Here is a 53,945-nt window from a genome sequence, read left to right as displayed (position 1 = left end):
CCCCCCTACGGCAACGACCACTGCCCTACCCCCCCACCAAGTCCCCCCCCCGCCCCGCCCCCCCGGCCCCCCCGCCCCCCCCCCCCCCCCCCCCCCCCCCCCCCCCCCCCCCCCCCCCCCCCCCCCCCCCCCCCCCCCCCCCCCCCCCCACGCCCGGATGACCGGGCAGCAGAAGCTGGTGCTGACCCTGCTGCTCGGCGCCCAGTTCATGATCGCGGTGGACTTCTCGATCCTGAACGTCGCGCTGCCGGTGGTCGGCGAGGGCCTGGGCTTCTCGCTGAACAACCTCCAGTGGGTGGCCACCGCGTTCGCGCTGACCGCCGCAGGATTCACCCTGCTGTTCGGTCGGGTGGCCGACCTGTTCGGCCGCAAGCGCCTGTTCCTGGGCGGCATGGCCCTGCTCGGCGCCTCCTCCGCCCTGGGTGGCTTCGCCACGTCCCCCGAGATGTTGCTGATCGCCCGGGTGCTCCAGGGGCTGGCCACCGCGGCGGTGACCCCCGCGGGTCTGTCGCTGCTGACCACTGCGTTCAAGGAGGGGCCACAGCGGGATCGGGCGCTGGGGCTCAACGGTGCGCTGATGTCGGCCGGCTTCACCGCCGGCGCGGTGCTCGGCGGGCTGCTCACCGATCTGCTGTCCTGGCGCTGGGCCTTCTTCGTCAACGTGCCCGTCGCCGCGCTGGTGCTGATCCTCGCGCCGTCCGCGATCACCGACTCGCGGCCGAGCGGGCGGCCCCGGCTCGACGTGCCCGGCGCGATCGCGGTCACCGGCGGTCTGCTGGCCCTGGTGTTCGGCCTCACCCAGGCGGGCGCCGAGGGCTGGGGGGAGCCCACCACGCTCGGCGCGCTGGTTTCCGGCGCGGTGCTCCTGGTCGCGTTCTGGTTCATCGAGCAGCGCTCCGCCTCGCCGCTGGTCCCGGTCGGCATCATGAAGCGCCGCACCGTGCTGTGGGGGAACATCACCGGCCTGATCGCCTTCGTCACCGAGACCTCGCTGGTCTTCCTGCTCACGCTCTACCTGCAGGAGGTCCTGGGCTACTCGCCGCTGGCCACCGGGCTCGCCTTCGGCGTCCTGGGCATCGGCACCGTGCTCGGCGGCACTCTCGGCGGCCGGGTGGTGGGCCGCTTCGGCACCCGCACCACGATCGTCGCGGGCGGCGTGGTCCAGGCCCTGGCCACCCTGTCGCTGGTCGCGCTCGGCAGCTCCGGCGGCTGGATCCGGCTGCTGCTCGCGGCCACCTTCGTCGGCGGGGTGGGCAACATGCTGATGATCGTCGGCTTCATGATCACCGCGACCTCCGGCCTGCCGAACGCCGAACAGGGCCTGGCCACCGGCCTGGCCACGATGACCCAGCAGGTCGGCATCACGATGGGCATCCCGATCATGAGCGCGATCGCCACCGCCCGGATGAGCTCGCTCGGCGACACCGGGCCCGACGCGGTGTTGTCCGGGGTCGCCGTGGCGATCCTGGTCGACGCGGCCCTGGTCCTGATCGGCGCCCTGCTCGCGGCGGTGTTCCTGGCGCCGCGCCGGGACCGCGACCGGGTCTGAGGGTGGGGGCGGACCGAGGTGGGGGCCGGGATCGGCCCTCACCTCGATTTCGCATGTGATGTGCAGCTACTTGTAGGATGACTGGGCAATCCCACGAATCCAGGAGGGTCCATGTCGCTCCAGGCCGCCGGCAGACGTTCGCTCGTCGACGACGCGATCGACCAGCTCCGCGCCCAACTCACCGCCGGAACCTGGCCGGTCGGGTCGCGCATCCCCAGCGAGAGCGTGATCGCCGAGCGGCTCCGGGTCGGCCGGAACACGGTGCGCGAGGCGATCCGGGTGTTGGTGCACGCGGGGATGCTGGAGTCCCGCCAGGGCGACGGGACCTATGTCCGCTCCCTCACCGACCCGGGCGACCTGGTGCGCCGGATCGAACACGCGGACCTGCGGGACATCTTCGAGATGCGCCGGGCACTGGACGTGGAGGCCGCCCGGCTCGCCGCCCAGCGGCGCGACCTCGCCGACCTGGAACGCATTCGCCGCGCCCTGGTCAGGCGCGGCGCGGCCGACGGCAGCGCGGACACCCCGGAGCCGCACGACTTCGACCGCGGCGACGTCGCCGAGGGCGAGTTGGACGACCTGGTCGAGCAGGACGTGGCCTTCCACACCGCGATCGCGCTCGCGTCGCACAACTCGGCGATGGTGGCCACGTACCGCTGGTTCAGCGACTCGTTGTGGCGTGCCATCCGCACAGTGGTCGGCGACGGCACCCTGCCGGACGCGTCGCACGCGCTGCACGTGGCCCTGGTCGACGCGATCGAGGCGGGCGATCCGGACGCGGCCGAGCGGGCGGTACGGGACATCCTCGAGCCCGCCGTGGTGGCCCTGGACACCCTGCTGCACGACCGTGCCCCGCACGACCACCCGACCGAGCACCATCCGATGGAGCACGACGCATGAGCACGACCGACCTGCGGATGTCCCCGAACACCAAGACCACCGCGAAGGCCGGCGGCGGCGCGCTGTTGCTCGCGGGCATCGTGTTGATCGCGCTGAACATGCGGGCCGGACTGTCCAGTGTGTCGCCGCTGGTGGGCGAACTGCGCGACGTGTTCCACCTGTCCGCGACCACGGGCAGCCTGATCACCGCGATACCCGTGCTGTTCCTGGGCCTGATCTCGCCGCTCGCGCCGGTCGCGGCGCGGCGGTTCGGCACCGAACTCGTGCTGCTCGGCGCGCTCGTCGTGGTGGGCGCCGGGATCCTGCTGCGGATGGTGCCCGCGTTGGGCGCGCTGTTCGCGGGCGGCGCGCTCGTGGGCGGTGGGATCGCGGTGCTGAACGTGCTGATGCCGGGCGTGGTCAAGCGCGAGTTCCCGGACCGGGCGGCGGTGATGATCGGGGTCTACAGCGCGGCCATGGTGCTCGGCGCGGCGGTCTCGGCGGGGGCGACGGTGCCGCTGGAGAACGCGATCGGACACGGCTGGCAGCCGGCCATGGGCTGCTGGGCGCTGCTCGCCGTCGCGGCGGTGGCGGTCTGGCTGCCGCACGTGCGGCGCCGGCGCGGGGCCGCGGCGGTCGCGATGCCGCGTGTGGCGGGGTTGTGGAAGTCGCCGCTGGCCTGGCTGGTGACGGGCTTCATGGGTCTGCAGTCGTTGCTGTTCTACGTGTTGCTGGCCTGGATGCCGACGATCCTCACCGACCACGGCATGAGCAAGGGCACCGCGGCGGCGATCTTCGCGTTCAACACCTTCGTGCAGATCCCGTCCTCGCTCGCGGGGTCGATCATCGCCGGTCGTATGCGCAACCAGAGCGCGCTGGTGGTCGGCTCGGTCGGTCTGGTCGCGGCCGGGTACGTGGGGCTGATGCTCGCGCCCACGGGCGGGGCGTGGCTTTGGGCGGTGTTGTTGGGGCTGGGCCAGGGGGGTGCGGTGTCGCTGGCGCTGACCCTGATCGTGTTGCGGTCGCCCGATCCGCATACGGCGGCGCAGCTGTCCGGGATGGCGCAGGCGGTCGGCTACGTGGTGGCCGCGTTCGGGCCGTTGGCGGCCGGGGCGCTGCGGCAGGTCACCGGGGGGTGGACGGTGCCGATCGTGGTGATGCTGGTGCTGTGTGCTTGCGCGGTGGGGTGTGGGGTGGGGGCTTCGCGGCCCGGGCATGTGCGGGTGGGGTGAGGGGTTTTGGTGCCCACCCGCCCGGCCCGTTGCGTCAGCCGGGAAGGCTGCGGGATTCGGGCATCGGGGACGCCCACAGGGGCCTCGCGGCCGGATGAGGCGCCTCGGGCCTCCGGCGTGCGCTCGGGCTCCGGGGCCTGGGCTCGGACGTTGGGCTCCGGGCTTGGGCTGTAGCACTCGGGGGCCGGGCTCGGGCGTTGGGCTCCGGCTCGGGCCCAGGTGTCGGGCTCGGGTGCAGGCTGCGGGCCGTGGCGGTGGGGTTTGGGGCTTGGGCTTCGGGTCAGGCGGTGGGGAACAGGCGTTCCAGGACTACCGCTACGCCGTCTTCCATGTTGGACAGGGTTACCTCGTCCGCGACGGCCAGTAGTTCGGCGTGGGCGTTGGCCATGGCCACCCCGTGGGCCGCCCAGCGGAACATGGTGACGTCGTTGGGCATGTCGCCGAACGCGATGGTGTCCGCGGCCTTGGCCCCCAGCCGGCGTGCCGCCAGGGACAGGCCGACCGCCTTGCTCAGGCCCACCGGCAACGCCTCGACGATGCCGGTGCCGGCGTGCGTGACGTCGACCAGGCCGGCGCAGATCTTCCGGGCGCACGCGGTCAACCGGTCGTCGTCGTAGTCCGGGTGGTACAGGTAGAGCTTGAGGATCGGCTCGGACCACAACTCCTCCCGGTTCGCCACGGTGTACACCGGCAGCAGGGATTCGTAGCGGTAGCCGTCCTCGATCACCACCCGACCGGCAAGACCGTCGCGGCTGACCGCGAACCGTACCTCGCCCAGTTCGGCGGTGAGTCGTTCCACGGCCAGCCGGGCCAGTTGCCGGTCCAGGGTGACCGAGGTCAGCAGCCGGTCCTCGCCCGCGTGATAGACCTGCGCGCCCTGCCCGCAGACGGCGAGCCCCCGGTAGCCGAGCGCGTCGAACACCGGACGGGTCCACCCCACCGAGCGGCCCGTCACTATCACGTGCCGCGCACCGGCCTCGGCGACCCGGACGAGCGCCGCGCGATTGCGCGCGGAGACCGTGTGGTCCTCGCGCAGGAGCGTGCCGTCCAGGTCGGTCGCGATCAGGGTGAAGGTCACGCCTGCACCGGTTCGAGGACCTCACGACCGCCGAGGAAGGGCCGCAGCGCCTCGGGGACGACCACCGAGCCGTCCTCGCGCTGGTGGTTCTCCAGGATCGCCACGATGGTGCGGGGCACCGCGCACAGCGTGCCGTTGAGCGTGGCGAGCGGGCGGGTGCCCTGCTCGTCGCGCATCCGCACCTGGAGCCGACGGGCCTGGAACTCGGTGCAGTTCGAGGTGGACGTGACCTCGCGGTACTTGCCCTGGGTCGGGATCCACGCCTCGATGTCGAACTTGCGCGCGGCGGAGGCGCCGAGGTCGCCCGACGCGACGTCGATCACTCGGTAGGGAAGTTCGAGGCGGTTCAGGAACTCCTTCTCCCACGCGAGCAGGCGGCGGTGCTCCGCCTCGGCCTCCTCCGGCGCGACGAAGGAGAACATCTCCACCTTGTCGAACTGGTGCACCCGGATGATGCCGCGCGTGTCCTTGCCGTACGTCCCGGCCTCGCGACGGAAGCACGGCGAGAAACCGGCGTAGCGCAACGGCAGTTCGGCGGCCGGGATGATCTCGTCCATGTGGTACGCCGCGAGCGGTACCTCGGCGGTGCCCACGAGGTAGTAGTCGTCGGCCTCCAGGTGGAACACGTTCTCCGCGGCCTGGCCGAGGAACCCGGTGCCCTCCATCGCCGCCGGACGCACCAGCGCGGGTGTCAGCATCGGCGTGAAACCGGCCTCGGTCGCCTGCGCGACGGCCATGTTGACCAGCGCCAGTTCGAGCAGCGCGCCGATGCCGGTGAGGTAGTAGAAGCGCGAGCCGGACACCTTCGCGGCCCGCTCGACGTCGATCGCCTTGAGCATGCGCCCGAGTTCGACGTGGTCACGCGGCTCGAAGCCCTCGACCGCGAAGTCGCGCCGGGCGCCGATCTCCTCGATCGTGACGAAGTCCTCCTCGCCGCCGACCGGTGCGTCGGGGTCGATGAGGTTGGCCAGCGACTTGAGCAGCCGGTCGGTCTCCGCCTTGGCCTCGGCCTGCTCGGCGTCGGCCGCCTTGACCTCCGCGGCCAGTGTCTGGGCCCGGGTCAGCAGCTCCTGCCGCTCGTCGCCCTTGGCCTTGGAGACCTGCTTGCCCATCGACTTCTGCTCGTTGCGCAGCGCGTCGAACCGGGAGCCGGACGAGCGGCGGAGCTCGTCCGCGGCGAGCAGCGCGTCGACGATGGTCTCGTCCTCGCCGCGGGCACGCTGCGAAGCGCGGACACGGTCGGGATCCTCACGGAGCAGTCGCAGGTCGATCACGGGCAAAGCCTACCGGGGCCCCGCCAACGGATTTCGCGACCGCGGGGTCCCCGGACGATTCCGGGCGTCCCGTGTGCGACTTCTGCCGAGGAAGTGAACGTGCGGGACCGGATTCGGGTTATGAATGAACAATGACCTCCTCCCCAGGCTGGGTCGGCAGGCGCCTCGACCCCGACCGGCGTTTCGGACTCAGGATGACCCTGGCCGCGCTCGCCCTGCTCGTCGGCGCGTTGCCGTTCGGGGTGCTCGCGGCCCTGGTGGAGACCAAGTGGTCGCCGCTGCTCGACCTCGACCGGGACGTCGCGACCGACCTCAACGACTGGGTCCGCGCACACCCCGCCTGGCAGCACACGCTGCTGTTCCTGACCGACTGGGTCTGGGATCCCAACGTGTACCGGGTGCTGGTCGCGATCATGTGCGGGTGGTTGTGGTGGCGCGGCGCGCGGCGGCTCGTGGTGTGGGCCGCGACGAGCATGCTCGTCGCGGGGCTGCTCGGCGCGCTGCTCAAGTTCGTCTTCACCCGGGCCCGGCCGGACCTGCCACATCCGGTGCACCACTCCGACGGCTGGTCCTTCCCGTCCGGGCACGCACTGACCGGTGTGGTCGGCCCCGGCGTGCTGCTGTTGGCGCTGCTGCCGCTGATCCCACGGGTGTGCCGGCCGTTCGCGTGGGTGCTCGCGATCGGCTCGGCGGTGGGTGTCGCGTTCACCCGGGTCGCGCTCGGCGTGCACTACGTGACGGACGTGGTGGGCGGCGCGGTGCTCGGCCTGATCGTGCTCGCGGTGACCTCCGCGGTGTTCGAGTGGTGGCGTCGCGACGCCGGACTGCGCCCGGTGGACGCCACCGACGAGGGCTTGGAGCCGGAGCTCGACGGCGACGATCCGGATCCGGAGATTGCGCACATTCGCCCCGGAACCGACCGTGACTCCCCGCACGGGCGGAACTGAACGATCCGTCGCCGGGTAAGAATGTCGGTCATGCTGACCGAAGCAGGACGGTTCCTGCGCCGTATCGTCCTGCCCCTCGCCATACTGACGTTCGTCATGGTGGGTCTCGGTCTGCTCGTCACCAGGACGCTCGACGGCGTGTGGCCGTTCACCGCCGAGGACGACCTGGAGCGCACCCTCGCCGAGCACCGCTCGGGGACCTGGAACGACGTCACCCACGCGTTCTCCACGCTGGCCGACACCGGTGTGATCATCGCCACCACGCTGGTCGCGATGGTGCTGATCCGGATCGTCGGCCGCTCCTGGCGCGGCCCGCTTTTCCTGGCCGGGGCGGTGGCCGGGCAGGCGCTGGTGTTCTGGCTCGTACAACTCTTCGTCTCGCGCGATCGCCCGGGCGTCCCGCGCCTGGAGCACGCCGCCGCGACGTCGAGCTTCCCGTCCGGGCACACCGGCGCCGCGTTCGCGCTCTACGGCGGGCTGGCCGTGCTGCTGGCGAGCCGGCTGCGCCCGCGCGCGGCGGTGGTGTCGGTCTGGGTGCTGCTCGGCGCGATTCCGCTGGCGGTGGCCGGGAGCCGGATGTACCGGGGCATGCACCACCCGAGCGACGTGCTGAGCTCGCTGCTCTACGCGGGCGTCGTGCTGGTCGTGATGAACCGCGCGCTGCTGTCGCCGAAGTCGATCTGGGGGTATCGGGGACGACGCGCTCGGCGCGAGGCGCCGACGGGGGCCGACGGCGGGCGGCCGCGGGCGGCCGTGGTGGTCAATCCGATCAAGCTGGACGTCGCCGAATCACGCACTCGGATCGACCGGATCATGCACGACACGGGCTGGGCCGAGCCGCTGTGGCTGGAGACCACGGTGCTCGATCCGGGGGCAGGGGTGACCGCGAAGGCGCTGGCCGAGGGCGTGGATCTGGTGATCGCGGCCGGCGGCGACGGCACCATCCGCGAGTGCGCGGGCGCACTGGCCGGTACCGACACCCCGCTCGCGGTGATCCCGGCCGGCACCGGGAACCTGCTCGCCCGCAACCTCGGCCTGCCGATCGACATCGCCGACGCGTTGCACGTGGCCATGCACGGGCGCGATCGGCGGATCGACCTGGGCATGGTGGAGGCGAACGCGAACGCGGACGGGGCCGCGGACGCCGGAGCGGGCGAGGCCGAATCCCGCTGCTTCACCGCGATGGCCGGCATCGGCCTGGACGCGGCGATGGTGGCGGACGCGCCGGACGCGCTCAAGAAGAAGGTCGGCTGGCCCGCCTACGTGGTCTCCGGTGCCCGGCACCTGCGCGACCGGCGGATGCGGGTGACGCTGACCGTGGACGACGGCGAGCCGATCCGCCGGCGGGCCCGGATGGTGCTGGTGGGCAACGTCGGCGCGCTCCAGGCCGGCATGCAACTGCTGCCCGGGGCCGCGCCGGACGACGGGCTGCTCGACGTCGTGGTGTTCGCGCCGTACGGGATGACCGGCTGGGCGCACGCCACGGTCCGGGTGATAGGCCGGCGGCGCGACCAGGAACCGGCCGTGGTGCCGGCCAAGCAGCAACGGCTGCGCCCGATCGAGCACTTCACCGGTCGTACGGTGCTGATCGAGACCGATCGCCCCGAGCCGCGCGAGGTGGACGGCGACCCGATCGGGCCCGGCACCCGACTGGCGGTCCGGGTCCGGCCCGGGGCGCTGACGGTGCGCGTCCCCTGAGCCGGCCCCGGTGGGTGGTCGGGTCAGATCTCGCCGCCGCCGCGAGCGCGTGCGAGCCATTCGGCGGCGTTCGCGAACTCGGCGTCGGAGGTGCCGCGGCGCAGTTGCGGACGGACCCGGTCGGCGCGCGGGTAGGAGCCGAGGAAGCGCACGGCCGCGCACACCCGGCGCAGCCCCATCAGGGCCTCGCCCACCCGGGCGTCGGCGACGTGGCCCTCGGCGTCCATCGAGAAGAAGTAGTGGCCGAGGCCGTCCCCGGTGGGGCGCGACTCGATCCGGGTCAGGTTGACGCCGCGGACCGCGAACTCCTGGAGGATCTCCAGGAGCGCGCCGGGGTGGTCGTCGACGATGTAGGCGACCACCGTGGTGCGGTCCGCGCCGGTGGGCACGGTGGGCCGGTCCGGGCGCTCGACCAGGACGAACCGGGTGACCGCGCCCTCGACGTCGTGGATGTCGGTGACCAGCGGCACCAGACCGTACGGGCCGGCCGCGAACTCGCCGGCCAGGGCCGCGTCGTAGCGGCCGTCCTGGACCAGGCGCGCGGCGTCGGCGTTGGACGCGGACGAGAACCAGTGCGCGTCGGGCAGGTTGGCCGCGAGCCAGTTGCGCACCTGCGGCTGGGCGTGCGAGTGACTGGAGATGGTCTTGATGTCGTCCAGGGCCGTGCCGGGACGGACCAGCAGCGCGAAGGCGATCGGCAGCAGGATCTCGGCGGTGATCACCAGCGGCACGCCGGTGGCCAACTCGTCCAGCGTGATGGACACCGCGCCCTCGACCGAGTTCTCCAGCGCGACCACGGCGCCGTCGGCGTCGCCCCTGCGGACCGCGTCCAGGGCGACCGGCACCGACTCCATCGGCGTGGCCTCGGCGTGCTCCGCACCGGGCAGCATGCGCAGGGCGGCCTCGGTAAAGGTGCCCGAGGGGCCGAGGTAGGTCCAGCGGGGCGCGGCTGCGGGGGTGGGGGCGTCGGACATGTCGTCACTGTACTGAGCCGGCCGGTGTGCTCGTCGTGCGTTCCGTGGTGTGGACGCGGGGACGCGATGGGGTCGCTCGCACTGCGCGGTACCGCCGAGGGGGTGAGGCTGGGCCTGTGGAAAACGCCTCGACGTTGTTGCCGGTGACACCGGCCCTGGGGGTCGTCGCCGTGGTGCTTCTGACCGCCGCGACGGCGGTGGCCGCACTGGCGCGGCTCGGCCACGGGCGGGCGGTGGTGCTGTCCGGGGTGCGGGCGACGGCGCAGTTGCTGGCGGTGTCGTTCGTCATCACACACGTGGTGGACCGGCTCGGGTTCGCGGCGCTGTTCGTGGTGATGATGTACACCGTCGCGGCGCTGACCGCGGCCGGGCGGGTGAGCGCGACGCGCCGGTTGTTCTGGCCGGCGGTGCCGATCGTGGCGGCGACGGGGCCGACCCTGGTGCTGCTGTGGGCGAGCGGACTGGTGCCGGCGAAGGGCATCGTGCTGATCCCGATCGCGGGGATCCTGATCGGCGGCGCGATGACCGCGACGGTGCTGGCGGGGCGCCGTGCGCTGGAGGAGTTGACACAGCGTCATGGCGAGGTGGAAGCCGCTCTGACCTTGGGTTTCACCGATCGGGACGCGGCGATGGAGATCTGTCGGCCGGCCGCTTCGGGGGCGCTGATCCCGGCCCTGGACCAGACCAGGACGGTGGGGTTGGTGACCCTGCCGGGGGCCTTCGTGGGGATGTTGCTCGGGGGTGCGACGCCGTTGCAGGCGGGGGCGGTGCAGCTGTTCGTGTTGGTCGCGCTGCTTCAGGTCCAGGCGGTCGCGGTGGCCGTGACGATCGAGTTGGCGGCGCGGGGGCGGCTGGTGCGGGCGGCCTCGGGTCAGGGGGACGGGGGCGGCTCGGGCACGTAGCGGTAGGTCTGCCCGCGCACCGCCGAGCGCATGGTCGAGTCGCTCACGCCGTACTCGCGGGCGAGCCGATAGACCGACACACCGTCCCGGGCCCGACGCCGGCAGGCGGCCACGGCATCCGGGGTGAGGCGACGTCGATCGCCGGGTGTGGGGAAATCCACGGGCCTGTGGATAACCCTGTGGATATCGCTGTGGAGAACCTGGGGATCGCTGTGGGTTTCCGAGGTGGGAGGGGTCGTGTCACGAGTGTCTGTGGACAACGGGGCGCACGACTCGAAGCCGGCGGTGAGGCGGGCCACGGCCATGGTGTTGATCTCGACGGCCTTGGTGAGGTCTCCGGTGCGCTCGGCGAGATCGGCGATCGAGCCGATGGCGCGGGAGAGGAGGGCGTCCATGTTTTCGCTGGTGGCGGGCGTGTAGCGGCCGGTGCGGCGGATGGTGGGGAGGACGTCGTGGGTGACCCGGCGGCGGAAGGGCTTGGCCTCGGGCTTGTTGCTGCGCAGGATCAGCGTGTAGAGACCGGACTCGCTGACGAAGGTCATGTTCGGATTGCCCCGATTAATTCCGTAAGGATTTCTTACGCTATTCCCCTGACCTGCGGTTTTGCTGACGGTTACCGTGGTCTTCTCGTCCGGGTCGAGTGCGCCGACCGCTCGGCGAGAGTTGGACTGGAATGCCGGCACCGTGCAGACGTCGGCCGCGCAGAACCAGGGATCGCCGTCGATCATCGTGACGCGCACTTGGTCCCTCCCGTCAAATGTGAAGATCTCGATGGTGTTGCCGTGGCTCATGTCAGCTCCTCTGCACAAGTTCCGCCGTGCATTTTGTCCATATTAATTCCGTACGGATTTGACACGGTATTCGTCTGACCTGCGGCTTCGGCGGCTTTTATGTGTCCGCCGCGATGTGCTCGCAACGGCCGGCGTCGTCCTCGTCCGTGGATCCACCCGTGTCCCTCGAACGGCTCATTGCGTTCGCCCATACGTATGAACGAGCGGGCGACGACCCGGTTACGCGTTGGTTGGCTGGTTTGTTCGCTCTCCGGGGATTCACGAGGTTGGGTGGCCGACGATGGTTATCGTTGATCCCGGTGTGTGACCAGACGACCACGGGGAGGGGTCTTGGCTGGTGGCGGCGGTGGTTCGGGGCGGATTCGGGTGGAGGCCGGGGCGTTGCGGCAGGGGGCGGGGGTGGCCCGTGACGTTGCGGAGGGGTTGCGGCGGGCGGCCGGTGGGCCTGATGGGGTGGTCGCAGGGTGTCCGGGGTTGGCGATCGTGGCGGCGGTCGAGGCGGTGACGGCCGCGTGGGTGGCGCATGTGCGGGCGCTTGCCGACGGCTATGCCGGGATGGGCGACCTTCTCGTGGCCAACGCCGACGCGCATGATCGGGCCGATCGGGCGGTGGCCCGTGTGTTCGCCGAGGGTGGGCGCCGATGGTGACGGTTTCCGGCCTGCGGGACGCGGCCCTGGGCGGGCTGGATCGGGTGGTGGCCGAGTGGGCCGAACTGGCCGCCGCGTTGGACGCGTTGGCCGGGCGGGCGACGACCGGTGTGGCCGGCCCGTTGCGCGCCTCGCACTGGACGGGCGCGGATGCCGACGCGGCGGCGCGGGCGGTGGCCGTGCGGGGCGAGCAGGTCGCGGTGGCGGCGCAGGAGGCCCGGTGTGTGCTGACCGTCCTGGACACGGCCGCCGAGCAGCTGCGGGCCGCCCAGCGTGAGGTGCGGGTCGGCTCGGCGGAGGCGGCGAGCGCCGGGTTCACCGTGTCCGAGGACGGGCGGGTCCTGTCGGCCGACCCGGGCCGGGGAGCCGAGGGGGCGACGGTCGAGCGGCGCCTGGCCGAGCCGGTTCGGCGGGCGGCCGAGATCGACGACCGTTGTGCGCGGGCGCTGGCCCGGTTGTATCCGACCCCGGCGGCCGACTGGGCGGACTCCGCCGCCGACCGGGTGGCCGTGACGGCGTTGGCGGGGTTGCGTCCCGGTGCGATCCCGAAGGGCGATCCGGCAGCGGCGGCCCGCTGGTGGGCGGGGCTGAGCGCGACGGACCGGGCGCGGTACCAGGCGGCGTACCCGGCGCTGCTCGGTGCGACGGACGGGCTGCCGACGGAGGTGCGGGACCGGGCCAACCGGGTCGCGCTGGCCGAGGCGAAGGCCGCCGTGACCGCCGAACTCGCCACGGCCCGGGCCGAGCGGGACGCGGCGGGCCGGGTCGACGACGCCCGGCGGCGATTTCGGGTCACCGAACTCAAGGGCCGGCTGGCCGCGATCGGGTCTCTGGAGGCCGTCCTCGGCTCCGCCGCCGACCTGTTCCTGATGGGCTTCGACGCCCGGGGCGACGGCCGGGCGATCGTGGCCATCGGCAACCCCGACCGGGCCGCGCACACCGCCGTGTACGTCCCCGGTACCGGCGCGCGCCTGGCGCACATCGGTTCGGACGTCGCCCGGATGCGCAGCCTGTGGCAGGCGGCCGGTCGGCTGACCGACCCCGGCGAGGTCTCGGCGATCACGTGGGTCGGCTACGACGCGCCGGACACCCTGGTCCACGCGACGACCACGTCGTACGCGGACACCGCCGCGCCGGCCCTCGCGAGGTTCCTGCGCGGCGTCGGGGTGGCCCAGGGGATCGAGACGAACCGGCATCTGACGGTGATCGGCCACAGCTACGGCTCGGTCGTGCTCGGGCAGGCCGCACGGCGTGACGAAGGGCTGTTCGCCAAGGACGTGATCGTCGTCGGCAGTCCCGGGATGCACGCGACCCGTGCCGCGGATCTCGACCTCGATCCGCGGCACGTCTGGGTGGGCGCCGCGCACGACGACATGGTCGTCGCCCTCGGCTTCGGAGCGCACGCCCCCACCGTGGACGGCAGCCCCCGGGGGGTCACCCCGGACGACGCGGGGTTCGGCGCCAACCGCTTCACGACCGACGGCGCCGAGGGGCACAGCGAATACTGGTCCACCCGCCGGCCGACCGCCCTGGACAACCAGGCCGCGATCGTCGTCGGGAACTACGCGGCCGTCCGACTCCTGTGGGGAGTGCGTCCGTGACGCGTCAGGGCGTCACCGGCGGCCGGGCCGGCCGAAGGCGGAAGGTCGCCCAGAAGAGCACGGACAGCACGGCCGCCCCGGCGAAGAGGTACATCGAGCGCAGCCACATGGTCCGGGTGGTCCCGCCCGCGACGCCCGTGGGGTCGAGCAGGGTCAGCGTGAACAGGAACAGGGCCGCCACGTAGATCGCCGCCCAGGCCCAGCGGTTCCACCGCCACAGCGCGTGGCCGTCCATGAAGCGCATCGGGAGCAGGCCGAAGACCAGGCCGACCACGGAGGCCACGAAGCACTGGGTGAGCAGGTCCTCCGCGAGGACCCACCCGAAGGGTGCGCCGTCGGAGTCGTTCAGGACGTGGGTGACCGGGATGCGCCACACCCACGAGACCACCGCGAGCCCGGCCAGCGACCACGAGCCGAGGGCGATCGCGCGGCCCTCGTCGGCCGGCGACAGTCGGCGCAGTCCCGCCGAGGTGAAGGCCAGGAACAGGCCGTACACATAGCCCGGGGCCAGGCCGAGCAGTCGCGACGCCGCCGCGAGGAGCACGGCGACGACCAGCGCCCCCGGCACCAGATGCGGCAGGGCCCGGATGCGCGAGACCCGGCGCCGATACGCCTCGGCCGGGCCCTCGTACACCAGCACCCCGAGCGGCACCGCCGCCACCAGCGCCAGGGCCAGCGCACCGGTCCCGGCGTTCCAGCCCGTGCCGGGTTCCACCGCCACGCACGTGGCCGCCGAGAGCACGACGAAGGCCAGCACCTGCAACTCGGGCACCCGGGGCTGCGATCGTGGTCGGGCCGCGCCCGGCCGCAGTCGGCGCCGGATCCGCAGCCGGTTCTCCGCCCACGTGCGGTTGAACAACTCCGCCGAGAAGCCCAGCACCGGCAGTGCCGCCAGCGCGGTCGCGCCCGCCACGAGCACCGGCCGGGGCTCGTCGAACAGATCGGCCGGACTCGGCAGGTTCACCGCCGCCTCCGAACGATCCCCGACCGGCTCCGCGTCCTTCGTCGCGGCCACCACCGCGAGCTGCACCGACACGTCGCCGTCGTACCCGGCCCCACCCACACAGGCGACCGTCAACGCGCCCTCGCCGTCCGCCAGTCCGCTCGGCACGGTGACCTCGCCCGAGAACCGCCCGTCGGCCGTCACCGGCACCCGCCCGAACTCGTTCGGGCCGTGCCGTACGGTCAGCGCCCCGGCCCCGCCGTCGACCGGCCGGGCACACCCGACGAACCCGCTGCCCTCGACCCGCAGCGGCCGACCTGCCGTCGCCTGCGTGGGCGTCACGGTCAACTTCGGTTCGGGAACCTGGAATTCGGTCCGCAGCGTGACCCCGTTGTCCGGCATCCCGGCGCCCTGGGCGAAGCAGCTCACGGTGATCGGCCGCGGTCCGCGCGTCGGACCCTCGGGCACGATGAAGCGATACGAGGTGCCGGCGGGGTCGAAGATGCTGAGCTTGGCGAGGAAGTGCCCGTCCCACGTCACCTCGGCGTCGTCGTCCGCGTTCGCCTGTCCACAGCGCAGGTTGGTCCACAGCGTGACCTCGGTGCCCGGCAGCCCCGTGGCGGGCTCCACGAGGATGCGCCGGGTGCGCAGATCGGCCGGCGGGCTCGCGGTCTCCTCCTTGCGGAACGCGTTGATCTCGATCGGGGTCTGCGCGAGGTTGTCTTCCCGGCCCGGGCAGCGCACCACGATCCGGTTCACCGCCGGGACGTTTTGCCCCGTCGCTCCGTTCGAGCTGTAGGTCGGGGCGGGTACGGCGTGCCGGAAGGCGATCGAGTGCCCGTGCGCCGCATCCACCGGCAGTCCCGCGGCGAGCAGGTCGTCGTACTCGCCGGAACTGCCGCCGTTCACCGACGCGAGGTACACATCCACCGTGTTCGTGGGGCAGCCGCTCAGCCCCGAACCCCGGATCGTCACCGTGTCCCCCGGCCGCACCTCCCCGGTCGGCCCGCTCACCGAGGGCCCGTCGGCCGCCGACGCCGCCGATCCGCCCACCCCGATCGGCGCGAGCGTCAGCGCGATCGCCCCGATTCCGCACCCGACCGCCACTCGGAGCGCGGTCCGCCGCCGCGCCGGTGTCTCGTCCATGATCCCCGCCGTCCCCGACCCCCGTGGCCGAGCACCGATGATGACGCCGGCGGGCCCGGCCCACAACCGTTCCCGGCCATGGCCACCCTCCCGGGTCAGGTCCGGCGCTCGACGAACGCCTCCAGGCCGTCCAGAAGCAGGCGCAGGCCGAACTCGAACTCCCCCTCGCCGTCCGCGAGGAAGCTGTCCTGGGACAGCGCGGCCAACTCCGGGTAGTTCCCGCTCGTCATGGCCGCGTTCAGGATCGGGGCCTGGGCCGCCCAGAACTGTTCGTCGCTCACCCCGGTGCGCTGCGCCGCGTGTTTGGCGTTGAAGTGGGTGCGGGCCATGCCGCTGACGTAGCCGCCGTCGATGATCGTCAGGACGGTCATCTTCTCCCGGTCGCTCAGCGCCGCGTCGCCGATCGCGGCGAGGGTGAGCTCCAGGGCCCGGAGCGAGTTGGGGCCGAGCACCGGCCGCGCCTGGTCGACGTTGAGCAGCCACGGATGCCGGTTGTACATCTGCCAGATCCCGCGCGCGACCTGCTCCAGCGCGCCGCGCCAGCCGAGTCCGGGCGGGAACTCGGTTTCGCCGGGGCTGTTGACCTTGTCGACCATCAGATCGAGCAGTTCGGCCTTGCCGGGCACGTAGCGGTAGAGCGACATCGTGCCCGCCCCGACCTCGGCGGCCACCCGCCGCATGGACAGCGCGTCCAGCCCCTCGGCGTCGGCGACGGCGATGCCCGCCGCGACGATCCGGTCCAGGGTCAGCGCCGGCTTGGGGCCTCGGGTCGGCTTCCGGTCCAGGCCCCACATCAGTTCGAGACTGCGGGCCAGGTCGCCGCTGCCGGTGTGGTCGGTGCTCGTCATGGTGCCTCCCATCGTAGGAGTCCCGCCCGCACCGGCCCGGATCGGCGTGCGGGCTCGCGTGACATCGGCCGATTTAAAACTGGGTACTGCGTACGCGAGTCGGGTACGGTGTACTCGGTTGAAGGAGGCTGATGGAAACGACGAGTCACGCGGTCCTCGCCGAGGGCCTGACGAAGCGGTACGGCGCCAAGAGCGCCCTCGACGATTTCGATCTCACCGTGGCCCCGGGCACGGTCCAGGGGCTGCTCGGCCCCAACGGCGCCGGCAAGACCACGGCGGTCCGGATCCTGTCCACCCTGCTGCGCCCGGACGGCGGTCGCGCGCTGGTCGCCGGGCACGACGTGACCACGGACCCCAGGCGGGTGCGCCGGCACATCGGCCTGGTCGGGCAGAACGCGGCGTTGGACGAGGCGGTGACCGGGCGGCGCAACCTGATCCTGTTCGGCCGCCTGTTCCACCTGGACAAGCGCCACGCCGCCCGCCGCGCGGAGGAACTGCTCGAACGGTTCGACCTGGTCGAGGCCGCCGATCGGGGCGTCAAGCAGTACAGCGGCGGCATGCGCCGACGGCTCGACCTGGCCGCGAGCATGATCCTCGCGCCGACCGTGCTCTTCCTCGACGAACCGACCACCGGCCTTGACCCGCGCGCCCGCAACGAGGTCTGGGAGGCGGTGCGTTCGCTGCTCGCGGGCGGTACCGCCGTGCTGCTGACCACGCAGTACCTGGACGAGGCGGACAAACTCGCGGACCGCATCGCGGTGTTGGACCGCGGACGCAAGATCGCCGACGACACCCCGGAGCGGCTCAAGCGCGAACTGGGCGGCGACCGGATCGAGATCGTGGTCCGCGAGGCCGCGCACCTGCAGCCCGCGCTGCGGGTGCTGGCCCTGGTCACCGAGGCCGGCGGCGAGCCGCTGGTCGACGCCGAGGAGCGGCGGGTGACCGCTCCGGTGGGGGACCGGGTCGCGGCGCTGACGCATGTCGCGCGGGCATGTCAGGAGGAGGGCATCACGATCGAGGACATCGGCGTCCGCCGCCCCACCCTGGACGAGGTCTTCCTGCGCCTGACCGGGCATCGGGCACACGAGGACGACCCGGATCCGACCACGCCCGCGCGGCCCGATCCCTCGGGTCCGGGTGATCCAAGCGACCCACCCGACCCATCCGACCCATCCGATCCGTCCGCGCCGTCCGGAAAGGAGGTGGCGCGCCGGTGAGCGCCGCGACCGTACCCGCCGAGGCCCCCGAGCGTCGGCTCTACTGGGCGATCGCGGACTGCCTGACCGTGGTCCGCAACGAACTCGTCCACATCGCCCGCCAACCGAGCATGCTCGCCTGGCAGTTGGGCTTTCCGATCGTGTCCGTGCTGCTGTTCGTGTACGTCTTCGGCAGCGCCATGAACGTGGGCGGGAGCGTCGACTACAAGGACTACGCGCTGCCGGGGATGTTCGCGATGACCATGGCGCAGGGGTTCATGAACACCGCGACGATCGTCGCCTTCACCCGGCAGCTCGGGGTGATGGACCGCTATCGCTCGATGCCGATGGCCCCCTCGGCGGTGGTCAGCGGGCGCGGGGTGGCCGACGTGCTTGGGGCGAGTCTCGACCTCGCGGTCCTGGCGTCGATCGCGCTCGTGGTCGGGTGGCGACCGCATGGTGGGGTGCCGCAGATCCTGGCCGCGTTCGCGCTGCTCCTGCTCCTGCGCTTCGCGCTGACCTGGGTCGGGGTGTACCTGGGACTGCTGGTGCCGAACGCGGAGGCGGCGGGCAACCTGTTCGCGATCGCCCTGCCGTTCGGCATCGTCTCCAGCGTCTTCACCCCGCCGTCGATGATGCCGCAGTGGCTGGGCACGGTGGCGATGTGGAATCCGGTCTCGTCCACGGCGAACGCGATCCGGGACCTGTTCGGCGATCCGGCCCCGCACGGCGGCGGTTGGATCGAGACGCACGCGCTGCCGATGGCGATGGTCTGGCCGCTGGTGATCACCGCGATCTTCCTCCCCCTCGCGGTGCGGCGGTTCCAGGCGCTGGGACGCTGACGAGAGATCTATTACGAAACAATCTGTCGGCATACCTATCTTGTTACGCTGATCGCATGACCACCGAGCCCCTTGCCCCCACCGTCCTGGATGTGACCGGCATGGTCGTACACGCCGGGCACGTGCTGAACACCCGGCTGGCGGCGGCCCTCGCGGCCATCGACGTCTCGCCGCGCAACTACTGCGTGCTCGTCCACGCGGTCGATCGCGACCTGACCCAGGCGCAGGTGGCCGAGCTGTCCGACCTGGACAAGACCACGATGGTGGTCACGATGGACGAATTGGAGCGGACCGGGCTCGCCGAGCGACGGCCCGCGCCGAGCGACCGCCGGGCGCGGATCATCGTGGTGACCGACGCAGGCCGCGACCTGATCCGGGCCGGGCGCGGGATCGTCGACGGCGTGCACGACGAGGTGCTGGGCACGCTGCCCGAGGACGAACGCGCGATGTTCCTGTCCGCGCTGTCGCGCCTGGTCGGCGGTGTGCTTGCGAAGCCGGTCGAGTCCGAGGTGAACGTACGTCGGGCCCGGACGCCCAAGCGCTAGCCCGACCGGCCGCGAGCCGGGGACCCCCGCCGTCGGTCGCGGCGGGGGTCCTCGGCGTATGTCGGTTCAGAGCGCCTCGACCCGGTGTGCCTCCGCCTCCGCGTAGGCCAGCTTCGCCGCCGCGATCTCGTCGATGTGGCTCTCGGACCAGTTGCGGATCTCCGCCATCAGGCCGCTCACACTGGTCCCGAGTTCGGTGAGCGAGTATTCGACCTGCGGCGGCACCGTGGCGTAGACCGTGCGGCGGACCAGGCCGTGCCGTTCCAGGTCCCGCAGGGTCTGGGTGAGCATCTTCTTGGTGATCCCGCCGAGCCGCCGGCGCAGCTCCGCGTAGCGCAGGGTCTGCGGGTGGAGGGCTCCGACCACCAGTGCGACCCACTTGTTCGCGATCAGGTCGAGTACGGCGCGGGAGGCGCAGTCGCTGAGGTAGACGTCGGCGCCACCGAAGGGGCGCAGGTCGGGAGGGGTATGCATGAGGTACCCAGGTACCAGGAAGGTGCCTTCTTCACAATGGTGACCGCCACGTCGATGCTTGCCGCATGACGACGAACACGATCGACACGACGGCGAAGATGCGCAAGGCACACCAGGACACACTCGGCGGGCCCGAGGTCCTGCGCGTGATCGAGACCGCGATACCCACGCCCGGACCCGGCGAGGTACTGGTCGAAGTGCGCGCCGCGGGGGTCAACCCCATCGATACCAAGATCCGGGCCGGCGGAATGTGGCTGGTGCCGCCGTTCACGCTCGGCTGGGACGTATCGGGCGTGGTCGCCGCGGTCGGTGCGGATGTCTCGCGCCTCGCGGTCGGCGACGAGGTGTACGGCATCCCCGACTTCCCGCATCTCGCCGGTGGCTACGCGGAGTTCGTGGTGGCCTCGGAGCGCTCGTTCGCGCGGAAGCCGAGCACCCTCGACCACGAGCACGCCGCGGCTCTGCCGCTGTCCGGCTCGATCGCCTGGCAGGCCTTGGTCGAGGTTGCGCAGGTGGGTCCCGGTCAGCGGGTGCTGATCCACGCGGCGGCGGGCGGCGTCGGGCACCTGGCGGTACAGATCGCCAAGTCGCGCGGCGCGTACGTGATCGGCACCGCGAGCGCGGCCAAGCACGCCCTGCTGCGCGAGCTGGGCGCGGACGAGGTCGTGGACTACACCACCGTCGATTTCGGCACCGCGGTGCGCGACGTCGACGTGGTTCTGGACCTGATCGGCGGCGAGTACGAGGACCGCTCGCTGGCCACGCTGCGGCCCGGCGGCATCCTGCTCAACATCACCAACCCACCCGCGGCCGACGCCACCGCGGCCAAGGCCGAGGCGGCCAGCGTCCGGGGCATCACGGTCGACCTGGACCCGAACCCCACCCGGCTGGCCCTGTTGGCGGAGCTCGCGGAGGCGGGCGAACTGCGCACGATCGTCGCCGAGACCTTCCCGCTGGACGAGGTGGTCAAGGCGCACGAGACGGCCGAGGCGGGCCGCACCACCGGCAAGATCGTGCTGATCCCCTGAGGTCGACCCGCGCCCGCGCGGCGCTGCGGTCGGACCACCCGGCCGCGGCGCCGCGAAACGGCCCATCCGTGGGCGCGATGCGGCTACTCGGTGATCTCGATCGTGCCCGCCATGCCGCTGCCCACGTGATACATGCAGTTGAAGGTGTACGAACCCGCCTTGCCGAAGCTCAGCTTGAAGTCCTGCGACGTGCCGCCCTCCGACGGCGCGACCGGCGCACCGCCGGGCAGGATCATCTGATGCGGGGTGATCCCGGTGTCCGCGAGGGTGATCACCAGCGGCCCGGTCCGGGCCCGGATCACCGACGGCGAGAAGCGCAGCTTGTCGTCCACCCGCAAGACGATTCGCTGCACACCGTCGGCGCCCAGCGCCGCGACACCCTCGGACGCGGCGGCGGTCGCCTCGGCCTCGCTCATGTAGGAGCCCGGCCCGCCCTCCGCGCCCCAACTCCCGCAGCCGGCGAGCAGGAACGGCAGGGCGATTGCCCCGACCCACCGGCGACGCCGCCTCGGCATCGGCTCCGCACGCCTCGGCATCAGCCCTCCAACAGGGATTGACCGACGTATCCGCCCGGGGCGCACCCCGGCGGGACGACGAAGATCGCACTCGCCTCGTGCCGCAGGAACGGGGACAGCGCGTCGCCCCGGGCCAGTTTGCGCTGGATCGGTACGAAGCCGTCGTCCGGGTCGTGCTGCCACGCGACGAACAGCAGCCCCGCGTCCGGCGCGCCGTCGGTGCCGAAGCCGTCGTGGTAGGAGTAGCCGCGGCGGAGCATCGTCGCGCCCCGGTTGAACTCCGGCGCCGCCACGCGCATGTGGGCGTTGGCGGTGATCACCAACTCGCCGTCGGGACCACGCTTGCCGAAGTCCGCCGCGCTGTGCTCGCCGCCGCCGGTCAGCGGCGCGCCGGTGTCCTTGCTCCGACCGATCACCCGCTCCTGATGGGCCTTGTCGATGCCGTCCCAGGCGTCCAGCAACATCCGGATCCGGCGGAAGACCACGTAGGAGCCGCCGACCAGCCAGCTCTGCTCGGTCCCGGCCGCACCGACGAAGACCTTCTCGTCGAACTTCGGGTCGGACTGCTTGGGGTTGTTGCTGCCGTCGATCTGCCCCATCAGGTTCCGGTGCGTCATCGGCTTGGCCGTGGCGCCGGGCGAGCGGGCGAAGCCGTTCATCTGCCAGCGGATCCGGGCCACACCCTTGGCCGCCTTCTGCAACGCGCGGACCGCGCCGAAGCCGACCAGGCCGTCGTCCGCGCACACCTGGACGAACAGGTCGCCGTCGCTGCGGGCCGGATCCAACGCGTCGTCGGGGAACGGCGGCAGCGGCTTGAGCGCCGCGGGTCGTCGGGCGGCGAGGCCCAGCTTGTCGAACAGGCCCGCGCCGAATCCGAAGGTGACGGTCAACGAGCAGGCCCCGGCGTCCGCCGCGACCTGGTCGTCGTCCGGCGCCGACTGCCCGGCGGTGACCCGCGCGGCGGTGTCCGACCAGCGCCGCATCAGCGCGGCGACCGCGGCCCGGTCCGCACCCGGCTCCAGGTCCCAGGCCAAGAAGACCGCCTTGGCCTGGGCCGGGGTGGTGATGCCGGCCTGATGTTTCCCGTGAAACGGCACCACGGTGGCACCGAGCCGGGTCATCGCCGGGCCGCCGTCGTCGCCGGACTCGCCCGCGAACGCCACCGCGCCGCCGGTCGCGCCGACCACCAGGCCGCCGGCGCCGGCCGCGCTCGCGACACCGACGAAACGACGCCGCGAGACGTGCGCGCCGGTGCTCGCTCGCTCGGCGGACGGGTCCGCTCCGTCGGGCGACCCGCTCGCTCGATCGGAGGAATCGTTCGTTCGATTTCGGGGGCTGCTCATCACGTCGTCCCTCACAGGTTCCACCACGTCTTCCACCGCGCCGCGCGCGCCGACCGGCGCATCGGACACGTTCGTCGTCGGCCCGGCCGATTCGGCCGACTCGACGGAGTCGACCGGCGCTCCCGCGCCCGCCGGCACCGCCCGGTGCGATCCGCGCCGTACCACCACGACCAGGGCCAGCGCCGTGCCGAGCCCGGCGCCCAGGACCAGCACGGTCAGCGTGCGATCGAGCCCGATGCCGCCCACGAACGGCGACGACGAACGCCACAACACCGGCAGGTCGTACCCGGCCACCCGCAACGCCAGTACGCCGAGCGCCGGCGCGGCCAACCACGCCCCGCCCATCCGGCGCCGCACCAGCAGCACCGCGCCCGCGAACGCCACCGCGCTCGACAACAGTTGCAGCAGGTTGCCGTCGAGGAAGGCGGTCGCCCATGCCCCCGCCCCGCCCGCCCGAACGCCCGCGACCAGGGCCAGGTGCAGCACGCTCGCCGCCGCCGCCACCCCCGCGAGCAGGCCGTAGCCGAGCAGGGCCCGGCGCCGGACCGGCGGCAGCCACGCCGCCGCGAACACCAGCGCCGCGAGCCCGATCGAGCCGACGATGCCCGGCCACGGACTCGGCCCCGGCACCCAGCGCAACTCGCCGGTCGCGGCCACCTCGCGGTCGCCGATCCGCATCGGCACGGTCCAGGACTGGACCTTCTGCGCCCGGTCCGGATCGGCCATCACCCGCGGTGGCAACCGCTGTTGCACGATCCAGTGCACCCGCTGGTCGTACCAGCGCGCGACCGGCTCGGCGGAGATCCGGTGCCACTGCGGCGCCCCGGTCGGTTGCAGGTTCGACTTCTCGTCGACCGAGCCCCACCGCTCGCTGCTGAGCGGCACGGCCGGGGACTGGCGGTTCTCGAACACCCCGTCGGGGCCGATTCGCAGGAACGGCTCGCTCATGTAGCCGAGCACGATCACGTCCTGCGGACCGGTGTTGCGCACCTGCATGCGCGCGCCGTTCTCGATCACCCGCACCGTCAGGCCCGGCGCGAGATCGCCCGGCGAGGTCATCACGGTGTGGAAGTTGCTCGGCCCCTGGCCGGACAACTCCTGCGCCACCGCGCTGCCGGCCGGCGCCAGGCAGAGCAACACCCCGACGCACAGCAGCAGGATCCGGCGTACGTGCCTCACCTGACCTCCACGGGCACCGTCACGGTGATCCGGTCGACATCGGAGGTACGGATCGCGAACGACAACTCCCAGCGACCGGCCATCGGCATGGACAGATCGCCCAGCCAGTGCCCGGGACCGCCCCGACGCACCTGGACGTCGGCGCCGTCGATGCCCTTGCCCGGCAGTGCCATCGACACGGTCAACTCCTCGACCTCGCGGATCTGTCCGATCGGGTCGGCGAAGTAGATGTGCAACTCGTTGGGACCGACCCGGGCCGGGTCGACGGTGATGTCGAGCCTGCCCTTGCCCGCCGCGCCGCCGGCGTCGAACGGGACACTGCGGCTGACCGGCCCCGCCGCCTCCACCTGCTTGCGCTCGTGCGCGGTGCGGCCCGGTTCGGTGTCCGTGAGCACCGTGGTGACCCCGAGCACGGCGATGGCCAGCGCGGCCTCGATCACCACCGCCTTGCGCAACACCGCCCACTTCGGGCCGCCCGCCGCGCCCTTGCCGATCGGGGATCGGCCGGCCGTCGCCTCGATGTGCCGCATCAGCCAGCGCCGGGAGACCCAGGCACCGGCCAGCATCAGCAGCACCAGGTCGACCTTGAACACCAGGAGCAGGCCGAACGTGGTGTCGAACAGCGCGGCGAACGAACCCACCTGCCGCCAGGCCGCGTACAACCCGGTGGCCACGAGCACGCACACCGATACGAACGCGGTCCGGGAGAAGACCCGTACCGAGGGCACGTCGAGCCCGGTGCCCGGCGCCGGATCGCCCGGTCGCACCACCAGCGTGACCACCATCGCCAACCCGCCCAGCCAGGTGGACATCGCCAGCAGGTGCACGACGGCCGCGGCCATCGCCGGCTCCACCTGACGGCCCACCGACGCGTGGTCGGCGATCGGCCAGGTGATCGCGATCGCGGTGCACAACACCGCCCAGCCGCCGACGACGATCCGCCGGGTGCGCACGGAGGCGTCCGCGAGCGAGGCGATCAACCAGCCGAGCAGCGCGCCGGCGGCGCCCAGGAGCAACACCCGCGCCGCGATCGCCTTGCCCAGCTTGGTGTCCAGCGTGGCGCGCAACACGTCCGCGTCGAACGCCGACGACAGACCGAGCCCGGACGCGTTCGGGCCGTGCAGCATCAGCACCGCGAGCGAGGACAGCAACAGCCCGCCCCACGCGCCGGACACGAGCAGCCAGACCCGGAACCGACCCATCGCGGCGGGCCGGGCGATCAGCAGGAACAACACCGCGCCGCCGAGCACCGCGAAGGACAGATACGCGACCCCGGTCGCGGCCCGCTCCAGTACGTCGGTCGCGGTGGAGCCGTCGTCGGTCAGATCGCCGACGTTCACCCCGCCCGAGGCCTGGCCGATGTTGAACGTGAACGCGCCGGAGATCGGGTGCGAGTCGGCCGAGACCGCGCGCCAGGCGACGGTGAAGGTGCCGGTCGGCAGGCCGCCCCGGAGCGGGGCGACCACGGTGGTGTCGCCGTCGGGGCCGTGCTTGGTCTGGTTGTTGTCCACCCGGGTGCCGCTGGGGTCGAACACCTTGACCCCGCCGAGCCCGATCTCCACGCCCTCGCTGAACCTCAGCGTGACGGAAGCCGGCGCGGCGGTCAGGGTCGACCCGGACGCCGGGTTGGACGACTCCAGGACGGCGTGCGCCGACGCGGCCCCGGCGCCGCCGAGCACGAGCGCGGCGAGCAGCACGGGCAGCGCGAGCACCCATGCGAGCACCCGCCGGCCGCCCCCGCCACGCATCGGGGCCGGGGTCGACGCCGGGACCGGTCGCCCGGCCGGGTCAGTGGCCCGCATGACCCGTGTGGTCTTCCGCGGGCGTGCCCGTCGCCGGAGCGGGCGGCGCGGCGGGCGGGCCGGCCTCCGATGCGCCCGGCGCGGACGCACCCGGGGCCGGCGCGTCGCCGGGCCGTTCGGTCACCCCGAGCACCGGCACCTGCACGGTGACCGGCCCGGTGTGTTGGAACGTGAGCGTGAGCGGCACGGTGTCGCCCTTCTTCACGGACTTGTTCGGATTCATGAACATGATGTGGTTGCCGCCGCGGGCCAGGACACCCCTGCCGTGCGCGGGCACGTCCAGGCCCGGCACGTGCTGCATCGAGTTCCCGCTGGTCTGGTGCAGCATCACCTCGCCGGAGAGCGGGCTGGCCACCGACAGCAGGCGGTCGGCCGTGTCGCCGTCGTTCTGCACGATCAGGTAGCCCGCCGCGACGTCCGCCGAGGAGGGTTGCGGGATGTACGGGTCGACGATGCGCAGCCGGGGCGCGCCCTGGGCGGCGCCCGCGGCGGTCTTGCGGTCGTCCGTCTTGGTCGACGAGGAGGAGCCGGAGTCGGCGCAGGCCACCAGCACACCGCCGATCCCGAGCGCCAGCACACCGCCGACTGCGAGCGGGACGGCCTTGCGGGGGAGGGGGAAGAGCTTCACTTCTTGGTGTCCTCGGGGTGGATCAGCAGGGGCAGGTCGTGCGCGAAGTCGTCGGACGAGTTGCCGTTCGGCGTGCCGTCCGGGGTCAGCCCGCTGCTCGCGCTGTACATGACCGGGCCCTGGTTGTCCGGGCCGAACGCGATCACCTGGGTGCCGTGGGTGCTGACGACCTTGCCGTCGGGGCCGGTGGTCGCCGGTTCGATGGAGACCCCGACCTGGCGGGCCGCGGCCTGGATCCTGTCGAACGGGCCGGTCAGCCCGACGAACGACTTGTCCAGCGAGTCGAGCCATTCGCGCAGGGCCGCCTGGGTGTCCCGCTCCGGGTCGGTGGTCACGAACACCACGTCGACCGTGGCCCGGTCCTGCGGGGGCAACTTGCCGAGCGCGCGCACGATGTCGCCCATCACGGTGGGGCACGCGTCCGGGCAGTGCGTGTAGCCGAAGTAGAGCAGGGTGGTGCGCCCGGCCGTCTTGGCCCGGAAGTCGTACGGCTGTCCCGAGGTGTCGGTCAGCGTGAGTTCGGGCTTGGTCCACGGCGGGTCGACCGCGATGCCCTTGTACTTGGACTTGCTCTCGCGCACCTTCACCGGGGCGCCGCTGTCGCTCTTGCCGGAATCGTTGCAGCCCGTGGCGAGCAGCAGCCCGGCCGCGGCCAGGGCGGCGAGGCGAAGACCGGTGCGGCGGCCCCGGCCGAGGGACTTGCTTGCGTTGCTCATCGTTCTCCAGGTCGTTGCTGCCGGGGGCTCGTGCCCGACGCGTCCGGCGTCGGCGCGGGCCCGGTGGCCCGGGTCGCGGGCACGGAGCACATCCGTGCGGGGCGACCCGGGCCGGGACTTCTCCGCCGCGGACCGCGGTGGCGACCGCGGTCCGCGGCGGGACCGCGAGGATCAGGCCGAGCCGGGGCGCCGCGACGCGCGCAGGACGGCGAACACACCGGCGCCCAGGCCGAGCACGCCGACCACGATGCCGACCACGCCCAGGGTGCGCGCGGTGGAGTCGTCACTGTTGTCCTCGGCGACCGCGGCGACGCTCGCCTTGCCGTCGGCGGGCTTGGTCGCCTGGGCGGTGGCGGGTGCCGCGGCGGGTGCCGTGGCACCGGTCTTGGCGGCGAGCTTGAGCACCGGCGCGGGGTACTGCGGCTCCTTGCCGTCGGCGCCCGCCAGGTCGATCCAGCGCACCACCTCGCCGCTGTCGTAGGTCTGCACCGCCTTGAACACCAGCTTGTCGGTGTCGGTGGGCAGCTTGCCCATGGACACCTCGAAGTCCTCGAACGTGCCCGGGTTGACCCGGGTGCCGGCGTCCGCGGTCCAGGTGATCTTGGAGACCACCTCGGTGAGCGGCTTGCCGTGGTTGTCGATCGGGGTGGTCAGCTTGGTCTTCTCGACCTCGGCCTTCCAGCCGGGCATCGCCCTGGTCTGCACCGAGGTGAGCGGCTTGTCGGCGGGCAGGGTGACCTCGAGCTTGGTGGTCCCCGCGTCGTCGCGCTCGTTGGGGACCCGGAAGGCGACCTTGGCGTACGAGCCCTGGTCGGCGGTGCCCGGCTGCACGCTCACGTGCGCGGCGGCGGAGCCGGCGAACAGCAGCACACCGGCGCCGGCCGAGGCCGCGATCACGGACAGGCGGCGACGCGTGATGGACATGGTCATGGGATGTCTGCTCCATGGATGATCCGGCCGCGGGCGCACGAGGGCACCCCGCGGTACGGGTGGGGACGACAGGAAGGCGGACGCGCGCCACCGCCGATCCGGCACCCGGTGGGCGGGATCAGCAGGCGAGCGCGTACTCCACCGGCGGCCCGCGCCGGGTCACCGCGTGCCGGAGCAGAATCTGATCCGTGGCCGGGTCCGCCGCCGCACCGGTGCGCCGGGCCGGGCCCGGGGTCGCGGCGACCGGGACGACCGGGCCGAACAGCACCGCGAGCACCACCCGCAGCGGCGCCGACGCCAGCGTGATCAGGGCGAACAGCGCCGCCTCGCCGCGCCGCAACCACCAGCCCGTGAGCAGCGCCGCGACCAGGTGCGCGCACAACATGCCGGTGCCACCATCGAGCAACATCGGCCCGGAGCCGGACATGTGGTGGTGTCCGCCGGCCGGTTCGCTCGCGAGCAGCGTCGGATCCACCCGGGTGCTGCGCACGATCGCCTCGGGCGTCCAGCCGGCCGGCAGCAGGACGTGCCCGGCCGAGTCCCGGGGCCCGCACAGGAGCCGGTCGAGCAGACCGCTCGACGTCGAGCCGCCCGCGCCGACCGTCCCGGCGGCCCGGGCGGCGGCCGCATAGGTGAAGAGGGTGTGCAGCGCGAGTTGGCCGACCGCGAGCAGCGCGGTGATCGAGCCGAACGAGCGTTGTCGGCCCGCGCCGGCGAAGGCCGACACGAACACCACGCCGAAGCCGGCGACCGGCGCCCACAGCGGCAGCGGCGCGGTCGACATCCACGCGTGACCGCATGCCGCGAGCGCGGCGCAGACCGCCGAGAACACGGCGGCGCGCACGGCGCGGAAAGGTACGGACACGGCCTGCATGACGCCCCATCGTCTCATCGCGCGACGCGCCTTCGACCCCGGGGCCGAAAACTTTCCGTCCGCCCCGACGGGCGGCCGAGCCCGGCCCCGACGGCCCGCGAGGTCCGCGCGATGCGGCCGAACGAATCGTCTTTACAGCGTATTGACGACCGATCGCGTGAGGTGCGCATACCGGGACCGACCGGCGGCAATAAAACCAGGTGTGCCTGCCCGTCGATGCGGTGGGCCGGATTCGGCCGCAGTTCCGGAGATGTCGAAAGGCCGCTCATGGACATGAGGTGGACTGTCCACCTGCCACGGGATACGGCGAGCGTGCCGATGGCGCGCAGACTTCTTGTCGGCGCGATGGAGACGGCGGGGGTGGATCGCGAGATCGCGATGGAGATCGGCCTCGCCCTGTCCGAGGCCTGCGCGAATGTCGTGGAGCACGCCCGGGGCGGACCGTATTCGGAATACCAGATCCGGGCCGGTATCACCGGTGACTGCTGTCGGGTCGAGATCATCGACGGCGGCCCGGGGTTCTCCGTGGAGCGCCTGCGCGGCCTGCCGGCGATGGCCGGTCCGGGCGCGGAGAACGGTCGTGGCCTGATGCTGATCCGGGCGATGACCGATCACGTGCAACTGAGCAACCATCCCCGGCGCGGTGCGGTGTTGCGCTTCGAGAAGACGCTGCGTTGGCGCAAGGACGCGCTGGTCCCGGTCTCCTGACCGGCCGCCGGCGCGGCTGCAACGGGTGGGCGTGGCAAGGCTGTTCGGGTCCAGGGCTACGATCGGGGCAGTGAACCGGGCCGAGGTGAGGGAACTGCTCGACCGCGTGGCCGCCGGGGAGGCGGGCGTGGACGAGGCGCTCGACGACCTCGTACGGGCGCCGACGGCGGGTTTCGCCGATCTCGGCTTCGCCCGGGTGGACACCCACCGGGAACTGCGCACCGGAGACCCCGAGGTGGTCTTCGCGGCCGGGAAGACCCCGGAGCAGACCGTCGCGCTGTTCCACCGGCTGCGTGCGGCAAGCCGGCGTCCGGCGTTCGCGACGCGCGCGTCGGCCGCCGTGGTCGACGCGGTGTACGCGGCGTTTCCCGGCGAGGCGTACACCGACGACAGCGGCACGTGTGTTGCGGTGGGCGAGCCGCCCGCCACGCGCGGCCTGGTCCGGGTCGTCTCGGCGGGCACCTCCGATGTGGCGGTCGCCGGCGAGGCGGCGTTCACCGCGCGGCTGTTCGGCGCCGAGGTGGAGCGGATCGAGGACGTGGGCGTGGCCGGCATCCACCGGCTGCTCGCGGTACACGCCGAACTCGACGCCGCGGACTGCCTGGTGGTGGTCGCGGGCATGGAGGGCGCGCTGCCGAGCGTGGTGGCGGGCCTGGTCTCGGTACCGGTGCTCGCGGTGCCCACCAGCGTGGGCTACGGCGCCTCCTTCGGCGGACTGGCCGCGCTGCTCGCGATGCTCAACTCGTGCGCGCCCGGGGTCGCGGTGTGCAATATCGACAACGGATTCGGCGCGGGCGTGTTCGCCGCCCGGGTCGCGCGCGCCGCCGGTCCGAAACGAGGCGGCGCGACGCCGTAGTCGGTATCCGAATATTCGGCGGGAATACGAATTTCGGGCGCGCCGCCAAGCGCGCGGCAAAATGCACCGTCAAGGGCAAGAAACCGGTCGCTTTCGGTCGCTTCACCGTTTTTCCGGCAGGACCTCCCGATGGCTGCGAAAGTGGCGGCGACGGGAGGTATCCGCTTGGCCATCGCATGGTTTCAGTGCCAGGCCGGTGCGAGCGGCGACATGCTGCTCGGGGCCCTGATCGACGCCGGCGCCCCGCTGGAGGCCGTCCAGCAAGCTGTCGACGCGGTGGGCGTCGAACCGATCCTGATCACCGCCGAGCGCACCGATCGACACGGGATCGCGGCCACCCGCGCCCGGGTCAAGACCGTGCACACCCACGTGCACCGCACCTGGCACGACGTGCGGGTGCTGCTCGACCGTGCCGATCTGCCGGAGCCCGTGCACGAGCGCGCGCACGACGTGTTCGACCGGCTCGCGCGCGCCGAGGCCCGGGCGCACCGGTGCCTGCCGGAGGAGGTGCACTTCCACGAGGTCGGCGCGCTCGACGCGATCGCCGACGTGGTCGGTACGTGCACTGCGCTGCACGCGCTCGGGATCGAGGAGGCGGTCGGCTCGCCGGTCGCGCTCGGCAGCGGCAGCGTGCGGGCGGCGCACGGGGTGCTTCCGGTCCCGGTGCCGGCGGTCCTGGAGTTGATGCGGATGGCCGCGGCCCCGGTCTACGCGGGCCCGGCGCCGTACGAGATGTGCACGCCCACCGGGGCGGCCCTGCTCACCTCGGTCTGCCGGTCCTGGGGGCCGCTGCCGGCGCTGCGGATCACCGCCGACGGGACCGGTGCGGGCAGTCGGCGGGTCGAGGAGGTGCCGAACATCCTGCGGGTCGTGCTCGGCGAGCGCTACGCGGTCGAGCGGGAGCGGCCGGCCGGCGAGGACGTGCTGATCGAGACGAACGTGGACGACCTCGACCCGCGCCTGTGGCCGGCGGTGCTGAGCAAACTGCTCGCGATCGGTGCCGGCGACGCGTGGTTGGTGCCGATCCTGATGAAGAAGGGCCGGCCCGCGCACACCCTGTGTGTCCTGGTCCCGGCGGATCGGGTGGACGCGGCGCTGCACACGGTGTTCGTGGAGACCTCGACGATAGGCGCGCGGATCGTGCCGGTGGCGAAGCGGGCCCTGGACCGCGAGTTCGGCACGGTCCGGGTGGAGGGCCTGCCGGTGCGGGTCAAGACCGCGATGTTCGAGGGCCGGGTGGTCAATGCCCAGCCGGAATACGAGGACGTGGCCGCAGCGGCGGCCACGCTCGGCCGCCCGGTCAAGGTGGTGATGGGCGCGGCGACCGCGGCGGCGTACGCGGCCGGTCTGCTGCCCTGAGCGTGGCGGCGGACGGCGACGCATAGCCTGGGGCGACCATTCATCCCCGTGTAGGCCGCGTACGTCGAGGAGCAGCACCCGTGATCGCTCGTCCCCTCCGGTTGCTGCCAGGCCCTGTCCGGTGGGGCCTCGCCGCGCTCACGGCGCTGATCGCGCTCGTGGCGCTGCCCGCGCAGGCCGGTGCCGCGCCGGCCCGCGCGGCCGGCGCCGACCACGTCGTCCTGCTCGGGATCCCGGGGCTGAGCTGGGCCGACATCGACGGCCGGGGCACCCCTGCGCTGGCCGCGCTGGCCGGTCGTTCGACCTCGGCCGCGATGTCGGTACGAACCGTGCATCCGCGCGCGTGTCCCGTCGACGGGTGGCTCACCACCGGCGCGGGGGCACGCTCGACGGACAACCGCACCAGCGCGAAGAGCGCCGAGCCGTGTGCCGAGCCGCTGCCGCCGACGCTCGCCCCGGACGGGTCGGCGACCGTGCCGAACATGCGCGCGATCGTCAAGCGCAACGACTCGTTCGGCTACAACCCCCGGTTCGGGCAACTCGCCGCCTCGGTCGCCGAGCACGGCGGGGCGGTCACCGCGGTCGGCCCCGGCGCGGCCTACGCGAGCGCGGACAAGGCCGGTCGGGTCCGCGCCGACTACCGGCCCGACCCGGCCGCGGTGGACACTGCCCTGATCGAGCGCTCCGCGCTGACCCTGGTCGACCTCGGCGGCCTGACCGGCCCCGGGATCGCGCGCGCCGACCGGCTGCGCGCGGTGGACGCGCAGGTGGGCCGGATCGCCGCCCTGCTGCCGCCGCGCACCCAACTCGTGGTGGCCGGCCTCGCCGACGACACCGGCACCCCGCACCTGCGCGCACTGCTCGTGTCGGGCCCAGGCACCTCGGCCGGTCATGCCTTCGATTCCGGCTACCTGACCGCGACCTCGACCCGCGACGACGGCATGGTCCAGCTCACCGACCTGGCCCCGAGCCTGCTTGCGCCGCTGGGCATCGACGCGCCGAGCGAGTTGGTCGGCGCGGTGTACACGCGCGTCTCCGGACCCTCCGGGCAAAGCGCGATCGACGAGTTGGGGCTGTTCGACGTGGGCGCGCAGGCGTCGCGCACGGTGCGCGAGGTCTGGTACTTCTTCACCTGGATCACCCTGCTGCCGCTCGTCTGCGCGGCCGTGGCGCTGTGGCTCGCCGTGCGGTTCGGCCGCCGAGGGCGCACCCGGGCGCGCGCCGCGGTGATACGCGCCGCGACCGGGATCGGGGTGTTCTTCGGCGCCATCCCCGGGGGGTCCTTCCTGGTCGGGCTGGTGCCGTGGGAGAAGAGCGGCGACCCGGCGTGGGCGCTGCTCGGGCTCACCGTGGCGTTCGCCGCCGCGTTGACCGCCGGCGCGCTGCTCGGGCCGTGGCGCCGGCATCCGTACGGCCCGGCCGGCGCGGTCGCCGCGGCCACCGCGGTGATTCTGGCGGGCGACGTGATGCTCGGCTCACCGCTCCAGATGAACACCCTGTTCGGGCTGTCCCCGCTGGTCGCGGGCCGGTTCTATGGCTTCGGCAACGTCGCCTGGACGATCTTCGCGATGGCCGTCGTGCTCGCCGTCGCGTGGCCCACGGCACACCTGCTCGCGGCCGGCCGGCGGCGGGCGGCGGTCGTGGTGCTCTCGGTGGTCGGGGCGGTGGCGGTCCTGGCCGACGGATGGCCCGCGTTCGGCAGCGACTTCGGTGGCGTGCTCGCGCTGATCCCCGGCCTGGCGGTGCTCGGCCTGCTGCTCACCGGCACCCGGATCTCCTGGGGCAGGGTCGGCCTGGTCGCGCTCGGCGCGGTCGTGGTGATCGGTGTGATCGCGGTGCTGGACTGGCTGCGCCCGGCGGCGAGCCGTTCGCACCTGGGCCGCTTCGTCCAGGAGGTCGTCGACGGCGCCGCCGGCGACACGCTCCACCGCAAGGTGATGGGCAACCTGCACTCGTTCACCACGCCGTTCACGTTGCTGATCCCGGTGGCGTTCGTCCTGCTCGTGCTCGCCGTGCGTGATCCGCTCAAGTGGCGCGCGCCGGCCCTGGCCCGGGCCTTCGCGGCGGTGCCGTGGCTGCGCTCGACGCTGATCGCGTGCTGGGTGACCGCGGTGGTCGGCTACGCGGTGAACGACTCCGGCATCCAGATCCCGGCGGTCGCGCTCACGATCGCGGCACCGCTGGCGATCGCGGTGATCGCGGCAGTGGAGGCCCGCCCGCGCGTCGACTGACCAGCACCACCGCGACCAGGATCGCGGCGCCCGCCCACGGGCCGACGGTGCCGCGCACGGTGCGCTGGAGGGTGTCCACCACGTCCGGCAGCGGGACCACCCGGCCCGGGACGTAGGCGCACACCAGGAGCGTGGTGCGGGCCAGGAGCAGCCCGTCCAGCGCGGACGGGGCGAGCAACACCAGCGGCGCCCACGCGGCCACGTCGTACCAGGGCAGGCTGTACGGGGTGGTCAGCAGCCAGGCCAGGGACAACAACGCGGCCGCGGCGGCGCTGTCGCGCAGGACGGCGTCCATCGCCGCGGGCCGGGCCCGGGCGGCGGTGCGGGCCAGCAACCACACCACCAGCGCGCCCAGCACCCAGCCGAGCAGCCCGATCAGCGAGCGCGCCGGGTCGTGCCCGAAGGCGGACTCCATCGGCTTGAGCACCAGCCGCAGCGGGACCGCGAGCGAGACCAGCTTCGTGTTCTCCCGCAGCTGGTCGAACGCGCCGAGCCCGACCGGCAGATAGGTCACCACCCCCACCGCGAGCGCCGAGCCGAGCAGCGCGGCGAGCGCGCGCGGACGCCCGCGCAGGCCCCACGCGAGAGCGAGGACGTACAACCCGAGCGACACCTTCGCCGCGCAGGCGAGGCCGACCAGGACACCCGCGAGCACGGGCGAGCGGCGCACCGCGAGCAGCGCGCCCACCGCGAACACCAGCGCGAACGCGTCCAGATGGCCGGCGCCCACCGCGACGAACAACAGCAGCGGATTGGCCGACCACAGGATCGCCACCCGCGCCCGGGCCACCCGATCGGCGCCGGCCGCCCGCTGGAGCAGCAGCCCGGTCAGTACGAACGCCGCCGCGCCGAGCAGGGTCAGCACCAGCACGATCGTGTGCACCGAGGAGCCGCCGAGCCGGGCGGCGAGCCACTGCTCGGCCGTGGCCACCGGCCCGTACACCGACGGCACGTCCGTCCAGGGTGCCTCGACCGCGCGCCCGACCGGATCCCCGTCGCGCACCAGCGTTGCAGCGGTGTCCCGATACGGGTCGCCGCCCGTGGCCGCGAGTCGGCCGTACGCGGCGTAGACCAGATGGTCGGCCGACCCCATCGGCGGCACGCACACCACCGCGAGCGCGGCCACCGCTCCGCCGACGGTGAGCCGACCCGGATCCGGCGCCCAGCCGCGCCGGAGCTCGCGCAGCGCCAGACCCAGGCCGAGCGCGCCGAGCAGGGCCGACGCGAGCAGCAGGCCGGTGACCGTACCGGCGGCGGGACGGGCGGTGAACCGATACGGCGGCAACCACGACGGCCCGCCCGGCAGCGGTGGCTGGGCGGCGGAGGGCCCGAGCAGCCCGGTCAGCACGAGCAGGCCGACCGCGAGCGCGCACAGGCCCAGCGCGATACACCCAAACGGGTGTTCCACGTGAAACATCGACGGCCGACGTGCCTGGGTGCGCCGTGCGGTCACCGGTTCAGCCACGCCCGCGGATCGCCCCGGGCAGCGCTCCGGCCGCGCCCCGCGCGGCCAGCGCGCGGGCCACGTGCGCGTACTGCCGGGCCCGATGGCGCTGCGCGGCGAAGTCGGTGCCGGTGACCCGGTGGTGCAACTCGACCTCGACCTCCTCGACCGCGAACCCCTTGCGGACCAGGTCGATCGTCAGCCCCGTCTCCACGCCGAACCCGTCCGCGAGCGGCAGCGCCGCCTCGAACGCCTCGCGGGTCAGACAGCGCTGCCCGGACAGCGGCTGGGTCGCGGCGAACCCGCTGGCCCGGGCGATCCCGTCGCGGGCGGCGCGCACCACGAACCCGTGCCCGCCGCCGGCCCGCGCCTGCGGCGGCAACACCGCGATGGTCATCGCCGCCCCGGCGGCCCGCACCGGCTCGACCAGCGCCGCCGCGGCGGCGGCCGTACCCTCCAGGTCCGCGTCCAAAAACAGCAGGTGACGCGGGCGCTCCCGGCCCTCGCGCAGGTCGATCGCGGCGACCACGGCGGCGCCGGTCTCCATCGCCCCGGCCTTGCCGCGATTGCGGCCGTGCCGGGCGATCACCGCGCCGGCCGCCCGGGCGAGTCCGGCCGTGTCGTCCGCGGACCCGTCGTCCACCACCACCACGAGATCCACGCCCGTGATCGAGCGTGCCGCCTCGACCGTGGCCGTGATCCGCCGTGCCTCGTCGTATGCCGGGATCACCACGGCCGTGTCGCCGGTCGGTGTGCCGGTCGTGTGCTCCGCCATGGCGTGATCCTACGAGTCGCTCGCCATTGATCCGGATGACACGGGTTCCACCCGTACTGCCCAACGCCGCGGCGCGGCGGCGTGAAGGTCCGAGGGGATGGGGGTACAACGGAAGGGAGCCACATCGCGGGTATGCTCCAGGAGATCCTGTGATCGCGGTCTCGTGACATCTGCGGAACCTCCGAGGGCCGGCCGTTCGTCGTCCTCGGTGAGGAGTGCTGGAACAGGCGCGGTGTCGATTCGGACGCGGTGCCGGCGCAGGCAGAGACCAACCGACCCAACCGCAGCGCAAACCGCAGCAACGGATGGCACAACGGTCCGCTCGGGAGCCCCCATCTCCCGCCTCGGGGCCGATTCGCGAGGGCAACACCCGTACCGGGCGCCGTAATTCGCCACCCCTGCGCCACCTCGCGCCATGTGCCGCCAAGCCGCCTCGTCATGGTCGGCTGCGGAGTACCTGAGTATCACGCATAGTGCTTCCACGTTCACGGAAAGGAACGAGCGCATGCTGCGCGAGATCCTCGGAAGACGACGGAGGGAACGCACCGCATTGATGTCGGCCGTGCTGACGTGTGCGAGATGGCGCTGGCCCGTGGTTCCCGGCGTCGGATATGACCGCTGGTCGGGCGTGTGTCGATGTGGTGCGACCGATTGCCGTGTGCCGGGCGCCCATCCGGGTGAACCTCCCCTGCTCGCGGCCACCTGTGATGAACGCATGGCGCGTTGGTGGTGGCAGCAGTCACCGGACGCGTCGGTGATCCTGGCGACGGGTGGGCGGGTGGCGGCGTTGAGTGTGCCGTCGGAAGCCGGTGCCCGCTCGCTCGACCAACTCGCCCGGCTCGGTGTGCGTACCGGACCGGTCGTCGCCGCGCCGGGCCGCTACGCGTTCCTGGTCGAGCCCTACGAGTTGGGCGAACTGGGTGACCTGCTGGACCGATACGGACTCGATCGGTACGGCATGGTGCCCTCGACCCTGCGCTTCCACGGCGACGGCGGCTATCTCGCGCTGCCGCCGTCGCGGGTGCAGGGCGGCCAGTTGCGCTGGGCCCGACCACCGGCGCCGTCGGGTGATCCGACGGCGGGCGGGCCGTGGTTGCCCGCCGTGGCGGACCTGGTCCGCACGCTGGTGGACACCTGCCAACACGCCGAGCCCAGAGCCTGATCCGTACAGTCGACCCGTACAACCCGATCCGTACAGCCCGATCCGCGGAGCCCGAACCCGGGTGCGAAAAGGGCGCGCCGTCACGCGGTGGAGTGATCGTTGTGGCGTAACCGCAACATGTGGTGATCGCTGCACGTCGTGGCGGCGCGATAGGCTCGGCGCGCCGATCATTCCGGCCCCGTTCCGCACCGAAGTCCCGCTCGTCGGGCCGGATGTGGAAGGGGGCTTCGCGCGCTAGGAGACACCATGCAGCGCCCACGCACCGGTCACGTCCGCACCGTGGCCCTGGGCGCGGTCGTGGGCCTGTGCCTCGTCGTCCCGCTCGCCGCCGCCTCCGCGGACTCGGTGGGCCCGGACAAGGGCCGCCACACCGCCGACTCGGGACCGAGCACCCGCCCGAGCGCGAACAAGGCCGCCGACTTCGGCAACGGTGTCGCCGAGAGCGACCGTTCCGGCTCGGCCGGACTGCTGGAGTTGCTCGGCGGCAAGCCCGCCGCCAAGTCCGGTACACCCGCGGCCACTTCGCCGGCCGCCGGCACGGAGAGCGTGTGCGGCAAGGCGATCGACGGTCCCAAGGGCGTCCGTGCGCAGACCTGTGTCGAGCGCGACGGCTCGGAGGCCTGGGGCCGGGTCTACTACCGAAACCCCACGCCCGACCCGCTGTTGTTGGTGATGAGCGTGCTCCAGCCCGGCGGCACCACGCTGCGGGTGACCTGCACGGTCGAGCCCAAGGACACCGAGGGTCGCTGCGACAGCCCGCGCGTGCGCACCGCCAAGAGCCTCGACGGCTGGTCCGCGGTGGCCGAGTTGGCCTCCAAGGACGGCCTGAACAAGCTGCTCCGTGCGGGGTCGGCGACCGCTCAACGCTGACCCGCGGCACCGCGGCACGCCGGTCCGGCGGCACGCCGAAAACGACCGGGGCAGTGACCGACGAATGCGGAGAATTCACCGGGAAACGGTGGAAAAAATTCCGGTCGGTCTATGCGGAAAGCGCGCGGCGCGAAAGCGGAAAAGGCCCGGAAAATCGAAGGGCCCGGCCGCTGAAGACGGGGGATGCATCAGCGACCGAGCTGCTTCAAAGGTAACAACAAGCCGGCGGATCTCCAATCCGGGGCCCTCCTCGGCCGGTCGTGACCGAGCCCGCACGCCCGATTGCCGGGCGTGCGGGTGATTTTCGGTCCGGCGCCGACACGGGCACGCCGGCCGGATCCGGTCCGCTATCGACCGGCCGGAACCATCTCCTCGCGCGGGTCCTCCTTGGTGCCCGGCGAGTCGCCGACGGGCCGCTCGGGCGGGTCCACCGCCACGTGCGGCAACACCCGGTCGAGCCATCCGGGCAACCACCAGTTGGCGCGGCCGAGGAGGTGCATCAGGGCGGGGACGAGCAACATGCGCAGGATGAACGCGTCCAGCGCGACCGCGCCCGCCAAGCCGAGCCCGGCCATCATCGCGCCGCGGTCGCCGCTGAGCACGAACGAGGAGAACACGAAGATCATGATGAGCGCGGCCGAGTTGATCACCCGCCCGGTGCCGGCCTGACCCACGCGTACCGCCCGGGCGTTGTCGCCGGTGTGCAGCCACTCCTCGTGCATCCGGCTGACCAGGAAGACCTGGTAGTCCATCGACAGCCCGAACAGCAGCGGCAGCATGATGACCGGCAGGAAGGAGATGATCGGCCCCTCCTTGCCCAGCCCGAGCAGGTCCATCCCCCAGCCCCACTGGAAGATCGCGACCAGCAGGCCGAACGACGCGCACGCGGCGATCAGGTTCATCAGCGCGCCGGTCAGCGGTACCAGCACGCTGCGGAAGGCGATCAGCATCAGCAGCGCGCCCAGCCCCACGATCAGGGCGATGAACCCCGGCATACGGTCGCCGACCACGGCGGCGAAGTCCTTCTGCAACGCGGTCTCGCCACCGATGTGCACCTTCAGCGTGCTGCCCTCGGCGGCGGTGGGCACGGTGCGGTCGCGCAGGGTGTCGATCAGCTTGTCGGTGGCCTCGGCCTGCGGCGAGGTCGACGGCACGACCTGGATGGCCCGGGTCTCGGCGGCGAGGCCGCCGGCGTCGGCGGGCACCGGCGCCTCGACCACACGCACCACGCCGGGGGTGCGGCGGACGTCGGCGATCAGCGCGTCCAGCGCCTGCCGGTCCTGCGGACCGTGCAGCTCGGCGACCATCAGCAGCGGGCCGTTGAAGCCCGGACCGAAGCCCTCGGCGAGCATGTCGTAGGCCTGTCGCACGGTCTGGGAAGTGGGCTGATTGCCCTGGTCGTTGGCGCCGAGCCGGAGCGACAGGGCCGGGATCGCCAGCAGCCCCATGACCACCAGCGCGACCAGACCCAGGATGCGGGGGCGACGCTGCACCAGGCGGGCCCAGCGCGCCGCGGTGCGCCCGACCTCCTCGCCCGGCAGGGCGGCGCCGGCCGCGGACCGCGCGGCCAACTGCCGGCGTTCGCGGCGGCTGAGCACACGCGGGCCGAGCAGGCCGAGCAGCGCGGGCAGCAGGGTGGAGGAGGCGAGCACGGTGAGCACCACGACGAGCGTGGTGCTGATCGCGATGCCGTCGAACAGGGTGATGTCGACGGTGAACAGCGCGAGCAGCGCGACGCACACCGTGCCGCCGGCGAACACCACGGCCCGGCCGGAGGTGTCCAGCGCGCGCACCGCCGCCTCCTCGGGCGTGAGCCCCGCCTTGAGGCCGTTGCGATGCCGCGTCACGATGAACAGGGCGTAGTCGATGCCCACGCCGAGCCCGATCAGGCTGCCAAGGAGCGTCGCGGTCTCGGGGATGTCGGTGACGTGGCTGAGCAGGATCACCGACGCGATCCCGGTACCGACCGCGAACACCCCGCTTATCAGCGGGAGCAGCATTGCGAACAGGGATCCGAAGGCGAGGAAGAGGATGACGCCCGCCGCGACCACACCCACCGTCTCGGCGAGTCCGGCCGGCGGTTCCTGAGCGGCCTCGATCGCGGGTCCGCCGAGTTCGACGCGCAGTCCGGGCGCCCGAGCCGCCTCGGCGCGGTCGATCAGGTCCTTGAGATTTCCGGTCTCCAGCTCGAACTGCTGCTTGACGAAGGTGACCTGGGCGAACGCGATCCGGCCGTCCTTGCTGACCTGGCCGGCGCCCTCCGCGTCGTACGGGCCGACCACCCGGCCGACGTCGGGCATCCGCGCGATGTCGGCGAGCAGCGCGGTCATCCGGTCGCGGACCGCGGCGTCGTGCACGCTGCCCCGCTCGGTCTGCCACACCACGTTGTCCACATCGCCGGAGGCGTCGGGGAAGGCCTTCTGCAGGCGCTCGTACGCGGTCGAGGACTCGGTCCCGGGGATCTTGAACACGTTGGAGTACGCGCTGCCCGCAGCCGCGCTCGCCGCGACCGTGCCGAACAGCGCGGCCGTCCACAGCAGCAGCACCGTCCACCGATGTTTGAGACACCATCGCGCCCAGGCGGCCATGGTCGATTCCTTCCTCGTGCGGGCCTCGCGGCCCGGTCGTGCGTCCTGGGCCCAGACTGGTTCGGCGCGATGGGTCGCCCGGCGGGCGCACGGTCGACTCACAGGAAGCTCTCAAGCTGTCCCATGGGGTTCCGCAAACTTCCCCCGGATACTGGGCACATGAGCAGCAGTCAGCCGCGCGCGGGCGCCACGGTCCTGGTCGTCGAGGACGAGCCGAGCATCGCCGACGTCCTGGCGATCACCCTGCGCTTCCACGGGTTCGAGGTGGTCACGGCCGACGGTGTGCACGCGGCGCTGGCCGCGGCCCGGACGGCGCGGCCCGACGTCGTGCTCCTCGACATCTCGCTTCCCGACGGTGACGGACGCCAGGTGTGCCGCGTGTTGCGCGCCGAACGACCGGAGATCGCGGTCGTGTTCCTCACCGCCCGGGATTCGCCCGCCGACGTGGTCAAGGGGCTCACCCTCGGCGGCGACGACTACATCACCAAGCCGTTCAACGTCGACGAGTTGGTCGCCCGCACGCGTGCGGTGCTGCGGCGCACCCGGCCGACGCCGGACGAGAGCACGCCGCCGCCCCCGCCGCCCGTACTGCGGCACGGTGACCTGGAGTTGGACGAGGCGACGTACACCGCGCGCCGGGGCGGGCGCGGCGTGGAGCTGACCCCGACCGAGTTCGCGCTGCTGCGCCACCTGATCCGGCACGGCGACCGGATCGTGCCGAAGGAGCAACTGCTGCGCGAGGTGTGGCGGTACGAGCACATGGTGGAGTCGACGGTGGTGGAGACGTACATCTCCTACCTGCGCCGCAAGCTCGACCCGCTCGTGCCGGACGGGCCGCCGCTGATCACCACACGGCGCGGCGTGGGGTACGGGCTGCGCCGGACGGCGGACCGCGGGGCATGAGCGGCGGGCGCGGGAAAGAGAGCTGCAACGAGATCGTGCCGCCGGGTTCGCGGGGGCGGGGGTTCCTGCGCCGGGCCCGGCAGCGTCCGCACATCGTTGCCATGCGGGCGCACCTGGCGCTGAGCAGCATCGCGGTGCTCGCGATCGGGCTGGCGCTGCTGATCTGGTTCAGCATGATGGGCATTCGGCACTACCTGGAGTCCCGCGTCGACGAGGACCTGACCGCAGGCCGGACCGGCATCGAGCGCACCGGTCTGAACACCGCGCAATTGTCCGTACTCGCCTCGACCGCGAGTCTGCGTGAGGTGCTGATGTCGGCCGGTCTCGACGGCAAGACGTTCGCGCTGGTGGACGAGCGGGGCGTGGCCCTGCCGGTCGGCGACCGCATGCCCGACGCCATGCAGCGGGCCCTGGCGGCGGTGGTCCGGGATCCGGGCGCCCCGGCGTGGCACGACAAACCGCGTGCCGTCTCGCTCGCGGGTGAGCACTACCGGGTCGTCTCGGCCCGCCTCGGCGACGGCCACTACATCCTGCTGGCCCGCTCGACCGAGGACGTCGACGGTGTGGTGGACAAGGTGGTCCACTTCGAACTGTTGGCCGGAGGCGCCCTGTTGGTGCTGCTGGGCGCGTTCATGTACTTCGGTGCCCGGTGGCGGCTGCGACCCCTGGAGGACATGGTCGAAACCGCGTCGGGCATCGCCGAGGGTGGCCCGGACCGGCCCGACCTTTCCGCGCGTGTGGGTACGCGCAAACGTTCGTTCAGCGAGGTCGAGCAGCTGCGGACCGCGTTGAACGCGATGTTGCAGCAGGTCGAGTCGGCGTTCGAGATCCGCGAGCACGCGGCGTCGCACCTCAAGCGGTTCGTGGCCGACGCGTCCCACGAGCTGCGTACGCCGCTGGCGGCGATTCGCGGCTACCTGCAGCTGTACGAGAAGGGCATGCTGGCGTCGGAGGAGGAGCGCACCCGGGCCCTGGGCCGGATGGCGGCCGAGGCCGAGCGCATGGCCCGGCTGGTGGACGAACTGCTGGCGCTGGCCCGGCTGGACCAGCGTCCGCGGTTGTTGTCGCGGCCGATCGACCTGGTGGGCGTGGTGCGCGACGCGGTCGCCGACCTGAGCGCGCAGCAGCCGGACCGGCCGGTGCACGTGGACACACCCGAGGTGTGTGTGGCGCTTGCCGACGAGACGACGCTGCGCCAGATCGTCGGCAATCTGCTGGCCAACGTGCGCACACATACGCCGGTGTCCGCGGCCGTGCACGTGTCGGTGTCCGACGGCGAGGGCGAGGGCGAAGGCAAGGGCGACGGCGGGGAGCGGCGGGTCGTGTTGCGGGTGCGCGACGAGGGGCCGGGGATGCGGCCGCAGGACGCCGAGCGCATCTTCGACCGCTTCTTCCGGGCCGCGCGGGAGCACGGTGCGAACGGTACGGCGGGCGGCGCCGGCGCGGCCACGGGCAGTGGTCTCGGCATGGCCATCGTGTGGGCGGGCGTGGCCGCCAACCGGGGCGAGGTGCGGATCGAGACCGCGCCGGGGGCGGGCCTGACGGTCGTGGTCGAGCTGCCGGCGGCGGCCGTGGAGGCACGGTCGGAGGACGGCGGGGCGTCGTCCGGGACGAAGGCGGAGGCTGCCGCGGTGAAGGGCGAGGGGGCCGGGGGGAAGGGCACGGTCGTGGGCTCGCCGTCGCTGGTGCCCCGAGTCGCAAAATCCGGCTGAGCCCCCAACCGAGTTCGGCGTGGTGGGCCGCGGATGTGCCCGAGTACCCGGATCGGGGTCGATCCGGGTACTCGGGTAGGGGTTTGCCTCGGGTCAGTTCAGGGTGATCTGGCGGTTCAGCAGACCGTTGCGGGCGCTGCGCTGACGCGGCGTCAGCGGGCTGGTGTCGGCCATCGCCGCGGCCAGACGCTCGCCGAATTCGCGGGCCGGCTTCTCCACGTCCTCGGCGGACATCGAGGTCGGCAGGTCCCACACCGGGACGAGCAGCCCGTGCGCGCGGAACGAGCCGACGAAGCGGGTGCCCTCGCCCAGGCTCGACTCGCCGGCCGCGTGCAGCCGGGCGATCGCGTCGAGCAGTTCCTCCTCCGCGTGCGGCATCACCCAGCGCAGGTGGTTCTTCTCGGTGGTGCCGCACCAGTACGCGGCGTCGACCGAGGTCAGCCGTACGGTCGGCATCGCCGCGGCGTTCGCCCGCTCCAGCGACGCGCTCACCTCGGCGTTCATCGCGGTCGGGTCGTCCACCCAGAAATCGAAGCCCTGGTGGACGGTGATCTCCAGCGGGTGGGACAGGTCGAGCAGGTCCTGGAGGCGGTCGCCCGACTCGGGCAGCGGGCCGGGGGCCACCGACGTGCCGTCCTCCTGCGCGAGCGCGCGCTCCAGCGCGTGCGCCAGGTCCCGGGAGACGTCGCCCGAACTGGTGTGCGTCTGCAGGCCGACCAGGATGTTGCCGTCGGCGCGCCGCAGCGCGGGCCAGGCCATCGGCAGCACGGTCGCAAGCGTGACGGTTTGCTCGGCGTGCTCGCCGGTGAGCTTGAGCTGTGCGGTCGCGGCCGGGACCAGCTCGCGCAGCGCGATCCAGTCGCACTCGTTCGGCAGTCCCTGGAAGGGACGCAGGACGAGTGTCTCGGCGGCGGAGGCCGCCTCGCGCCCGTGACACGCCTTGTACCGGCGGCCCGAATTGCACGGGCAGGGTTCGCGACCGCCGACGGCCGGGACGGATCCCGTGGCGGCTGCGGTCTGGGTCTTGTTGCCGGTGTGGCCCTTCAGCGCGGCCTTCTTGCCCATGCTGCGGTCTCTCCGCCTCGGTGTCGGGGGGATGGTGGTCGACGACTCACCGGATCCGAGGGTACTGAGTTCCGCGGGCATGGGGTGACGCTCGAACACGCGGCCGACGGGGGTGGGTGGTCGGGACGGTCGGGGGCGGGCGGGCCGGCCGGGCGAGTCAGTCGAGGGGGTCCACCGCGTCCAGGTCGAATTCGTCCCACAGGCGGTCGGCGGCGCTCGACTCGATCGGGACCAGCGCCCACACGGTGACCTCGTCGGGGGTGCCGCGCACTCCCCAGTCGGCGGCGAGGGTGCCGATGATCGACAATCCTCGGCCGCCGTGCGCGCTCAGGGACGGACTGGCCTGGCGCGGGCGGGTCGAGCTGCCGCCGTCGGTGACCTCGATGGCGAGGAGGCCGTCGGGGCGCACCCACCACGCGGCGCGGACGTTGCCGGAGGGCAGCGCGCGAGCGTGCCGCAGCGCGTTGCTCAACAATTCGGAGAGGATCAGCACCGCGTCGTCCACGACGCCCCGGGCGATGCCGCGGTCGTCGAGGTCGGTGGCGAGACGGTGCCGAGCCGCGGACACCCCGACCGGAGCGTGCGGTACCAACACCGCCGCTGAATCGGGCACCCCACGGGCCACGACCATTGCCACCCCCGGCCTCCTTCGTGCACACGCCTGCCTCGCGCACATCTCTCGCGCGTCGGGCTTGAGATGCCCGATGCCGGCGGACGGGAAACGGCGGCGCGCCACGCGCTCCGACTCGCCCAGGGGCGTATAGGGGTATGCGATCCCGCCAAGTCGGATATAACGCCGCGAAAGGCTACCAGCGTACGCCCCCCAATGGGGCTAACCGGACACTTGGGCCAGGACCTGTCGTGGCCGATTCGTGATGATGGCATCCACGCCGAGTCGCAGGCACAGCTCGACGTCCTCGGGGGTGTCCACGGTCCACACGTGCACCCGGTGCCCGGCCCGGTGCAAGCGGGCGACGTAGCGCGGATGGGCCCGGACGATGTCGATGCTGGGGCCGGCGATCCGCACCTCGCGGGGCAGCGTGCCGTCGCGGTAGAGCAGCGGGACGTGCTCCATCAGGAACACGGTGGGCAGCGAGGGCGCCATCAGCCGCATCCGGCGCAGGGACAGCTGGGAGAAGCTCATCACCCGGATCAGCGACGGGTCCTCGTCGGCCGGCTCGGCCAGGCCGAAGCGCTCCAGCAGGTCGACCAGGCGGCGCTCGACCAGGCCCGCGTACCGGGTGGGGTGTTTGGTCTCGATCGCCAGGCGCACCGTGCGCGGTGCGTCGACCACGAGTTCGAGCAGGCGTTCCAGGGTGAGTACGGAGGTGCGGTCCCAGTCGGGTGCCTCCGGCTCGTCCGGGTGCTCGCGGTCGACGCCGGATTCCCGGCCGGATTCCTTCCAGGAGCCGAAGTCGAGCGCGGACAACTCCGCGAGCTCCAGCGTCGAGACGATGCCGCGGCCGTTGGAGGTGCGGTCGACCTTGCGGTCGTGGACGCAGACCAGGTGGCCGTCGGCGGTCAGTCGGATGTCGCATTCGAGTGCGTCGGCGCCGTCCTCGATGGCCTGGAGATAGGCCGCGAGCGTGTGCTCGGGGACGGTGTCGGAGGCGCCTCGGTGGGCGACGACCTGCACGTTGGCGCGCAGTGGGCGCGCTCCGGTGGTGGACACGCCACAATCGTGCCATCCCGAGGTGAGCGTGGGGTGACGCCGGGATGTCGGGCGGTGGCGCGGGTCGCGGATCGGCTCCCCCGGGCCCGGGATCGCTCTCCGCCACGCCGCGGGCGGTGGAATTTCCGCCGGTTTCCGCGCCGTTTCCGTTCCGGTACGGGCGGTCCGACCTGCGTGGATAACCCCGGGATAAGGGGCGTGGGCGGCCCGGGCCGTCGGCGCTTACGGTGTTCAGACAGCGTGTCGGGAAGTCTGTGACCAACAACTATTCCGAAGTGTGTGGGAGGAAGACCGTGAGTGACGATCGCGACGTGACCGGCGAAGTCGGTTCACCGGTGCCGGGGGAGGCCCACGGATCGTCTCCCGCCACACCGCAGCCGGCTCACCCGGAGGGGCGGTCCGACGTGTCGGCGGAGCCGGAGTTCCGGGCCGAGGCGCCGGCCAAGCCGGTGCAGGCGCCCACCGTGGGGCAGCCGCAGGGTGAGGCGGTGCCGCCGACGCCGGTCGGGCCGCCGACCGCGCAACTGCCGCCGACGGGTGAGCCGGGCGCCGAGGTGCCGGCGGCGTTCGCGGCCGGGTCGGGTGCGGGAGGCGCGGGTGCTCCGCCGTTCGGGACGGGCGGTGCCTATCCCGGCTACCCGGGCTACCCGGGCTTCGGCGCGCCGCCCAAGCCGAAGCGCCGCCCCTCGGGGATCCTGGTCGCGGCCGTGGTGGCCGCGCTGCTCGCCGGCGGGGTCGGCGGCGGCGTGGGCGCGTGGATCGTGGACCGCGACGACAAGCCGTCCTCGGCCGGCGTCAGCCCGTCCTCGTCGCCGGTGGACCCGGCTTCGCTGAACCGCTCGCCCACGAGCGTGGCGGGCATCGCCAAGCAGGCGGTCCCCAGCACGGTGACGATCAAGACCAAGGGCAAGGTGTCCGGGCAGGGCACCGAGACCGGCACCGGGGCCGGCTTCGTCTACGACAAGCAGGGCCACATCCTCACCAACAACCACGTGGTGTCGCTGGCCGCCGCCGGTGGCGAGCTGTCGGTGACCTTCTCCGACGGCACCACCAAGCCGGCCAGGATCGTCGGCCGGGCCGAGGGTTACGACCTCGCCGTGATCAAGGTCGACGACATGCCGGCGAGCGTGCAGCCGCTGCCGCTCGGCGACAACGACAAGGTCGCGGTCGGCGACCCGGTGATCGCGATCGGCGCGCCGTTCACCCTGTCCAACACGGTGACCACGGGCATCGTGAGCGCCAAGGACCGCCCGGTGGCCTCCGGGGACCAGCAGAAGGTCTCCTACATGAACGCGATCCAGACCGACGCGGCGATCAACCCCGGCAACTCCGGCGGCCCGCTGCTGAACGCGGCCGGCGAGGTGATCGGGATCAACTCGGCGATCCGCTCCACCGGTGGCGGCGGCCAGTCCCCGTTCGGCCAGCAGCAGGAGTCCGGCAGCATCGGCCTCGGCTTCGCCATCCCGATCAACCAGGCCCGGTGGGTCGCCGACACCCTGATCCAGGGCAACAAGCCGGTCTACGCGCAGATGGGCATCCTGCCCGACTCGCGCTACACCGGCACCGGCGCGCAGATCGTCGCCCAGAGCCCCAACGGCCAGGACCCGGTCACCGCCAACGGCCCCGCCGCCAAGGCGGGCCTGAAGGCCGGCGACGTGATCACCAGGCTCAACAACCGCGCGATCGGCTCCTACGAGGACCTGTTCAGCGAGATCTGGAGCCACCGCCCGGGCGACAAGGTCAAGGTCACCTACCAGCGCGACGGCAAGGAGGCCACCACCGAGGTCACCCTGGGCCAACGCGTAGGCGACAACTGACCCGCCGCCTCTGCGAACGTGTCGGCCCGGAATCCCCAGTGATCCCACGCATCGCTCATGAGAGACTGATGCCGCCCGCACCCGACCGGGGTCGCGGCACTGGAGGACTCGCCTAGTGGCCGATGGCGGCAGTCTTGAAAACTGCTAACAGGGGTGACCCTGTTCGTGGGTTCGAATCCCACGTCCTCCGCAGAACCGCGGTAATGCGGAGATGAGAGACCGCCGGCGCGCGTCTCGGGACCTACGGTGTGCCCGAGGTGTGCCCGGCGGTTTTCTCGTTGGCGCGCGAGATGAACTGCTCGGCCGTCTCGACCTGGACTTCCTTCATGTTGCCGCCGCTGCCCAGGTGGATCGCCGCGGCGTCGTGCCGGAGGTCGTGGAAGCGGATGGGCGCGAGGCCGGCGGACTCGACTTGGACGCGGAACTCGTCGGTGAGGTCGGCAGGGTGATACGACTCACCGTTCTCCCGGGTGAACACGAGGCCGTTGTCGACCCAGGCCGCGCCCCAGGCAGGTCGGCCAACTGCTCGCGGTTGCCCGTCGCGCGGGCCTCGATGACCGTCTCGTTGCGCTCCTCGATCCAGTCGAAGAGGTCGGCAACGTGCGTCGTACGCAGCCGATCGAGGCGTCGGTGCCCGAGGAACGGCTCGAGGTTGCGTCAGGGGGCAGGGCTGATCGGTGAGCAGGGTCGCCACCAGGAGCTTGGTGACGCTGTTCTTCGCCGCGGACACCTGTACCGCGCCACGCAGTGGTTCCCGCCGGTGATGCGGTACGGGTGCTGGTCGGCGGCCATGGTCTGGGCGGCCGTGGCCGCGTCGTTCGCCCCCACGGGCGCACCTCCACAGCGATCATGTGGCTACGCTCGGTGAAAGCGCGGGCCTGATTCAACCAGAAGCCTCGACCCGCTCAGGGTGTGATGTTCAGGTGTACCGGGGGTTGGTACGCAGTTGCGACAGGCCACCCGCGAGCGTCGCCTGGAGGATCGCGGCCCGGGCGCCGGATTCGATGCGGTGGGTGCGGCTTCGGGCTCCGTCGAAGCAGCCTGCACTGCGGCGGATCATCACGCGCCCGTGTGTCGATCGGAGTGGCGACACGCCGAGGGATCACGAATCGACGTGCATCCAGGGGTGCCCATCGCGGACGGGCCGGGGCGTTCGGAGAGTCTCACGAAATCACCCATTTGACTCCCGTTAAGTGTGATCAACGGATGATCTCATTGTGGATATTGGGTGACGGATTGCAATGATCCGCGTCCTTTGTCCCATGGGTGAGCACGTTCACACATACCTCCGAGCTGACGTGCCGCTCACCTCTCGTCCCTCCGAAGCCTGCGGCAGTCCCTGTCCCCAGACGTCTTCCCGCCGGTGTTCGAGGCGACGCCGAGTACGCGAAAGGCCCAGTTCATGGCAATCGATGGCGCCCGTTCCACGGGCTTCCGAGAACCGAGACATTCCCGAGCCGCGGCGGTGACGGCGATCATTCTCGGGCTGGTGCTACTGGCTTCGGCCGCTCTCGTGTCGATAGCGCCCGGCGCACGCGCGGCGACCGCCACGGTGAACCTGGGCACCGCGGACAGCTACGCGGTGCTGGGCGGGCAGACCGTCACCAACACCGGCCCCAGCGTCATCAGCGGAAACCTGGGCGTCAGCCCCGGCACTGCGGTCACCGGCTTCCCGCCCGGACTCGTCACCAACGGCACCATCACCACGGGCGCCGCGGCGGCCGGACCACAGGCGGACCTGACCATCGCCTACGACGACGCCGCCGGGCGAGCCCCCACCGCCAGCGTCGCGGGAGACCTCGTCGGCCAGACCCTGGTCTCCGGTGTCTACAACTCCACCGGACCCCTCGGCCTCACCGGCACCGTCACCCTCGACGCACAGGGCGACCCCAACGCGGTGTTCATCTTCCAGATCGCGTCCACCCTGATCACCGGGTCCGCCAGCACCGTCGCGCTCATCAACGGCGCCCAGGCGTGCAACGTCTTCTGGCAGGTCGGCAGTTCGGCCACGCTCGGGACCAACACCACCTTCAAGGGCACGATCATGGCGCTGACCTCCATCTCGGTCACCACCGGATCGACCATCGAAGGCCGAGCCCTCGCCCGCAACGGCTCGACGACCCTGGACACCAACGTCATCACCAAGCCGTCCTGCATTATCGGCCCGAGCGGCCCGCCCGGACCCAGCGGACCTCCCGGACCCAGTGGCCCTCCCGGACCCAGCGGCCCACCCGGACCATCCGGGTCACCCGGCGCGCCCGGTTCCCCGGGGGCACCCGGTTCTCCTGGTGCGCCCGGTTCTCCCGGTGCGCCTGGTTCCCCCGGTGCGCCTGGTTCCCCCGGTGCACCCGGATCTCCCGGTGCACCCGGTTCCCCCGGTGCACCCGGATCTCCCGGCGCACCCGGTTCCCCCGGTGCACCCGGATCTCCCGGCGCACCCGGATCTCCCGGTGCACCCGGATCTCCCGGTGCACCCGGATCTCCCGGTGCGCCTGGTTCCCCCGGTGCACCCGGATCTCCCGGCGCACCCGGCTCCCCAGGCCCGGCAGGTCCGGCAGGTCCCGCAGGTCCCGCAGGTCCGGCAGGCCCGCCGGGCCCGGCTGGCCCGGCTGGTCCCGGCACTTCCGGCCCGTCCGCGTCGGGTCGTCCGACCGGCTCCCACCGACCCACGCACGGAGCCGGATCCGATGCACCCGGTCACGGCTCCCAGCGGCCCACCCACGCGGCGGAATCCCAGGCACCCGGTAACGGTGGCCCCGGACACCACCGCGGTGACGCCGCGAACGCGCAGGCCCCGCAGGGCTCGCCCGCACCCGGAAGCCACGCACAGTTGGCGGCCACCGGTTCGAACAACTTCGTCGGCCCGATGGCCGGCATCGGTGCCGCGATGCTGGTCCTGGGCGCCCTCGTCCTGGTCCACCAGCGCAAGCGGCGCGCCGAACACACCGAATCGGGAGGCCTCGACGCATAGAAGAGTGATCCGGCGGTGAGGCCCACACCGCCGACCATCCGCCCCCGCCCGCGTCGTGCAACGACCGCGGACGGGGGCGGATCACGTCCTCGAACCGGCTGTCCACGACTGGACGAACGCGCCGAAGCCGACTGCGCTCGCCACGCCCGGCGAGCCGAGCGCCACGGCGCTCCGGACCCCTTGATCGATTCACGACTTATTGGGAACTTAGTGGTCATTGATCGAGTACGCTGCGTAACAGGCGTCCCGGCTGCGGAAGATGAAGCCGGGACGCCCCCAAACTCGTGGGAGGACCACAGTCGTGCAACGACGTCCACTCTCGATCAGCAGCCCCGGGTCACGCGGTCCGTCGACGCGTTCCACCGTGACTGCCGAGGCGTAAGCCGTGGCCCCGGTGTGCCCGAGGTGTGCCCGGCGGTTTTCTCGTTGGTACGCGGGACGAACTGCTCGGCGGCCTCGGCCGACGCGGCTGCGACCTCCTCGAAGAGGCTCGCGTGGACGTCTGCGGTGAAGGCGTACATGGAATGGCCGAGCATGACCTGGGCGCCTGCTTCAGACGTTGGCGCCCGAGGGAACGCTCGACAGAGGCATACGGAACGTCCTCGCGCTTCACATCATCTTCTCCTGGAACCGCATCGGCTTGCCGTCCTCGACGCAAAGCCTCCTCGCCCGCGCCGCCGGGGAAGGGGTCGTGCGTTGGTAGTGGCAAGGGGGTTCCTGTCCTGGGGATCAAGAGCGGAAGCCCGCTTGCGCCCGGCGTTTACGCGGCGGTCGCCGTACCGAAATAGGGGGCGAAGTGGTCGGCCACCTCTGCCGCCACCGCCGTTGCGTCGAGCGTGCCGTCGATTTCGATGACGCGGATGCCGAGGCGGCGCGCGTTCTGTACCACGTCCTCGGCGATCAGCCGGTCGCGAGCTACGCGGTTGGCTTGGGCGCGAGCCTGGTTGGTGACACGGACGTCGAGGGTTCCCGCGCGCGGAAGGGTGCGGAGTTGGTGGCGGCGGAAGTCTTCGGTGGGGACGAGGACGACCATTCGTCGGAGTGAGTCGAGCAGCGGCGCGACGAGTTCCGGTCGCAGTCCCCATCCCTCGGCGATCGCCGGTCGGCCGGTGAACAGGGCGCGTAGGTCGTCCAACGCCCACTCGAAGCGGACCGGGAAGCCGGCCAGCGTTTCGGAGGCCATCTTCTCCGGGCTCTGTTCCACCCAGACGTGGTCGGGGGTGGGATTTCCCACGGGCTCGCCCAGGGCGACTCGGCGCGCGATCCGGCGATCCTGGTGGCTGCGGGCGTCGTGGTAGTCGTAGTGATACACCGTCAGGCCGTGCCCCTTGGCGATGGCTTGTGCCACCGTGGTCTTGCCGGACCACTGTGCGCCGCCGATCCACAGCGTGCGTTGCAGGCTGCCATGCGGATCCCGGATTTCTGACATGAGCGTCCTCCCGTCGGAAAGCGGAGCAGAGCTCCGCCCGGTGACGAGTGTCCGGGTTTGATGGCAAAAATTGCAGCCTTGTTTTCACTGGACGGTTGGCAGAGAGTGGAAGGGAGGGGAAGATCTTTGCCCGCCCCGCACTTGGTCGTGGCCGCTGTTCAGCGTTTCGCGTGCGCGTCCCGGAGCACGACGCCTTGAAGACACGCCTCAGGGGACTCGCCACTGTTGAGAAGGGCTGCCGGGGGTGCAGGTGACTACCGACAGCGGCTTGCCGTTGCCGTTGTTGGTGAGGCAGGTCCGGCCGCCGAAGTCCTTGATGTAGACCGCGCCCGATGTCGGGGCTGGGACCAGGCGCCAGTTGGTGGAGTAGCCGAAGCCGACGGCGAGTTCGGCGCGGTCGACGTTCCCGTACGGCTGGCCGAGGGCCGGGCCGCTCAGGCTGCAGGGGTTGAAGGAGTCCCAGGTCGAGGTCGAGTGCACCCAGCCGTATCGGGTGTGGCCGCCCATGATCACCTCCTTGCCGGCGGTGGGGCCGTCGGCGGCGAGGCCGATCTGCAGGCCGTCGGCGACGCTGGTGATGGCGCCCCAGTTGGCGCCGCCGCAGCCCTGGGGGGCGGATTGGGCCGGGGGCGCGGCGGGGGTGGTGGGCTTGGGCTTGGTGCCGGTGCCCGTACTGCTGCCTCCGCCGCCGCTTCCGGCTCCGCCTCCCGGGGAGCCGCCCGCGCCGTTGGAGGTGGACGTGTTGGGGGCGCCGCCGGTTTCGGGGAGGGGCGCGCTGTTCGGCGGTTGGCTGCCGGTGGGGGTGCCGCCCGGGGCGCCGGGGGTGGGGTTCGAGGGTGTGGGGGAACCCGCGACGGGATCGGCGGACGTGCCTGTGGACGCGCGGACTTCGGCCGGGGAGGTTTTCGCGTCGGCCGCGTGCGGGGTTCGGTCGGCCTGGGCCTGGGAGGGTTTGAGGTACAGGACGGTGACGATGACGCCGGCGATCACGCCGAGTACCAGGAGTACGGCGGCCAAGCCATGCCGCTTCCAGGCTCGGGGGGCCGAGGACTCGGGCGGAGTCGGCGTCTCGGCGGGGGCAGGGGTGTGGTCGGCGGTACCGGGTGGCGTGGGCGGTACGGACTTCGACGGAGTGGGTCGCTCGTCGGCGGAGGCGGGTGCCGCAGCCGGATCCGGCCGCGCGGCGCCGGACTCCGGGGCCGGAACCGGTGGCTCCTCGGCGGGTGCAGGGGGCGTGCCCGATGGCTTCTCGATCGACACGGGCGGCGAAACCGGTTGTTTTCCGGCGGTTCCGGGTGTGTCGTCGGTGGTGAGTACGGCGGCCGGCACCGGGGTCGGCGCCGGGGTCGACGTGCTCGCTATCGCCTCGCGCGCCGCCGTCGCCATGTGGGCCGCGTCGGGGAATCGATCCCCCGGTTCCTTCGCCAGCGCCCTCGCCACGAAGGCGCGGACCGGCTCGGGGAATTCGGCCGGGAGTTCGGGAGCGGGCTCGCGGATGTGCCGGAGTACCACCTCGAATACCGCGTCGCCCGTGAACAGCGGCTCGCCGGTCAGCAGTTCGTAGCAGACCACGCCGATCGCGTACTGGTCGGACGCGGGCACCGCCCCGAGGCCCCGGGCCTGTTCGGGGGCGATGTAGCGGGCCGTGCCGAGCACCGAGTGCGACGCGGTGAGCCTGGTGCCCGCCGTCGTGGAGTGGGCGATGCCGAAGTCGGTGACCGTCACCCGGTCGTCGGCGCCGATCATCAGGTTCGACGGCTTGACGTCGCGGTGCACGATGTCGCGCCGATGGGCCGCGTGC

47 protein-coding genes, 1 tRNA gene and 1 pseudogene (1 of these 49 running past the window's edge) are annotated in these 53,945 nt (G+C 72.4%); 23 read left to right on the top strand and 26 right to left on the bottom strand.

What is annotated here, in order from left to right:
• The first annotated feature begins 157 nt into the window (after nt 1-157).
• The 3 genes from ACWGR4_RS14805 (at nt 158) to ACWGR4_RS14795 (ending at nt 3,660) form a co-directional block, all read left to right on the top strand.
• Nucleotides 158-1,549 carry an MFS transporter gene (locus tag ACWGR4_RS14805; RefSeq protein WP_452130112.1) on the top strand — a complete coding sequence of 464 codons (1,392 nt, stop codon included), beginning with the start codon at nt 158-160 and terminating at the stop codon, nt 1,547-1,549.
• A 111-nt stretch (nt 1,550-1,660) separates the two neighbouring features.
• Complete coding sequence (locus ACWGR4_RS14800) at nt 1,661-2,449, top strand: FadR/GntR family transcriptional regulator (protein WP_452130097.1); 789 nt, start codon at nt 1,661-1,663, stop codon at nt 2,447-2,449.
• A complete protein-coding gene (locus ACWGR4_RS14795; RefSeq protein ID WP_452130096.1) occupies nt 2,446-3,660 on the top strand; it encodes a CynX/NimT family MFS transporter in 1,215 nt (404 codons plus the stop codon). Before ACWGR4_RS14800 ends, ACWGR4_RS14795 begins: the two co-directional genes overlap by 4 nt.
• Before the next feature lie 280 nt (nt 3,661-3,940).
• Here ACWGR4_RS14795 and ACWGR4_RS14790 read toward each other — a convergent pair whose 3' ends face one another.
• Together ACWGR4_RS14790 and serS are read right to left on the bottom strand one after the other, a co-directional pair.
• Nucleotides 3,941-4,738 (bottom strand): HAD family hydrolase, encoded by a 798-nt coding sequence (locus tag ACWGR4_RS14790; protein ID WP_452130095.1) that lies wholly within the window; start codon nt 4,736-4,738, stop codon nt 3,941-3,943.
• Nucleotides 4,735-6,012, bottom strand: coding sequence for a serine--tRNA ligase (gene serS / locus ACWGR4_RS14785; RefSeq protein WP_452130094.1), 1,278 nt, complete (start codon nt 6,010-6,012; stop codon nt 4,735-4,737). Before serS ends, ACWGR4_RS14790 begins: the two co-directional genes overlap by 4 nt.
• A 131-nt stretch (nt 6,013-6,143) precedes the next feature.
• On the opposite strand from serS, the gene ACWGR4_RS14780 reads away from it, so the two are divergent.
• Both ACWGR4_RS14780 and ACWGR4_RS14775 read left to right on the top strand, forming a co-directional pair.
• Nucleotides 6,144-6,959 carry a phosphatase PAP2 family protein gene (locus ACWGR4_RS14780; protein ID WP_452130093.1) on the top strand — a complete coding sequence of 272 codons (816 nt, stop codon included), beginning with the start codon at nt 6,144-6,146 and terminating at the stop codon, nt 6,957-6,959.
• 30 nt (nt 6,960-6,989) lie between these two features.
• On the top strand, nt 6,990-8,657 hold the full coding sequence (locus ACWGR4_RS14775; protein ID WP_452130092.1) for a diacylglycerol kinase family protein: 1,668 nt from the start codon (nt 6,990-6,992) through the stop codon (nt 8,655-8,657).
• Between the two features lie 23 nt (nt 8,658-8,680).
• On the opposite strand, the gene pheA is transcribed toward ACWGR4_RS14775, so the two are convergent.
• On the bottom strand, nt 8,681-9,631 hold the full coding sequence (gene pheA / locus ACWGR4_RS14770; protein WP_452130091.1) for a prephenate dehydratase: 951 nt from the start codon (nt 9,629-9,631) through the stop codon (nt 8,681-8,683).
• 116 nt (nt 9,632-9,747) lie between these two features.
• On the opposite strand from pheA, the gene ACWGR4_RS14765 reads away from it, so the two are divergent.
• Entirely contained in the window at nt 9,748-10,533 is a 786-nt protein-coding gene (locus ACWGR4_RS14765) for an ABC transporter permease (protein ID WP_452130090.1), read from the top strand.
• Here the strand turns inward: ACWGR4_RS14765 and ACWGR4_RS14760 are convergent.
• Nucleotides 10,503-11,324 carry a BRO-N domain-containing protein gene (locus tag ACWGR4_RS14760; RefSeq protein ID WP_452130089.1) on the bottom strand — a complete coding sequence of 274 codons (822 nt, stop codon included), beginning with the start codon at nt 11,322-11,324 and terminating at the stop codon, nt 10,503-10,505. The genes ACWGR4_RS14765 and ACWGR4_RS14760 overlap by 31 nt on opposite strands.
• 474 nt (nt 11,325-11,798) lie before the next feature.
• Between ACWGR4_RS14760 and ACWGR4_RS14755 the strand changes: the two genes are divergently transcribed.
• Nucleotides 11,799-11,972, top strand: a complete 174-nt coding sequence (locus tag ACWGR4_RS14755) for a hypothetical protein (RefSeq protein ID WP_380003251.1) — start codon at nt 11,799-11,801, stop codon at nt 11,970-11,972.
• A complete protein-coding gene (locus ACWGR4_RS14750; RefSeq protein ID WP_452130088.1) occupies nt 11,966-13,573 on the top strand; it encodes an alpha/beta hydrolase in 1,608 nt (535 codons plus the stop codon). The genes ACWGR4_RS14755 and ACWGR4_RS14750 overlap by 7 nt, the downstream gene beginning before the upstream one ends.
• 4 nt (nt 13,574-13,577) lie before the next feature.
• Here the strand turns inward: ACWGR4_RS14750 and ACWGR4_RS14745 are convergent, their stop codons facing one another.
• Together ACWGR4_RS14745 and ACWGR4_RS14740 are read right to left on the bottom strand one after the other, a co-directional pair.
• Nucleotides 13,578-15,662 (bottom strand): FGLLP motif-containing membrane protein, encoded by a 2,085-nt coding sequence (locus ACWGR4_RS14745; protein WP_452130087.1) that lies wholly within the window; start codon nt 15,660-15,662, stop codon nt 13,578-13,580.
• Nucleotides 15,663-15,757: 95 nt separating this feature from the next.
• Nucleotides 15,758-16,510 (bottom strand): TetR/AcrR family transcriptional regulator, encoded by a 753-nt coding sequence (locus ACWGR4_RS14740; protein WP_380003248.1) that lies wholly within the window; start codon nt 16,508-16,510, stop codon nt 15,758-15,760.
• Nucleotides 16,511-16,641: 131 nt separating this feature from the next.
• On the opposite strand from ACWGR4_RS14740, the gene ACWGR4_RS14735 reads away from it, so the two are divergent.
• The 3 genes from ACWGR4_RS14735 to ACWGR4_RS14725 are packed head-to-tail and all read left to right on the top strand — an operon-like array spanning nt 16,642 to nt 19,093.
• Nucleotides 16,642-17,727 carry an ATP-binding cassette domain-containing protein gene (locus ACWGR4_RS14735; RefSeq protein WP_452130086.1) on the top strand — a complete coding sequence of 362 codons (1,086 nt, stop codon included), beginning with the start codon at nt 16,642-16,644 and terminating at the stop codon, nt 17,725-17,727.
• Nucleotides 17,724-18,548, top strand: a complete 825-nt coding sequence (locus tag ACWGR4_RS14730; protein WP_380003246.1) for an ABC transporter permease — start codon at nt 17,724-17,726, stop codon at nt 18,546-18,548. Before ACWGR4_RS14735 ends, ACWGR4_RS14730 begins: the two co-directional genes overlap by 4 nt.
• Nucleotides 18,549-18,604: 56 nt before the next feature.
• Nucleotides 18,605-19,093: a MarR family winged helix-turn-helix transcriptional regulator gene (locus tag ACWGR4_RS14725; RefSeq protein WP_452130085.1), complete on the top strand. Its 489-nt coding sequence runs from the start codon at nt 18,605-18,607 to the stop codon at nt 19,091-19,093.
• A 66-nt stretch (nt 19,094-19,159) separates the two neighbouring features.
• Here the strand turns inward: ACWGR4_RS14725 and ACWGR4_RS14720 are convergent, their stop codons facing one another.
• A complete protein-coding gene (locus ACWGR4_RS14720; RefSeq protein ID WP_380003244.1) occupies nt 19,160-19,567 on the bottom strand; it encodes a winged helix-turn-helix transcriptional regulator in 408 nt (135 codons plus the stop codon).
• A 65-nt stretch (nt 19,568-19,632) separates the two neighbouring features.
• On the opposite strand from ACWGR4_RS14720, the gene ACWGR4_RS14715 reads away from it, so the two are divergent.
• The gene (locus ACWGR4_RS14715) at nt 19,633-20,595 is read left to right on the top strand and encodes an NADP-dependent oxidoreductase (protein ID WP_452130084.1); all 963 of its coding nucleotides are present in this window, start codon (nt 19,633-19,635) and stop codon (nt 20,593-20,595) included.
• 83 nt (nt 20,596-20,678) lie between these two features.
• Here the strand turns inward: ACWGR4_RS14715 and ACWGR4_RS14710 are convergent, their stop codons facing one another.
• The 7 genes from ACWGR4_RS14710 to ACWGR4_RS14680 all read right to left on the bottom strand — a co-directional run bounded on the left by ACWGR4_RS14710 (nt 20,679) and on the right by ACWGR4_RS14680 (nt 28,600).
• Entirely contained in the window at nt 20,679-21,131 is a 453-nt protein-coding gene (locus tag ACWGR4_RS14710) for a hypothetical protein (RefSeq protein ID WP_452130083.1), read from the bottom strand.
• Nucleotides 21,131-22,453, bottom strand: a complete 1,323-nt coding sequence (efeB, locus tag ACWGR4_RS14705; protein ID WP_452130111.1) for an iron uptake transporter deferrochelatase/peroxidase subunit — start codon at nt 22,451-22,453, stop codon at nt 21,131-21,133. The genes ACWGR4_RS14710 and efeB overlap by 1 nt, the downstream gene beginning before the upstream one ends.
• 1,175 nt (nt 22,454-23,628) lie before the next feature.
• Nucleotides 23,629-25,380: a copper resistance CopC/CopD family protein gene (locus ACWGR4_RS14700; protein ID WP_452130082.1), complete on the bottom strand. Its 1,752-nt coding sequence runs from the start codon at nt 25,378-25,380 to the stop codon at nt 23,629-23,631.
• 40 nt (nt 25,381-25,420) lie between these two features.
• Nucleotides 25,421-26,062, bottom strand: coding sequence for a copper chaperone PCu(A)C (locus ACWGR4_RS14695; protein WP_452130081.1), 642 nt, complete (start codon nt 26,060-26,062; stop codon nt 25,421-25,423).
• Nucleotides 26,059-26,778 carry an SCO family protein gene (locus ACWGR4_RS14690; protein ID WP_380003239.1) on the bottom strand — a complete coding sequence of 240 codons (720 nt, stop codon included), beginning with the start codon at nt 26,776-26,778 and terminating at the stop codon, nt 26,059-26,061. Before ACWGR4_RS14690 ends, ACWGR4_RS14695 begins: the two co-directional genes overlap by 4 nt.
• Before the next feature lie 171 nt (nt 26,779-26,949).
• Nucleotides 26,950-27,708 carry a YcnI family copper-binding membrane protein gene (locus tag ACWGR4_RS14685; protein ID WP_380003238.1) on the bottom strand — a complete coding sequence of 253 codons (759 nt, stop codon included), beginning with the start codon at nt 27,706-27,708 and terminating at the stop codon, nt 26,950-26,952.
• A 118-nt stretch (nt 27,709-27,826) separates the two neighbouring features.
• Entirely contained in the window at nt 27,827-28,600 is a 774-nt protein-coding gene (locus ACWGR4_RS14680) for a hypothetical protein (protein WP_452132264.1), read from the bottom strand.
• A gap of 255 nt (nt 28,601-28,855) precedes the next feature.
• On the opposite strand from ACWGR4_RS14680, the gene ACWGR4_RS14675 reads away from it, so the two are divergent.
• The 4 genes from ACWGR4_RS14675 to ACWGR4_RS14660 all read left to right on the top strand — a co-directional run bounded on the left by ACWGR4_RS14675 (nt 28,856) and on the right by ACWGR4_RS14660 (nt 33,736).
• Nucleotides 28,856-29,290 carry an ATP-binding protein gene (locus tag ACWGR4_RS14675; RefSeq protein WP_452132263.1) on the top strand — a complete coding sequence of 145 codons (435 nt, stop codon included), beginning with the start codon at nt 28,856-28,858 and terminating at the stop codon, nt 29,288-29,290.
• A 70-nt stretch (nt 29,291-29,360) separates the two neighbouring features.
• Complete coding sequence (larB, locus tag ACWGR4_RS14670) at nt 29,361-30,146, top strand: nickel pincer cofactor biosynthesis protein LarB (RefSeq protein ID WP_380003235.1); 786 nt, start codon at nt 29,361-29,363, stop codon at nt 30,144-30,146.
• 129 nt (nt 30,147-30,275) lie between these two features.
• A complete protein-coding gene (gene larC, locus ACWGR4_RS14665; RefSeq protein WP_452134206.1) occupies nt 30,276-31,505 on the top strand; it encodes a nickel pincer cofactor biosynthesis protein LarC in 1,230 nt (409 codons plus the stop codon).
• 80 nt (nt 31,506-31,585) lie between these two features.
• Nucleotides 31,586-33,736, top strand: coding sequence for a hypothetical protein (locus ACWGR4_RS14660; protein WP_452132261.1), 2,151 nt, complete (start codon nt 31,586-31,588; stop codon nt 33,734-33,736).
• Here the strand turns inward: ACWGR4_RS14660 and ACWGR4_RS14655 are convergent.
• Nucleotides 33,669-35,144, bottom strand: a complete 1,476-nt coding sequence (locus ACWGR4_RS14655) for a glycosyltransferase 87 family protein (protein ID WP_452132260.1) — start codon at nt 35,142-35,144, stop codon at nt 33,669-33,671. The two genes, ACWGR4_RS14660 and ACWGR4_RS14655, sit on opposite strands and share 68 nt — an antisense overlap.
• Before the next feature lie 49 nt (nt 35,145-35,193).
• Nucleotides 35,194-35,955, bottom strand: coding sequence for a glycosyltransferase family 2 protein (locus tag ACWGR4_RS14650; protein WP_452132259.1), 762 nt, complete (start codon nt 35,953-35,955; stop codon nt 35,194-35,196).
• Between the two features lie 415 nt (nt 35,956-36,370).
• Between ACWGR4_RS14650 and ACWGR4_RS14645 the strand changes: the two genes are divergently transcribed.
• Both ACWGR4_RS14645 and ACWGR4_RS14640 read left to right on the top strand, forming a co-directional pair.
• Nucleotides 36,371-37,117 carry a bifunctional DNA primase/polymerase gene (locus tag ACWGR4_RS14645; protein ID WP_380003230.1) on the top strand — a complete coding sequence of 249 codons (747 nt, stop codon included), beginning with the start codon at nt 36,371-36,373 and terminating at the stop codon, nt 37,115-37,117.
• Nucleotides 37,118-37,363: 246 nt separating this feature from the next.
• The gene (locus ACWGR4_RS14640) at nt 37,364-37,987 is read left to right on the top strand and encodes a hypothetical protein (protein ID WP_452132258.1); all 624 of its coding nucleotides are present in this window, start codon (nt 37,364-37,366) and stop codon (nt 37,985-37,987) included.
• A gap of 347 nt (nt 37,988-38,334) precedes the next feature.
• On the opposite strand, the gene ACWGR4_RS14635 is transcribed toward ACWGR4_RS14640, so the two are convergent.
• The gene (locus ACWGR4_RS14635) at nt 38,335-40,575 is read right to left on the bottom strand and encodes an MMPL family transporter (RefSeq protein WP_452132257.1); all 2,241 of its coding nucleotides are present in this window, start codon (nt 40,573-40,575) and stop codon (nt 38,335-38,337) included.
• 159 nt (nt 40,576-40,734) lie between these two features.
• On the opposite strand from ACWGR4_RS14635, the gene ACWGR4_RS14630 reads away from it, so the two are divergent.
• Both ACWGR4_RS14630 and ACWGR4_RS14625 read left to right on the top strand, forming a co-directional pair.
• Nucleotides 40,735-41,478, top strand: coding sequence for a response regulator transcription factor (locus tag ACWGR4_RS14630; protein ID WP_380003227.1), 744 nt, complete (start codon nt 40,735-40,737; stop codon nt 41,476-41,478).
• Complete coding sequence (locus tag ACWGR4_RS14625; RefSeq protein WP_452132256.1) at nt 41,475-43,190, top strand: sensor histidine kinase; 1,716 nt, start codon at nt 41,475-41,477, stop codon at nt 43,188-43,190. Before ACWGR4_RS14630 ends, ACWGR4_RS14625 begins: the two co-directional genes overlap by 4 nt.
• 93 nt (nt 43,191-43,283) lie before the next feature.
• Here the strand turns inward: ACWGR4_RS14625 and ACWGR4_RS14620 are convergent, their stop codons facing one another.
• The 3 genes from ACWGR4_RS14620 to ACWGR4_RS14610 form a co-directional block, all read right to left on the bottom strand.
• Nucleotides 43,284-44,255, bottom strand: a complete 972-nt coding sequence (locus ACWGR4_RS14620) for a DUF5926 family protein (protein WP_452132255.1) — start codon at nt 44,253-44,255, stop codon at nt 43,284-43,286.
• 157 nt (nt 44,256-44,412) lie between these two features.
• Nucleotides 44,413-44,886, bottom strand: a complete 474-nt coding sequence (locus tag ACWGR4_RS14615; RefSeq protein WP_078976390.1) for an ATP-binding protein — start codon at nt 44,884-44,886, stop codon at nt 44,413-44,415.
• A 201-nt stretch (nt 44,887-45,087) separates the two neighbouring features.
• Entirely contained in the window at nt 45,088-45,927 is an 840-nt protein-coding gene (locus ACWGR4_RS14610) for a glycerophosphodiester phosphodiesterase (RefSeq protein WP_380003224.1), read from the bottom strand.
• A gap of 293 nt (nt 45,928-46,220) precedes the next feature.
• Here ACWGR4_RS14610 and ACWGR4_RS14605 point away from each other — a divergent pair, with 293 nt between their 5' ends.
• Complete coding sequence (locus ACWGR4_RS14605; RefSeq protein WP_452132254.1) at nt 46,221-47,744, top strand: S1C family serine protease; 1,524 nt, start codon at nt 46,221-46,223, stop codon at nt 47,742-47,744.
• A 101-nt stretch (nt 47,745-47,845) separates the two neighbouring features.
• Nucleotides 47,846-47,934 (top strand) — tRNA-Ser (locus tag ACWGR4_RS14600).
• A 51-nt stretch (nt 47,935-47,985) separates the two neighbouring features.
• Here ACWGR4_RS14600 and ACWGR4_RS14595 read toward each other — a convergent pair.
• Together ACWGR4_RS14595 and ACWGR4_RS14590 are read right to left on the bottom strand one after the other, a co-directional pair.
• Nucleotides 47,986-48,222 carry a hypothetical protein gene (locus tag ACWGR4_RS14595; protein WP_452132253.1) on the bottom strand — a complete coding sequence of 79 codons (237 nt, stop codon included), beginning with the start codon at nt 48,220-48,222 and terminating at the stop codon, nt 47,986-47,988.
• Nucleotides 48,223-48,663: 441 nt separating this feature from the next.
• A complete protein-coding gene (locus tag ACWGR4_RS14590; protein WP_452132252.1) occupies nt 48,664-48,804 on the bottom strand; it encodes a hypothetical protein in 141 nt (46 codons plus the stop codon).
• 576 nt (nt 48,805-49,380) lie between these two features.
• On the opposite strand from ACWGR4_RS14590, the pseudogene ACWGR4_RS14585 reads away from it, so the two are divergent.
• Nucleotides 49,381-49,827, top strand: a pseudogene (locus tag ACWGR4_RS14585) (ice-binding family protein); the annotation flags it as partial.
• A gap of 73 nt (nt 49,828-49,900) precedes the next feature.
• On the opposite strand, the gene ACWGR4_RS14580 reads toward ACWGR4_RS14585, so the two are convergent.
• From ACWGR4_RS14580 to ACWGR4_RS14565, 4 genes are all read right to left on the bottom strand, one after another.
• Nucleotides 49,901-50,437: a hypothetical protein gene (locus tag ACWGR4_RS14580; RefSeq protein ID WP_452132265.1), complete on the bottom strand. Its 537-nt coding sequence runs from the start codon at nt 50,435-50,437 to the stop codon at nt 49,901-49,903.
• Nucleotides 50,438-51,038: 601 nt separating this feature from the next.
• Nucleotides 51,039-51,251: a hypothetical protein gene (locus ACWGR4_RS14575; protein ID WP_452132251.1), complete on the bottom strand. Its 213-nt coding sequence runs from the start codon at nt 51,249-51,251 to the stop codon at nt 51,039-51,041.
• Between the two features lie 224 nt (nt 51,252-51,475).
• Entirely contained in the window at nt 51,476-52,144 is a 669-nt protein-coding gene (locus ACWGR4_RS14570; RefSeq protein WP_452132250.1) for a hypothetical protein, read from the bottom strand.
• A 207-nt stretch (nt 52,145-52,351) separates the two neighbouring features.
• Nucleotides 52,352-53,945: the 3' portion of a protein kinase domain-containing protein gene (locus ACWGR4_RS14565; RefSeq protein ID WP_452132249.1), read on the bottom strand. Its footprint extends 383 nt past the window's final position; only the last 1,594 of its 1,977 coding nucleotides appear in the window; its start codon lies off the right edge, out of view; the stop codon is at nt 52,352-52,354.

The sequence above is a fragment of the Embleya sp. NPDC055664 genome, assembly GCF_053618075.1.
The sequence above is the reverse complement of the archived record's forward strand: the minus strand, read 5'-3'. Positions and strand labels throughout refer to the sequence as shown.

What these genes read in the sequence shown, in the direction of transcription:
- ACWGR4_RS14805 (WP_452130112.1), top strand. Translation starts at nt 158, where the DNA reads ATGACCGGGCAGCAGAAGCTGGTGCTGACCCTGCTGCTCGGCGCCCAG.
- ACWGR4_RS14800 (WP_452130097.1), top strand. Translation starts at nt 1,661, where the DNA reads ATGTCGCTCCAGGCCGCCGGCAGACGTTCGCTCGTCGACGACGCGATC.
- ACWGR4_RS14795 (WP_452130096.1), top strand. Translation starts at nt 2,446, where the DNA reads ATGAGCACGACCGACCTGCGGATGTCCCCGAACACCAAGACCACCGCG.
- ACWGR4_RS14780 (WP_452130093.1), top strand. Translation starts at nt 6,144, where the DNA reads ATGACCTCCTCCCCAGGCTGGGTCGGCAGGCGCCTCGACCCCGACCGG.
- ACWGR4_RS14775 (WP_452130092.1), top strand. Translation starts at nt 6,990, where the DNA reads ATGCTGACCGAAGCAGGACGGTTCCTGCGCCGTATCGTCCTGCCCCTC.
- pheA (WP_452130091.1), bottom strand. Translation starts at nt 9,631, where the DNA reads ATGTCCGACGCCCCCACCCCCGCAGCCGCGCCCCGCTGGACCTACCTC.
- ACWGR4_RS14760 (WP_452130089.1), bottom strand. Translation starts at nt 11,324, where the DNA reads ATGAGCCACGGCAACACCATCGAGATCTTCACATTTGACGGGAGGGAC.
- ACWGR4_RS14750 (WP_452130088.1), top strand. Translation starts at nt 11,966, where the DNA reads ATGGTGACGGTTTCCGGCCTGCGGGACGCGGCCCTGGGCGGGCTGGAT.
- ACWGR4_RS14745 (WP_452130087.1), bottom strand. Translation starts at nt 15,662, where the DNA reads ATGGACGAGACACCGGCGCGGCGGCGGACCGCGCTCCGAGTGGCGGTC.
- ACWGR4_RS14740 (WP_380003248.1), bottom strand. Translation starts at nt 16,510, where the DNA reads ATGACGAGCACCGACCACACCGGCAGCGGCGACCTGGCCCGCAGTCTC.
- ACWGR4_RS14735 (WP_452130086.1), top strand. Translation starts at nt 16,642, where the DNA reads ATGGAAACGACGAGTCACGCGGTCCTCGCCGAGGGCCTGACGAAGCGG.
- ACWGR4_RS14725 (WP_452130085.1), top strand. Translation starts at nt 18,605, where the DNA reads ATGACCACCGAGCCCCTTGCCCCCACCGTCCTGGATGTGACCGGCATG.
- ACWGR4_RS14720 (WP_380003244.1), bottom strand. Translation starts at nt 19,567, where the DNA reads ATGCATACCCCTCCCGACCTGCGCCCCTTCGGTGGCGCCGACGTCTAC.
- ACWGR4_RS14715 (WP_452130084.1), top strand. Translation starts at nt 19,633, where the DNA reads ATGACGACGAACACGATCGACACGACGGCGAAGATGCGCAAGGCACAC.
- ACWGR4_RS14710 (WP_452130083.1), bottom strand. Translation starts at nt 21,131, where the DNA reads ATGCCGAGGCGTGCGGAGCCGATGCCGAGGCGGCGTCGCCGGTGGGTC.
- efeB (WP_452130111.1), bottom strand. Translation starts at nt 22,453, where the DNA reads ATGAGCAGCCCCCGAAATCGAACGAACGATTCCTCCGATCGAGCGAGC.
- ACWGR4_RS14700 (WP_452130082.1), bottom strand. Translation starts at nt 25,380, where the DNA reads ATGCGTGGCGGGGGCGGCCGGCGGGTGCTCGCATGGGTGCTCGCGCTG.
- ACWGR4_RS14690 (WP_380003239.1), bottom strand. Translation starts at nt 26,778, where the DNA reads ATGAGCAACGCAAGCAAGTCCCTCGGCCGGGGCCGCCGCACCGGTCTT.
- ACWGR4_RS14685 (WP_380003238.1), bottom strand. Translation starts at nt 27,708, where the DNA reads ATGACCATGTCCATCACGCGTCGCCGCCTGTCCGTGATCGCGGCCTCG.
- ACWGR4_RS14680 (WP_452132264.1), bottom strand. Translation starts at nt 28,600, where the DNA reads ATGAGACGATGGGGCGTCATGCAGGCCGTGTCCGTACCTTTCCGCGCC.
- ACWGR4_RS14675 (WP_452132263.1), top strand. Translation starts at nt 28,856, where the DNA reads ATGAGGTGGACTGTCCACCTGCCACGGGATACGGCGAGCGTGCCGATG.
- larC (WP_452134206.1), top strand. Translation starts at nt 30,276, where the DNA reads ATGGCTGCGAAAGTGGCGGCGACGGGAGGTATCCGCTTGGCCATCGCA.
- ACWGR4_RS14650 (WP_452132259.1), bottom strand. Translation starts at nt 35,955, where the DNA reads ATGGCGGAGCACACGACCGGCACACCGACCGGCGACACGGCCGTGGTG.
- ACWGR4_RS14645 (WP_380003230.1), top strand. Translation starts at nt 36,371, where the DNA reads ATGTGCCGCCAAGCCGCCTCGTCATGGTCGGCTGCGGAGTACCTGAGT.
- ACWGR4_RS14640 (WP_452132258.1), top strand. Translation starts at nt 37,364, where the DNA reads ATGCAGCGCCCACGCACCGGTCACGTCCGCACCGTGGCCCTGGGCGCG.
- ACWGR4_RS14635 (WP_452132257.1), bottom strand. Translation starts at nt 40,575, where the DNA reads ATGGCCGCCTGGGCGCGATGGTGTCTCAAACATCGGTGGACGGTGCTG.
- ACWGR4_RS14630 (WP_380003227.1), top strand. Translation starts at nt 40,735, where the DNA reads ATGAGCAGCAGTCAGCCGCGCGCGGGCGCCACGGTCCTGGTCGTCGAG.
- ACWGR4_RS14625 (WP_452132256.1), top strand. Translation starts at nt 41,475, where the DNA reads ATGAGCGGCGGGCGCGGGAAAGAGAGCTGCAACGAGATCGTGCCGCCG.
- ACWGR4_RS14620 (WP_452132255.1), bottom strand. Translation starts at nt 44,255, where the DNA reads ATGGGCAAGAAGGCCGCGCTGAAGGGCCACACCGGCAACAAGACCCAG.
- ACWGR4_RS14615 (WP_078976390.1), bottom strand. Translation starts at nt 44,886, where the DNA reads ATGGTCGTGGCCCGTGGGGTGCCCGATTCAGCGGCGGTGTTGGTACCG.
- ACWGR4_RS14590 (WP_452132252.1), bottom strand. Translation starts at nt 48,804, where the DNA reads ATGATCCGCCGCAGTGCAGGCTGCTTCGACGGAGCCCGAAGCCGCACC.
- ACWGR4_RS14575 (WP_452132251.1), bottom strand. Translation starts at nt 51,251, where the DNA reads ATGCTCGGCCATTCCATGTACGCCTTCACCGCAGACGTCCACGCGAGC.
- ACWGR4_RS14570 (WP_452132250.1), bottom strand. Translation starts at nt 52,144, where the DNA reads ATGTCAGAAATCCGGGATCCGCATGGCAGCCTGCAACGCACGCTGTGG.